Raw genomic sequence first — 57519 nt, forward strand, 5'->3', positions numbered from 1 at the left:
GGTGAGGCGAGCGCGGCCAGCATCCCGGCGAGCGTCCGGTTGGTCTCGTCGTGCACCAGGATGTCCTCCATGGACACCCCTGCCTCGCCGAGGGTCACCACTTCGAGGGAGATGCTCGAGGGATCGAAGCGCAGCCCCTGTTGCCGTCCCTTCCCGAAGAGCAACGGCTGGCCGTGCACCACGTGCAGCTGGCGTTCCTCCGCCACGCTCCGGTCGGTGAACTCGTCGAAGACGCCATCGTTGAACACCAGGCAGTTCTGGAAGATTTCCACGAATGACGCGCCACGATTGGCGTGCGCGCGCTTCAGCACATCGATGAGCTGCGCCTGCTGGGTGTCGATCCCTCGCGCGACAAAGCGACCGCCCGCGCCGAGCGCGAAGGTGGCGGCGGAGAGCGGCCGCTCGATGGAGCCGGCCGGCGACGTCGGACTCTTGGTCCCGGTCCGCGAGGTCGGCGAGTACTGTCCCTTGGTCAGGCCGTAGATCTCGTTGTTGAACAGGATGATCTGCAGGTCCACGTTCCGGCGGAGGACGTGCAGCATGTGGTTGCCGCCGATCGACAGCCCGTCGCCGTCGCCCGTCATGACCCACACGTCGAGTTCAGGATTGGCCAGCTTGACTCCCGTCGCAATGGCGGGGGCGCGCCCGTGCACGGTGTGGAATCCGTAGGTGGACATGTAGTACGGGAATCGCGAGGAACAGCCGATGCCCGAGACGAACACGGTGTTCTCGCGGCGGGCGCCAATCTCGGCCAGCGCCTTCTGCACCGCCTTGAGGATGGCGTAGTCGCCGCAGCCTGGGCACCAGCGGACTTCCTGGTCGGAAGCGAAGTCCTTCGGCTGCAACTTGACGAGTGTCGGGGTCGCGGTCATGCGGCACCACCCTTCCCGTTGCCACTGGTTCGTTCCATGATCGCCCCGAGAATAGTGGAGACCTTGAACGGTTTCCCGTTCACCTGGGTGAACCGCTCGGCCGGAAGGAGGTACGCGGCCCGGAGCAGTGTCACGAGTTGCCCGTTGTTCATTTCCGGCACCAGGATCTTGTCGAACCGCTTGAGCAGCTCGCCAAGGTTGCGGGGGAAGGGCGCGATGTATCGCAGGTGAATGTGCGACACCTTCCGGCCCTCGGCCCGCGCACGCTGCACCGCCATGTGGATCGGCCCGAACGTGGACCCCCAACCGACCACCGCCAGTTCGCCGCTGTCCTCGCCCTGGCTGACGCCCTGTGCGGGAATGTCGTCGGCGATCCGGGCCACCTTGGCCGCGCGCGCCTCCGTCATCCGCGCATGGTTGTCCGGGTCGTACGAGATGTCCCCGGTGTCGGCGTTCCGCTCGATACCGCCGATCCGGTGCTCCAACCCGGGCGTCCCGGGCCGCGCCCAGGGACGCGCAAGCGTGGCGGGGTCCCGCGCAAACGGCTGAAATCCTTCCGGATCGGTGCGGAACTTCACCGGGAACGTCGGCAGGCCGTCGGCGTCGGGAATCCGCCACGGCTCGGCGGCATTGATCAGGTACCCGTCGGTCAGCAGGAACACCGGTGTCATGTACTTGGTGGCCAGCCGGACCGCTTCCATCGCGACCTCGAACCCGTCCGACGGAGTGGCCGCCGCGAGCACCGGCATCGGGGCATCGCCGTTCCGGCCCAGCACCGCCTGCAACAGGTCGGACTGCTCGGTCTTGGTGGGCAGGCCGGTGGAGGGGCCGGCGCGCTGCGCGTCGATCACGATGAGCGGCACTTCCGTCGCGATGGCGAGCCCGAGCGCCTCGGTCTTGAGGGCGATCCCGGGGCCGGAAGACGATGTCACGCCGAGGGACCCGGCAAAGGAGGCGCCGATGGCCGCGCAAATGGCGGCAATCTCGTCTTCCGCCTGGAAGGTGACCACCCCGTGCGCGCGGAGACCCGTCAGGGCGTGGAGGATCGGCGACGCGGGCGTGATCGGGTAGCCCGCGAAGACCATGCGTTCGATCCCCGATCCCTTGAGCCCGGCAAGGAGGCCCCACGCCACCGCCTCGGTACCGCTGATGGTCCGGTAGGTGCCCGGTTCCGCCGGCGCCGCACCGATGGCGACCGGTCGGAGGAAGTTGGGGAGTTCGGCGGTCTCGCCGAAGGCGTGTCCGGCGTTCAATACCCGGATGTTCGCCGCCGCGATCGCGGGGTCCTTCCCAAATTTCTTCTCGATCCAGTCGGTCGTGGTCTTCCGGTCCCGGTCGTAGAGCCAGAGGACCAGCCCGAGCGCCCACATGTTCCGGGACCGCGCGGTCTGCTTGGAGGTGAGCCCGAGCCCCTCCACCGCCGCCTCGGTCAACCGCCCGATGTCGAGTGGAAGGACCGTGAAGTCCGAGAGGCTGCCGTCTTCCAGGGGATTCTTGGCGTACCCTGCCTTGACGAGGTTGCGCTCCGTAAAGGCCCCCTTGTCGACGATGAGTGTCCCGCTCCGCCGCAGGTCGCCGATGTTGGTGATCAGCGCCGCCGGATTCATCGCGACCAGGACATCGAGGTCGTCGCCTGCGGTGGCCACCTCGACCGATCCGAAGTGGATCTGGAAGGCCGAAACGCCGAAGGTCGTCCCGACCGGGGCGCGAATTTCCGCGGGAAAGTCCGGGAAGGTGGCCAGGTCGCTCCCGGCCAGGGCCGTCTCCATCGCGAACCGCGCCCCGGTGATCTGCATTCCATCGCCGGAATCGCCTGCGAACCGGACGACCGCCTGCTCGCGTCCCGCCGGCATACGGGCCGCGTCGGCCCCGCCAGGAACGCTGGTTGTCGATGACATGAAGGCCCGCCTTGTGTGGGGGAACGTCTACCTTCGAATTGTATCCGCGAAGCCCCGTGCCGCGCCAGCACCCCGCTTCCATTGGGAGCCCTTCCCAGCGATAATTCCGCGTGCTCAGACTCGGTATTGTCGGTCTTCCGAACGTCGGTAAGTCCACGCTCTTCAACGCCCTGACCTCCGCCGGGGCGCTGGTGGCCAACTATCCCTTTGCCACCATCGAGCCGAACACCGGCGTCGTCCAGGTGCCGGATCCGCGGCTGGACGCCATCGCCGCGTTCGTCAAGCCGGAGCGCATCCTTCCCGCTACCGTCGAATTCCTGGATATTGCCGGCCTGGTCAAGGGCGCCAGCCAGGGCGAAGGGCTGGGGAACCAGTTTCTCGCCAACATTCGCGAGGTCGACGCGGTCGTGCATGTGGTCCGGTGCTTCGAGAACGATGACATCCAGCATGTGATGGGGAGCGTGGACCCGGCGCGTGATCGCGAGATCATCAACATCGAGCTGGGGCTGTCCGACCTCGCCTCGGTCGAAAAGCGTCTCGACAAGGCGGCGCGCACGGCGAAGTCCGGCGATGCGCAGGCCAAGGTCGAAGTGCGGCTGCTGGAGGCAATCCGCACCGCGCTGGCCGACGGTCGAGCGGCGCGCTCCGTCGTCCCCGCCCCGGAGGATGCCGCCGTCTACCGGAGCTTCAACCTCCTGACCGCCAAGCCGGTGCTCTACGCCGCCAACGTCGCCGAGCACGAGATCAACACCGGCAACGCCCATGTCGAGGCGCTGCAGGCGGCGCTGGTGCGAGACGAGGAGCCTGCGGAAATCGTCACCTTTTCCGCCCGGGTGGAGGCCGAGCTCGCGGAGCTCGCGCCGGAGGACCGGGCCGAGTTCCTGGAGTCCCTCGGCCTGACCGAATCGGGGCTCGACCGGCTGGCCCATGCGGCGTACCATCTGCTCGGCCTCCAGAGCTACTTTACCGCCGGCGAGAAAGAGGTCCGCGCCTGGACCATTCACAAGGGCGACCGGGCGCCGCAGGCGGCGGGCGTCATCCACTCCGACTTCGAGCATGGATTCATTCGGGCCGAGACGGTGGCGTATGAGGACTTTGTCCGCGTCGGCGGCTGGAAGCCGGCGCGCGAGCAGGGCCTTTCGCGTGCGGAAGGCAAAGAGTACGTCGTGCAGGACGGCGACGTGATGTTGTTCAGGTTCAACACCTAGGAGCGTAAATCCATGACCAATCCACTTGGCGCCGCCCACGGGCGGACCGGGTTCACTTCTGATGTCGACAGCGCGCGGATCGCCACCTTCCTCCGTGGCGTCTACTGGTGGATGTTCGGCGGGCTCGCCGTCACGGCGGTGGTGGCGCTGGCCGTCGCGAGTTCCCCCGCCGCGATGAGCACGCTCATCAACAACCGCATCCTCTTCTTCGGCGTGATTATCGCCGAGCTGGTGCTGGTGGTCTACCTGTCGGCGCGGGTCGCCAAGCTGACCCCCTCGACGGCGGGGACGCTCTTTCTCGCCTACTCGGCGCTCAATGGCGTCACCTTCGCGCTGATTCTGCTGGCCTACACCGGCGCCTCGGTGGCCAACGCCTTCTTCGTTTCGGCGGGGATGTTTGGCGCCCTCGCCGTGTATGGCAGCGTGACGAAGCGCGACCTCTCCGGCATGGGCCGCTTCATGTTCATGGGACTGATCGGGCTGGTGCTGGCCAGCGTGGTGAGCATCTTCTGGCACAGCGACGCGATGCAGTTCGTGATGGGAGTGGTGGGGGTGCTGGTCTTTTCGGGCCTGATTGCCTACGACACGCAGCGGCTCCGGGCGATGGCCCTCCAGGTGTCGGGGGAGCAGGCGGGCTCCTACGCCGTGGTCGGCGCGCTCAGCCTCTACCTCAATTTCATCAACCTCTTTCTCTCGCTGCTCCGGCTCTTCGGCGACCGCCGGAGCTGATTGCCTCCTACGCCGCGGGCGCGGCAGCCGTCAGGGTGCCGCGCCAGCTCTCGCTCAGCGCCGGGCAGGCCGCCAGCCGCAGCGCCTCCTCGCGGCGGCGGGACCGCTCCACCATCAATTCTGACGCGACCCAGACCGTCCACTGCGGGTAAGGACGGTCCACCAGCGACACCGGCATCCCTGCCTCGACCCACCCCTCCGTCAGCACCCGGAGGTACCACCCCGTCCGCAGGTCCGCCTGCACCAGCTTGACCATGTCCTTCCGGTGGAACCGCCGGTTGAGGGTGGCGCAGGGCTGCCGCGGCTGGGTCACCTCGAACCGCGCCTGGGCGATGGCAAACCGGTCGCCGACACAGACTGACCGTTCGTCGGCACCGTCGATGGTCAGGTTCTCCCCGAACCACCCCGGGCCCACGTCGGCCCGCCCCAGCACCTCGCGCCACGACTCGTAGTGCTTCCCGGCGTAGGCCAGCACCGCCTTGTCAGGCCCGCCGTGCACCCGCCGGTCGGCCTGCATGTCGCCCGCCACCCCCAGTCGACCGACCCAGACAGCGCCCGCAATCGGCTGCTTGGCGATGGCGCTGCTCCACGGCCGGTCGAGGGGGTCGTCTGCGCCCTCGGCGCCGTAGGCGCGGGGTACGCCAACCTGGATTGAGCGAAGAATCATGGGGGGAAGATAAGGGGGCGGCCCTTTGACTCAAGTCCGCTCCCCGACTATACTTCCCCGCTCACAATACTCCTCCTCAGCCCCACACCAGGGCTGGGGCAACAGTCCAAAGGAAGGTGTCATGACCCGTCAGTACGAAGCGGTCTATATCTTCGATTCTGCCCTCGAAGAAGCCGCAATCAACGAGCGCCTTGAGCGCTTCCATGCGCTCCTCGCGCAGCCGGACACCGAGGCACCGCAGCTGTCCCATTGGGGCAAGCGGACCTTGGCCTACCCGATCAACCGTCACGAAACCGGATACTACGTCATCGCCAAGCTGGCCACCGCCCCCACGGCGCTGCCGGAGTTTGAGCGTGCCGTCAAGCTGGACGAAGGGGTGCTCCGGCTCCTCGTCGTGGTGAACGAAGGGCCCCAGCCAGTGCCCCCGAGCGCCGACAAGGGCGATGGGGAGGACGACGAATGAGGCGCCCACAGAAGAGCTGCTCCATTTGTGAGTCCGGCGTGCGCGTCGTCGACTACAAGGATGAGCGGACGCTTTCCCGGTTCCTGTCCGAGCGCGGCAAGATCCTGCCGAGCCGGCTTTCCGGCACCTGCGCACGGCACCAGCGCCAGCTCAGCACCGCCATCAAGCGGGCGCGTGTCCTTGCCTTGCTGCCGTACCTGAAGGGCCACGGCAGCTGACCATGGCAAGCGGGCGGCCCCCGGAAGGACAGGTGCTGTCCTTCAGGGCCCGCCTGGCGGTCGGGGCCTACGTACTCTTTACCTGGCCTGTCATGACCGCCCTGCTCTTCGGACCACTCGCCGTGCTCGTCGCGGCGAGCCGGCCGCAGGGTCGCCGGGCCTGGCTCTGGCTCATCGCCCTGACACTCTGGCTGGGGCTGTGGGCCGCGCAGACGGGCGGATTGCTGGAGCAGTTGATCCGTGCCGGGGCGGCACTCTCGACCGGGATCGGCGTGCTCTACCTGCTCTTCTCGACGGGATCGGTCTCGACGCGCGCGCTCCGCGGCACGGCCGCGGTCGTCCTGGGAACGGTTGGACTGTCGCTGTATGTCGGCGTGCGGTGGGACGACGTGGAGCGGGCCGTCGTGCAACAGGGGATGATCGCGCAGCAGGCGGCGACCGACCTGCTGAGCCGTGGGGGGACGACACCCGACCCGGCGACGCTCGAGACCCTGCGCACGCTTGGCGAGGGACTCCGCCCCATGGCCCCGTACTTTCCGGGTGTCCTGGCGCTGATGCTCTTTGCCGGGCTCTGCCTCGCGGCGCTGCTGGCGCCCCGCCTGGCAGGCCGGGCGCTGGCGCCCGTCCCGGGCCGGTTCGACGACTTCCGGTTCAGCGATCACCTGGTCTGGCTGTTGATCGTGGGGCTGATCGGACTGCTCTTCGCCGAACAGACGCCGATGGCCGGCCCCGCGGCGAGCCTGGTCACCTTCGGCGTCGGATTGTACGCGCTGCGCGGTTCGGCCGTCCTGGCCACCGCCCTGCGACCGGCGCCGCGGCTGTTCGTCGTGATGTTGATGGTAGGTGCTGCTTTTCTCTTGCCGTTTGCCGTCGGGGGGCTTGCCCTTCTCGGCTTGGCTGATATCTGGCTCGACTTCCGGCGGCGCATGGCGCCGCCGCCTTCCGGAGGGTAGGACCGATGATGGAAGTAATCCTGCGCGACGACATCAAGTCGCTTGGCAAGGCTGGTGACCTCGTGCGTGTGAAGCCGGGCTACGCCCGCAACTTCCTGTTGCCGAAGGGCCTCGCCTACGAGGCGACCGAGGGCAACAAGAAGCGGATCGTGGCAGAAACCAAGGCGCGGAACGTTCGCCTTGCCGCCGAGAAGGATGCCGCCGTGACGGCAGCCGCCGCCCTCTCGGCCATCCTCGTGACCTTCACCCGGAAGGCAGGGGAGGAAGGAAAGCTCTTCGGCTCCATCACCTCCCAGGACATCGCCGACAGTCTCGCCGCCCAGGGCCAGACCGTGGACAAGCGGAAAGTCGAGCTCGCCCACCCGATCAAGGTCCTCGGTGAACACACCGTGATCGTCCGCCTCCATCCCGAGGTGCACGCCGACATCCGCGTGACGGTTGTCGCCGAGTAGGAGCCGCTCCCCCATGGGCGTCGGGATCGCCTACATGGACGGGCCTCGGCTCGCCCGATCGCTGTTTGCGGCGTCCGACTGGGTGGCCGCCGGCCGGGAAGAGATCAACCGGATCAATGTCTTCCCGGTCCCCGATGGCGACACCGGTACCAACTTCAGCCTGACCCTCCGCGCCGTCGCCGACGCCCTCCGGGCGCTCGGCGACGCATCGCTTCCGGTCACCGCCAACACCATGGCCCGCGCGGCCGTGCTCGGCGCGCGGGGCAATTCCGGGATGATGCTTGCCCACTTTCTGATGGGCGTTGCCGAGTCGATCGGCGACAAGGAAACTGCCACCCCGGCCGAACTCGCCGCCGCCCTGAGCGCGGGGGCCACCCGCCTCTACGGCGCGCTGGACGACCCCCGCGAAGGCACCATCCTGACGGTCGCCCGTGAGGCCGCCGCCGCCGCCGAACGTGCCGCCGCCCACTCTCCCGATATCGCCGAGTTCATGCGGCAAATGCACCTCGAGGGCGAGCAGGCGCTGGCCCGGACCCCCGAGCTGATGGCGGTGCTGAAGGAAGCCGGGGTGGTGGACGCGGGCGGGATGGGGTTCATGCGGATGATCGAGGGGGTGGTCCGGTTCATCGACGGCGACCCGATCCTGGCGGTGGAACCGGGGTATACAGGGGAGTACGTCATCCCGGCCGCCGACGTGGAAGTCGCGGCCGACCAGGACTTCCAATTCTGCACCGAGGTGGTGGTCCGCGGCGAGCAGTTGCCCCCCGCCAACGAGGTCCGTGCCGCCCTGCGGACCTTCGGCGGCTCCCTCGTGGTGGCCGTGATGGGCGACATCCTGCACGCCCATGTGCATACCAACACCCCCGACGCCGTCTTTACCTATGTGTCCCGATGGGGCAGCCTCGAAAAGACCAAAGCCGAGGACATGCAGGCCCAGCACCGGGGACTGCAGCACGGGGTACAGAAGCAGGTCGGCATCGTCACGGACAGCGCCTCCGACCTCCCCGACACGGTGCTCGACCGGCACGGCATCTCCCTCGTACCGCTCCAGGTCATCTTTGGGGACGAGGTGCTGCTCGACCGGGTGGAGTTGAAGCCGGAGGAGTTCTACCGCCGGATGCGCTCGGCGGAACAGCTCCCCTCCACCTCGCAGCCGACGGTGGCCGACTTCGTCCGGGTGTTCAGGGAAGCGCGACACGAAGCCGAGCATGTCATCTCGGTCCTGGTCTCCTCCGGGCTCTCCGGCACCTTCCAGTCCGGTGCCGCCGCCATCAAGGCGGGCGGGTTGACCAATATCCGGCTGGTGGACAGCAGGTCGGCGTCACTCGGGTCGGGGATGCTCGCGCTGCGGGCCGCAGAACTCGCCGAGCAGGGCTGGCCGGCCGACGCGATCGCCACCGAAATCGAACGGGTCCGCGACCAGTCCGGCCTGTTCCTGACCGTGGACAGGTTCGATAACCTCCTGCGGAGCGGGCGCGTGAGCCGGGGCAAGGCGTGGTTGGGTGGACTGCTCGACGTGAAGCCGATTCTCTCGCTCGATGCCGCGGGCCGGGTCGTCCCGATTGATCGGGCCCGCGGGAGGGAGCAACTGATTGGGCGGGTCCTGTCCCTGCTCGAGGCGCGACTGCAGCCGAGGCCGAAGCAACTGCGGTTCGGCGTGGTCCACGCGGAGGCCCCTGAGGTTGCCAAGCGGGTCCGGGACGCCTTGGTGGCGGCCTACCGACCGAGGGACTGTTTCGTATCGCTGGCCACGGGAGTGCTGGGAACGCATGTCGGCGAAGGCGCCTGGGCCGTGTTCTACCAGGTCGAGGACGGGACACCGCCGGCACCACCCAATCCTCGGAGCCCGGCTTGACCCGGGCGCCGGTCCTGCCGCCAGCCCTGCGCGCGGCGGTGCAGGCCGCGGACGACTTGAAGGCCCGGGACCTGACGGTGCTCGACCTGCGCGGCCTGCACGACGCCGCCGACTACTTCCTGGTCGGCTCCGGCACCTCCGACGCCCATGTCCGGGGAATCGCCCACGCCGTGCTCGACGCCCTGGCCCGCCAGGGATACAAGCCGCACCATGTCGAGGGGCTCCCGTCGGGGCGCTGGGTCCTGCTCGACTTCGTGGACTTCGTAGTGCACCTGTTTCATCCAGACGCACGCGCGTTCTATCAGCTGGAACGCCTCTGGGACGACGCCCCGGCGCTGACACCGCGCCCCTGACAGGAACCGACTCTTCATGACCCTGCGGTCCCTCTGCCTGCTGGCCCTCCTCGCGACCGTCCCCACGGTCGCGTCGGCGCAGTATTTCGGGCAGAACCGGGTCATGTACGACAAATTCGACTTCGAAATCATCCACACCGAACATTTCGACGTCTACTTCTATCCCGTCGAACGAGAGGCGTCCTTCGATGCCGCCCGGATGGCGGAGCGCTCCTACGGCCGGCTCTCCCTGCTCCTGAACCACCGGTTCATCGAGCGGAAGCCGATCATTCTCTACGCGTCCCCATCTGACTTTCAGCAGACCAACGCGCTCGGCGGAGACATCGGCGAGGCGACCGGCGGCGTCACGGACTTCATGAAGCACCGCGCCATCATGCCCTTCACCGGCGCGTACAAGGACTTCGACCACGTCCTGATGCACGAAATGGTGCACCAGTTCCAGTACGACACCTGGTCCCGCGGCAAGGCGGGATCGGGCATCGCCACCATCATCCAGGTCAATCCCCCGCTCTGGTTCGCGGAGGGGATGGCGGAATACCTCTCGCTCGGCACCATCACGCCCGAGACTGCCATGTGGCTCCGCGATGCGGTGCTGCAAGGGAAGCTCCCGACCATCCAGCAGCTGACCTACGACCCCTACATCTTCCCGTACCGGTTCGGTCACTCCATCTGGGCCTACATCGGCCAGCGCTGGGGCGACGAAGCGGTCGGCTCCATCCTCTCGGCGACCCTGGGCGGCGGCGGCGTGGACGGGGCCTTCCAGCGGGTGCTCGGCATCTCCCTGAACCAGCTCTCGGTGCAATGGCGCGACTGGGTGCAGGAGACCTACCTGCCGGATGTCGCCTCCAAGCAGCTGGCGTCGGCGGTCGGCAAGCCGCTGCTGACCAAGGAGAAGTCCGGCGGGACGCTCCATATCGCCCCCGCGCTCTCGCCCGACGGGAAGCTCATCGCCTACCTCAGCGAGCGGAACTTCTTCTTCATCGACTACTACCTGGCCGACGGGGAGACGGGCGAGGTCGTCAAGAAGCTCGCCAAGTCGGTGTTCGACTCGAACTACGAGACCTTCCGGTACATCAGTTCGACCTCCTCCTGGTCGCCGGACGGCAAGTACCTCGTCTTCGCGGCCCGGTCCCAGGGCGGCGACGACATCGTCGTCTTCGACCCATTGCACCGGAAGGCAATTCGTCGCATTCGCGTCGAGCTGAACGGCGTGACCTCGCCGGTCTACAGCCCCGACGGGAAGCAGCTGGCGTTTACCGGCATGCAGGGCGGCCTCTCGGACCTGTACATCGTCAACGTCGATGGCACCGGACTGCGGCAACTCACCAACGATCGGTACGCGCAGCTGATGCCGGCGTGGTCCCCGGACGGGCATACCATCGCCTACGTCACGGACGAAGGGCCGGAGACCAACTTCAACGACCTCAGCTACGGCAATTTCCGCATCGCGCTCTTCGACGTCGACCTCGGCCGGCGGGAACTCCTGCCTCACATGGAGGTCGGCCGCAACGTCAGCCCCCAGTGGGCGCCGGACGGGAAGTCGTTCGCCTTCGTCTCGGATCGCACCGGCATCGCCAACATCTACCTGTACGAGCTTGGCGGCGACATCTACCAGCTGACCAACCTCTTCACCGGTGCGCAATCGGCGACGCCGCTCTCCCCTGCCCTGAGCTGGGCCCGTGAGGCCGACCGCCTGGCGTTCGTGTACTTCGAGGACCAGAACAATGATGTCTACACCATCCAGAACCCGCGGGCACTGAAGCGGGGGCCGTGGCGGCCCGCGCCCCCGCCTGCGGACGTGGCGGTGCGCGCCGACTCCGGCAAGGCGCGCCAACCAGCGGACACGCTCGGGACGCCGCCGGACTCCGTCGACCTGGCGGCCGCCCAACTCCCCAGCGACTCGGCCGAAGCCCCTCCCGCGGTGCCCGGCGTGCCGCAGGCCCGCGAGGGTGGGTCGATCTACCGCACCCCGTCGGGATTCCGCGCCGCCGCGGTGGCCCCCGCTGCGACAGACACCTCCGGGCGCCGGCGCGGCGAGGTGACCGTCATCGGGCTGCTCGATTCGGCGTCGCTCTTCCTGCCGGACAGCACCAGCTTTACCGTCGGGCCCTACAAGCGGAAGTTCACGCCGGAGAGTTCCGCACGCCCCTCGGTCGGCTACACCCGTGACAATTTCGGCAACGGCATCTACGGCGGCGGCGCCATCCAGTTCGGCGACATGCTGGGGAACGAGCAGCTGATCTTCGCCGGCTACATCAATGGCTCCCTGAATCAGGGCGACTTCCTCGCAGCGTACGCCAACCTGAGCGGCCGCCTGAACTGGGCGGTGGGATTCCAGCAGTACCCCAACTACTACGTGCTCCAGCCGATCGTCGTCCCGGGCTCCCCGACGCCCAGCGAGAATACGTACGTGACGCGCACCCGGCTCCTGACCACCCGGCAGATTTTCGGGCGCGGCTTCTACAACATCAACCGCTTCCAGCGGCTCGAGCTGGGGCTGGCGCTCGGGCAGATCGACGACGGCATCCAGTCGTACTACGAGACGTACGAGCGTACCACCGGGGTCATCACCAGCACGCCCTACAAGGAGACCATCTACTTCGACGGCCAGCGGGTGGCGAGCCCGTCGATCGCCCTGGTCTATGACGCCACCTTCACCGGGTGGATCGGCCCGCTGTTCGGCACCCGGTATCGCGCGGAGATCACCCAGACCGTCGGTGGCTGGAATGTCACGCAGGGGCTGTTGGACTACCGGCGCTACATCCCCCTTAAGGGCCCGGTGATTCTCGCGGGTCGCCTCCTCTACGCGGACCAGTGGGGGCCGGATGCCGATCGGCAGCGATATTACCTCGGAAACACGGACCTGGTACGCGGCCGGACCTCGGGCTCCTACTACCGGAACGAGTGCGCCACGAACAGCGACCAGCTGGCACCGCTGACCGGATGCTACGCCCTCGATCAGATGGTCGGCACCGGCATCGCCGTCGGAAATCTGGAACTGCGGTTCCCGCTGGTGAACTCGTACCTTGGCATGGGGCCGCAGGGGCTGCCGTACATCGACGGGGTCACCTGGGTCGACTACGGCGTCGCGTGGAACAGCTGGAACACCGTCGCGTTCTCGAAGAACCCGAACGCGTCGCTCAAGCAGCAGGCCCTGACCCGAACCCCGGTCACGACCCTCGGTGTGGGAGCGCGCATCAATTTGTTCGGCTACATGATCCTCCGGTTCGACTGGGCCTTCCCCCAGGGCCGGGGCATCCCGCCATACTGGACCATCACCCTCGGACCGCCCTTCTGATTCCGGCCTAAATCCGGGCCGAGACTCGGTCTGGCCCCTGCCCCCCAAAGCGCCTATTTTTGGCCTGTGCCGTTCCCCCATCTGAAAGGCCTGACCGTCCTCGCGGTCGGCCTCATGGCTTGCCAAGCTTCTCCCGCTCACGAGACTGGGGCGCTTCCCCCAGCCTCGCAGGCCGTCCCCCAGACCAGCCTCCTTCGCCTCCCCCGCTCCGGCGGCACTCCCCGGATCTACGCGGGCCCGACCCTCGCCGACATCGGGTGGCGCGCGCGGGGGCGCACACCGCCGATCGAGATGGTGGTCGGATTCGACCAGGACCAGGGGCTCGCCTACGCCGTGGACTCCGCCAACGGCCTTCAGGCCCTGGACCTGGGCACCGGCACCTCGCGTCTCCTGACATCGGCGGTCAGCGGGGCGGCGCTCGGCCCCGAGGGAACGCTCTGGGTTGTGGACCGGAAAGACTCTGTCATCCGGATCAGGAACCGGCTCGCCAAGCGGACGGATGCGACCCTGCCGACCCGGCCCACCGCGCTCTACGGGACCGGCGACCGCCAGCTCATCGCCATCGAGGCCGGTGACACCGCCCGGGCGTTTCTCGTGACGGGCTCCGAACCCGGTGGCTCCGCCGATCTGCCCACCACGCATACCGCCGCCTCGCCCTGGGGCGACCTCGTCGCGGCCGCCGCCCCGACCGGGGTCTACCTCTGGGCACCACGCGGCAGCACGCCGATCCGGCGGGTGCGGGTCAGCGGGACCCCCACCGCCGTTCGGTTCTCCGCCTCCGGGCACCGGATCTACGTGGCGCGCGAAGCCGAGGACCTGGCGGTCATCGATCGCTACGCCGGCGAACGCATCGGGGATATTCGTATTCCGGGGGCTGCCGCCGCGCTGCGGGTCGCCCCCTACGGCGGGTGGCTCCTCGCGCGTCCCGCATCGGGCGACACCATCTGGGTGATCAACCTGGCGACCAGCCAGTTCGTGGGCGTCGTGGCCGGTCCCTGGGCCGCCGACCTCCCCACCGTCTTCGGAGACGCCACGCTCCTGGTCCGCGAGGGGAAGGACGTGGTGGCCCGCGATCTCTCCAAGCCGGACTTCCCGGAGACGGGCCGTCTCAAGGGCGGGGCCGCCGACCTCTACCTCCCGATGCCGTGGGTGGCCCGGGGGAGCATGCCGGAACCGACTCCTGCGCGCCCCGACCCCGCCCAGGCGGCGGACGCGACGCCCGACAGTCTCGGCGGGCCCGTCGAGGCGCCTGCCATCGTGTACCTGCAGGTGAGCCGATCCCAGAATCCGGCGTGGGCACAGGACCTTGCCGCCGAGATTCGGGGTGAGGGCTTCCCTGCGCTCGTGATCACCCCGCGAACCGGCGAAGAAGCCTATCGCGTCGTCGTCGGCCCGTATCCCTCCCGCGAGGCCGCCGAATCGGCGGGCCGCCGGTTGGGGCGTCCCTCGTTCATCTATCACCCGTAGTCGTCCCGGGAACCTCTTCCATGAAGCTTTCAAAGCTCGAGTTGTCCGGCTTCAAGTCGTTTGCCGACACCGTCACCCTGACCTTCGAGGAAGGGGTCACGGCCATCGTCGGCCCGAACGGCTGCGGGAAGTCGAACGTCAGCGACGCCGTGCGCTGGGTACTCGGCGAGCAGTCCGCCCGACTGCTCCGCGGCGGCAAGATGGAGGACGTGATCTTCCAGGGCGCGGCCGACCGGCGGCCCGTCAACGTGACCGAGGTGTCCCTCTATCTCGACAACTCCGACGGCACCCTGCCCATCGCCTACCAGGAAGTGCAGATCACCCGGCGGCTCTCGCGCTCGGGCCACAGTGAATACCTCCTGAACCGGGCGACCGTGCGCCTGCGCGACATTCAGGACCTGCTCCGCGGGACCGGGCTCGGCGGCGACGCCGGCGTGGTCATCGAAGCGAAGATGATCGACCTGCTCCTCTCGGACCGGGCGGACGAGCGCCGCTCGCTCTTCGAAGAGGCGGCAGGCATCGGCCTCTACCGCGACCGGAAGCACAGCACCGAACGGCGCCTCGAGGAGACCGCGCTCGACTTGCAGCGCGTCGAGGACCTGGTGGCGGAAGTGCAGTCGCAGCTGCGCAGCCTCGCGCGCCAGCGTGGCCGTGCGGAGCGGCACACGAAGTTGATGGAGGAGAAGTTCGCCGTACAGCTGACGCTGGCGCGCCGGCATCTCGACCGCCTGACCGCCGAGGTCCGGGACAAGGAAGCCCGCTACGCCGAACTGGCCGCGGCGCTCCCCGACAACCGCACGGCCCTCGCAGCCATCGAGGTGGAGCGGGAAGAGGCCGCCCGGCGTCGTGCCGCGGCCGAGGCCGCGCGCACCGACATCGCGCGCCGACTCGGCGAGATCCGCGTAACGCTCGGGCGCCTTGAGGGCGACCTCAACCTCGCCTCCGAGCGGCTGGCCAACGCCGGGCAGCGCCGGGTGCGCGCGCTGGAAGAACGCAGTGTGATGGAGCAGCGCGCCCAGCAGGCGCTCCGCGAACGTGACATCGCGCTGCAGGAACGGGACGCCGCCCAGGCGGACTACGACCGCATCCAGGCCGAGTTGCAGGGGCGGGCGAGCGTGGAAGACGCCGTGAAGACGCGGCTCGCTGATCAGCGCGCGCAGGTCCGCCAGATGGAGGAGACGCTGCAGCGCCAGGCCCAGACCCTCCGTTCGCTCGAAGGGGAGCGCGCGGCGCTCGAAACGGACCTCGCCTCCCTCCGGGATCGTGCGGTGCAGGCGGCCACGCTCCGGGACGGCCTCCGGCATGAGCTCGATGCGACCACCCAGCGCCGAGCGGCGCTGGCCGCCGAGGCGGAGCGCCTCCTCGCCGTCCACCGTGCCGCGGCGGCCGACGCCGAACGGGCCCGGCACCTGCTCGCCGAGACCCGGGAGCACGAGGCCCTCGCGCGGGACGACCGCCGTCGCGCCGAGGAGGCCGTCGCCCAGCTCTCCGCCCGACACGAGGCGCTGGGCGAGCTGGAGCGCGACCGGGTCGGCCTGGCCCCAGGCGCCGCGGCCCTGCTCTCGGCGCGCGACCGGTTCGACGGCGGCGTGCTCGGCCCGCTCAGCGACTTCCTGCGCACCGGCGCGCAGGACGCCGACATTGCGGAGAAGCTTCTCGGCGAATGGGTGCACGCGGTGCTGGTCCGGGACGATGCCACCGTCCGCGCCATCCAGGACTGGCATGCGGCATCCGACGCCGGCGCCATCGTCCTGCTGTCGGCCGAGCGGGGCCCGGCGCGGGAAGGCGGCAGCTATCCGCTGGAGCAGACGCTCAGAGTCGAGGACCCGGCCGCCGCACGGTGGGTCCGCGCCCTGCTCGGTGGCTCCGAAGTGCTCGACCCCTCCGGCCGCGCCCTCCGGCGCAGCAATGGCGCCGTGCTTCTCTCCGGCGGCGGAGCCCCCTCCGGCCCGCTGCGGCGGCGGGCGGAACTCGAGACGCTGACGGGCGATCTCCAGGCCGCGCGCGCGACGTTGACGGCGGCCGAGACGGCGGTGGCCACCACCGTCGCCCGTCTCCTGGAACTCGAAGCGGCGCTTTCGACCGCCACCGAGGCCGCCGAGCACGCACGCGAGGCGGAGCGTGTCGGAGGCTCGGCCCGCGACGACGCCGAGCGGTCGGTCGCGACCCGTACCCGGGAACTCCAGGAGGCCGAGTCGCAGGTGGTCCGGATCACCGAGCGCCTGACGGCCTCTGAGGCACGTCTCGGCGAGGTCGATGCGGCCCTGACCGAAGGGGAGCTCTCCAAGGTCCGGCTCGACGAGGGGCTCAACGTGGGCCGCCAGCAACTCGCGGAGCTGGAGGCCGAGCAGGAATCGGCCCGCGAAGCCCGCGTGCACTGGCAGGTGCAGCTGGCGCACGTCGAGGCGAGGCTCCTCGGGGCCGGCGAGCGGCTGGCGCGTGCCGAACAAGTCGGCCAGGAGGCGGCGGGTTCGGCCGCCACGCTGGCGGGGGAACTCACCCAGCTCGAGGGCGACACGGCCACACTGACCGCCGAGCAGGCCACCTGGCAGGAGGAGCGTGCCGAGCGGCGCGTGACACTCCTGGAACTGGAGGCCGCCGCCGCAGATGCCGAGGAGTCGCTCTCGGTGGCCGCGGAGATTCTCGACACGGCGGAGCGCAAGGTCCACGAGGATCGCGAACGCCTCGAGCACTCCACCGAGGAGCATCACCGCCTGCAACTCGAGCTCTCCGAGGCCGCTGCGGAACGCCGGCGGATCATCGAACGGGTTGAAACGGAGTGGAAGCGCCCCATTGACCAGCTCTTCGACGGTGCGCCATTCCTCGACCTCGACCTCGAGACCCTCGAATCGGAGTCGGCGCGGATCGTCGGCGCCCTCGAAGGGATCGGGGTGGTCAACCCGCTCGCCGTCGAGGAGCACGCCGAGGAGAGCAAGCGACTGGAGTTCCTCTCCTCCCAGCGCGACGACCTCGTGGCAGCCCGCCAGTCGCTGCAGCAGGCCATCCGGGAAATCGACGGCACCGCGCAGGCCATGTTCCTGGAGACCTTCACGGCGGTGCGTGCCAACTTCCTGAACGTGTTCCAGACGCTCTTCGGCGGGGGCGAGTGCGACTTGCGCCTCTCGGCCGACGGCGACCCGCTCGAGAGCGAGATCGAAATCCACGCCGCCCCGCGCGGCAAGCGGACCCAGCGCATTCACCTCCTGTCGAGCGGCGAGCGGACGCTGGTGGCGGTGTCGCTGCTCTTCAGCATCTACCTGACGAAGCCGAGCCCCTTCTGCCTCATGGACGAAGTCGATGCGCCGCTCGACGACTCCAACGTGGGACGGTTCACCAAGCTGCTGGACGAGTTCAAGCACAGCAGCCAGTTCCTCGTCATCACCCACAACCCGCGCACGATGCAGGCGGCCGACGCGGTCTACGGCGTGACCATGCAGGAGCCAGGGGTGTCGACGATCGTGGGCGTCCGTCTCGGCGAGCCGGTGCTCTGATGCTTGTCGTCATGCGGCACGACGCGCGGGAGGAAGAGATCCAGGCGGTCGTCGAGACGATTCGGTCCATGGGCTACGAAGCGCGCCCCATGCCGGGCCGGCAGCGGACCACCGTGGGCATCGTCGGCAATGACGGCCGCGTGGACGGCACCAGGCTGACCGCCCTGGCCGGCGTGCAGGAACTGGTGCACATCACCCAGCCCTACAAGCTGGTCTCCCGTGAGTGGAGGCAGGAGTCGACCATCGTCCGCCTCCCCGGCGGCCTGACCATCGGGGGCGACGAGGTGCCGGTCATTGCGGGCCCCTGCTCCGTCGAGGGTGAGGCACAGCTGCTCGCCGCGGCGCATATCGTGAAGGAGGCGGGCGCCACGCTCCTCCGCGCCGGCGCCTTCAAGCCACGGAGCTCGCCCTACTCGTTCCAGGGGCTGGGTCAGGAAGGGTTGAAGCTGCTGGCGCTTGCCCGCCGGGAAACCGGATTGCTGATCGTGACGGAAGCCGTGGATCCCGAAGGGGTCGACGCGGTGGCCGAGGTGGCCGACATCATCCAGATCGGCGCGCGCAACATGCAGAATTACTCCCTGCTCCGCCGGGCAGGCCGGGCCGGGAAGCCGGTCCTGTTGAAGCGCGGAATTGCCGCGACCATCCAGGAGCTGCTCCTGGCCGCCGAATACCTGCTGGCCGAGGGCAACGCCGATATCGTGCTCTGCGAGCGGGGCATCCGGAGCTACGACACCCAGAACCGCAATCTTCTCGACCTGAGCGCCATCCCCACGGTGCATGCGCTGTCCCACCTGCCGATCATTGCCGACCCGAGCCATGGCACTGGCCGGAGGGACATGGTTCCCTCGATGGCCCGGGCCGCCGTAGCCGCCGGCGCCGATGGCCTGCTGGTGGAGGTCCACCCTTCGCCCGAGCAGGCGCTCTCCGACGGCGCGCAAAGCCTCCGGCCGGAGCAGTTTGGGCAAATGATGGGAGAGCTGCGCCTCATCGCCGACGCGATCGGCCGGCGAATCGCGGAACCGGCCGGGGCGCGCACGTGATCGGCTGCCGCGCGGCCCTGATCGGCCTGGCCGTCGCCCTCGGCACCGCGCCGGCGCACGCCCAGCGCGCCGATTCCATTGTCCAGCGCACGGCGACCATCTACCGGCAACTGCATTCCCTCACCGCCAGCTTCGACCAGGTGGTCAGCAATGAGATGCTCGGCACCTACAACAGCCAGGGCCGGCTGGCGCAGTCGGGGCCGTCGCGCCTCTCGATGCGGTTTACCGATCCGGCTGGCGAAGCCATCGTCATCGATGGCACCTCGATCTGGATCTACACGCCGAGCACCGCACCAGGACAGGTGCTTCGGGCGCCGATCGTGCGCGCGGCCGGCTACGGCGTAAACCTGCTGGGATGGCTGCTCGATCGGCCGACCGAGCGCTATACGGTGAGCTACCTGCGCGCCGACGATATTGCGGGAACCGCCGTCGATGTCCTGCAGATGACACCGGCGGTGGAAGGCCTGCCCTTTACCTCGGCCACGCTGTGGCTGGCAAAGAGCGATGGGCTGCCCCGGCGCATCGAGGTCTCCGAGCCGTCGGGAAACCACCGGACCCTTACCCTCTCGAAGCTGCGCACCAATGTGACCCTTCCACCGGACACGTTCGTCTTCACGCCACCGAAGGGCGTGAAGGTCATCGACCAATAGCGGCCCGCAGCACCGACTCCACCTCTCCCGCCATCCCCTCCTCGAGTCCGGCCCGGCGCGACAGCGCCAGCGCCTCCAGGCCGACCACCGCGTAGAGCGCCCGGTCGCCCGGCGACAGCGCGGCGAGGTGGGCCACCACGGTCGCGGTGTCTCCGCGGCGGATCGCGCCGGTCAACGCCTCCGCCGGAGCGAGGTCGTCGAGATTGTCTGCCGCGCCGTGCAGCAGCGGCAGGTAGATCCGCGAGGCCAGGTCGGCCGGCACACCCGCCTCCTCCGCCAGCCGCACCGCCACCCCCATCAGCGTCACCGTGTAGTTCGCCACGAGCGTCGCCCCCACGTGGTACGCGGCCTTGGCGCCGGACGGGATGCTCACCGGCGTCATCCCGAGGAGGCCCGCCAGCTGTTCGGCGGCCGCCAGCGCCCGGTCGTCACCCTCGATTCCCGCATAGGCGCCACGCAGCCGCTCGGGGGCCGCCGTGGGGTCCGACACCGACTGCAGGGGGTGGAAGGACCCGCGGCCCACAGCGGTTCCCTCCAGCGCCTGGAGCGCGTCCCGATCGAGTAGCCCGGAGAGATGCAGCACCGCCTGCCGGGCGGTCAGACTCGCCTCGGTGGCGAGGCGCGCGGCAATCGACGGAATCACCCCGTCCGGGGTGGCAATGATCACGATGTCGGCGTCGCGACAGCCGCCGGCCCAGTCGTTGGCCTGCACGACGAGCGGCGGGGGGACCGGCTTCGCCCGTCGGCCCAACAGGGTCACCGACGTCCCCGAACGCGAAAGGGCCAGGGCAATGCCCTGGCCCATCCGGCCGGCGCCGATGACGGCGACGCGAATTGGCATGGATCTACTTCCCGGCTGGTACCGGATGCGCGGGGGCCAGCGACAGGAGCGCCTTCGGAGTGGACGCCTTCGTCAGGAGGCCGAGCGCCGTCTGCACCTGCGGGTCGTCCGCGGCCCGCCGCTGGAACTCTGCGGACCGGCCGAAGACATACCGCGCAATCACGTACCCGAGCTGCGCATCGACCCACCGTGCGGCGCCGTTGAAAGTGGCCTCGCTCACGTCGACGCCCTTGGCGCGCAGCCTGGTGTACACCTGGTTGCGCATGGCCGGCGTCACCGCGAAGTTGGGCGACTTCAGCGTCCCCGCGTTCTTGAGTTCGAGGGCGTAGGTGGTCATTACGTCGAAGTAGGCCGGGATATCGGCGCCGAGCGCATCGCGGAACGCGCGTTCGGCGGTGGTGAACGTATCCTGCTGCACAACGATATCCGGCACGATGCCGCCACCGCCGAGCACAATGCGGCCGTCGTCCGTCTTGAACTCGGGAAGCGCGAGGGAGTCGCCCTTCGCTTCCAGCACCGAGTCGGGGACGATGCCGCCGTTCTGGGCCGCGAGCATGGCCTGGATCATCTGGTCCCGCTGGTCCGACGCGGTGCGCTGGATGGTCCGCCCGCTGGGAGTGTACCACCGTGCGGTGGTCAACTTGAGCGCCGTGTTCTGGTCGATGCGGAACACCGACTGGACCAGCCCCTTGCCGAAGGTCGGCAAACCGACCACGAGGGCACGGTCGTGGTCCTGGAGTGCGCCGGCGATGATCTCGGCCGCGCTGGCCGAGTACATGTCCACCAGCACCACAATCGGCATGTCCGGCCACGCCTGCGGCTTCGTGTCGGAGTAGACCTCCGAGGAGCCCGCCGCGCGCCCGCGAGTCGAGACGACTTCCTGGCCCGGATTGAGGAAGAGATCTGAAACGTCGACCCCCTCATCGAGCAGGCCGCCGGGGTTCCCGCGAAGATCCAGGATCAGGGAGGTGGCGCCCAGGCCCCGCAGGCTGTCGATCCCGGAGCGAAGCTCACTCGTCGAGGCCTGGCTCACGGTGGAGAGCGCGAGGTACGCGATGTGGCCGGAGAACAGCGTCGGGGAAATGACTGATCGATTGTGGATCTGCGCCCGCGTGAGCTTGAATTCGATCGGCCCATCCACGCCCGCCCGCCGCACCGTCAGCACCACGTCGGTCCCTGCCGGCCCGCGCAGGGTAGAGACCGCCTTCTCCGACGAGTAATCCTGCGTGGTGGTGCCGTCGATGGCCGTGATCTGGTCGCCAGTCTGGATCCCGGCCCGCTCCGCCGGCGTGTCCGGCAGCGGTGCGACCACGGTAATCCAGCCAGCGCGCACCTCGATCTGGATGCCGAGTCCGCCGTAGTTGCCGGTCGTGGTCTCGGTCAGCGCCTTGTAGTTGTCGCCCTGAAGGAGGTCGGTGTAGGGGTCGTGCAACTCCTCGAGCATTCCGACGGTGGCCTTCTGGTAGAGGGCCGCCTCGCCGATGCTGTCGACGTAGTACGTCTGCACGCGGGCGAGGACGTCATCGAACAGGCGGGCGCTCTGGTAAACGCCGCCGTCGTTGGTCACACCGCGCTGCAGCAGCCACCCGCCCGAAAAGAATGAAATGCACGCCACCGCCAGAATGAGTCCCCACCGTTGCTTCATGACTTCCTCCAAAGGTCAGGCCGCACGTTCCGCACGGCCGTCCAGGCTGCCTCGAGCAGGCGCTCGGGGCTCCCGGTGCCATCTAAGTGTACAATGCCGGGGCCGGTGACGCCGACATAGGCCCGGCAGATCCGCTCATGAAATTCGCCCGACTCCCGGTCGAGCCGGTCCAGCGCCTTGCCGGCCGCCTCCTGCCTCCCCCGCCCCACGCCAGGCGGGAGGTCCAATATCAGTGTGATGTCCGGCCGCAGGCCCCCCGTCGCAGCGGCGTTTCCCGCAGCCACCAGCGCCTTGTCCAGCCCCCGGCCAACCACCTGGTAGACTTCGGTTGACAGGGTGAACCGATCGGCCAGCACCACCTGCCCGGCGGCGAGCGCCGGCCGGAGCACCTGTGCGGTCAAGTCAGCCCGTGCGGCGAGGAACAGGAAGAGCTCGGCCACCGGGGCGACGGTGTGGTCTGCCTCCAGCAGCGTCTGGCGCACCGATTCGGCCAGTGCCGTGCCGCCGGGCTCCCGCACCACCACCGGGGCCTGCCCGGAGGTCGCCATGCGAGCGGCAAGGGCGCGGATCAGGGTGGACTTGCCCGAGCCCTCCGGACCCTCGACCACGACGAACAGCCCGGGATCGGCCATCAGAGCGTGATGATGTTGCTCGTGGCGCCCTGTTCCATCCCCTCGCTGATATCCTGATTGACCTTCGTCATCAGCTTCTCGAAATTGGTGCGGGCCACCGCGTAGGCCTGGCCGGTCGCGCTGAGCTCGAGTTCCCGGACCGCGTCCTCGTACGACGACATCGTCTCGGGGTCGGGATTCTCGCCGGCGGCCATCATCTTCTCGACCTTGGTCGCGAGCTGCTGGATGGCGTCGAGCTTGGCCACCGTGGGGGCATCCTCACGCAGCGCCTGCTCCGTGCGCCGGAGGGTCTTGTACTCCGTCGACTGGCCGATCTGGCGGCCGAGGTCCTTCGCCTTCTCCGAAATCACGACGTCTCACTCCTCCGCGCGAGCACAAAGCGCGCGCGGTCATAGAGGTCCAGGTGTACGACCGGGGCGATCCACCCTGCCTCGGCCGCAAGGGAGGCCACCTCGGCCGCCCGATGACAATCCACTTCAAGGGCAATCCACCCGCCCTGCTTCACCACATCCCGCCCAGCCACCAGCAGGCGGCGGGTGGCGTCGAGCCCATCCTCACCGCTCTCCAGCGCCTGTCTCGGCTCCCAGTCCCGCACCGCAGGGTCGAGCGCGCGATACTCGCCACCGGTGAGGTACGGCGGGTTTGCCACGAGCACGTCGAGCGATTCCCCCTGCAGCGGTTCCAGGAGGTCGCCCAGCCGCCATTCCACGGTGAGCCCGGCGCGCTGGCCGTTCTCACGCGCCTGCGCGATCGCGTCGGGTGAGGCGTCCGCCCCGATCACCCGATCGTAGCGACCCTCCTGGGCCAGCGACAGGGCAATGCAGCCGCTGCCGGTGCAGACGTCAGCAACGACGCCGACCGGCATTCTATCCAAGACGAGGGCAACCAGCCCTTCGGTTTCGGGCCGCGGGAGGAGCGCCCGGCGGTCAGCCGCCAGTTGCAGGTGCCGAAAGCCGATGTTCCCCGTCACGTAGGCCAGTGGCTCCCCCGTGGCGCGGCGCGCCACCAGATGCGCCAGTCGATCCACGTCCTCGGCGGTCAGGACCCGATCGAGGCGCAATCGCGCCTGCCCCGGCGCAAGACCCCAGGCCGCCTCCGCGAGCCTTGAGGCCCCCCGGCGCGCGCTGGGTACCCCGGCCCCGCGAAGGGCCTCTGCGGCGCCCTCGAGGGCGGCTGCCGCGGTCACCGGCGGGTCAGCGACCACTCGCCGCCTCTTCCTGACGGCTCGCCACGCGGAGCGCCTCGACCACTTCTTCGATGTGCCCGTCCATGATGTCCGGGAGGTTGTGCACCGAGAGGTTGATGCGGTGGTCCGTCACGCGACTCTGCGGATAATTGTACGTCCGGATCTTGGCCGAGCGGTCGCCGGTGCCGACCATCGCCCGCCGATCCTGCGAGCGGGCCGCTTCCTGCTCGGCAATCATCCGGTCCAGCAGGCGCGCCCGCAGGACTTCCATGGCCTTGAGCTTGTTCTGCAGCTGCGACTTCTGGTCTTGCTGACTGACCACCAGCCCGGACGGCAGGTGAGTGATCCGAACCGCGCTGTCGGTGGTGTTCACGCTCTGTCCCCCGGGGCCGGACGAGCGGAAGACGTCAATCTTGAGGTGGTTGGGATCGATCTTCACGTCCACCTCCTCAGCCTCGGGCAACACCGCCACCGTGGCGGCAGAGGTGTGGATACGGCCCTGGGTCTCAGTGGCGGGGACGCGCTGCACCCGGTGAACCCCCGACTCCCGCCGCAGGCGCCCATAGGCGTCCTGTCCGCGCACCGCGAAGATGACTTCGCGCAGACCGCCGAGCGAGGCACCGCTCTCCGAGATCAGTTCGATCCGCAAGCCGTGCCGCTCGCAGTACCGGGTGTACATGCGGTAAAGGTCCGCCGCGAAGAGCGCCGCCTCGTCCCCGCCGGTGCCTGCCCGGATCTCGACGATCGCGTCACGGTCGTCCAGCGGGTCCCGGGGCACCAGCAGCTCATGCAACTCTGCCCTGGTGGTCTCCACCTGGGCCGGGAGCCGCTCGAGATCGACCCGCGCCAATGCCACAAGCTCGGGATCGGCTTCCTGCGCCATTTCCCGAGCCTGAGAAAGTTCATCCTCGAGCCGCCGAAGCAACTCCGCCGTGCGCACGATCGGCACCAGCCGGGCGTGTTCCCGTCCAAGAGTCGTCAGGCGCTTCGAATCACGGGCGGTGGCGGGGTCGGACAGTTCCCGCGACACCTCCTCCGCCCTGGCCAAGGCCTGGCGGAGGCGCGCCTCCATGCCCTACTCCTTTGAAGCGTCGGCGCCTGCCTGGTAACGGCGGCGGAACCGATCGACGCGACCAGCGGTGTCCATCAGGCGCTGCTTGCCGGTGTAATATGGATGGCACTTCGCGCACACTTCGACGTGGATCGAGGTCGCCGTCGAGCGGGTCTCGAATGTGTTGCCGCAGGCGCAGAGGGCCGTCAGCTTCTTGTATACGGGATGAATGTCGGCCTTCACGGGGAGCTCCTGAGTGCATCGGGTGGTCGCCGAGGCCCGGAGTGGGCCAGGGTTCGCAAGCCGGGAAAGATAAACGAGTTACAGGCCGAACGGAAGCGCCCACGGCCCCCCCGCCGGCTGGGACGGGGCGCCACGAATTGACTCCGCCTCTCCCTCTAAGTAACGTCCCTGCTTCCACTTCCACGCTGAGGCCAAGTGACCCAGTCCCCGCTTGAGATCCTCCGCTCCGTCCCGATCCTTTCCAACGTCCCCCAGGCGGACCTCGCGGCCCTCGCCCAGGCCTCGCGGGAACGGTCCTACCCGGCTGGACAGGTGATCCTGCGACAGGACGCTCCTGGCGATGCCATGTACGTGGTCATCGAGGGACGGGTCAAGGTCGTCCTCATTGGCGAGGATGGGCGCGAGGTGATCCTCAGCGTCCTCGGCGCCGGGGCGGTGTTCGGGGAGATGTCATTGCTCGACGATGCGCCGCGTTCGGCCCACGTCATTGCCATGACACCCTGCCATGTCATGACGCTCTATCGCGGGGCCTTCCACGAGCGGCTCCGGGCGTCGCCGGACCTCGCCCTCGCCATGCTGGCCGCGATGTCGAGCCGGCTGCGCGCGGCCGACGAGCGGATCCGCGCGCTGAGCCTGCTCGACGTCAACGGGCGGGTGGCGCATCTCCTCCTCCAGCAATCCGCCGAGGCAGGCAGCGACGCCTTCCCGCGCCGACTCACCCACCAGAACATGGCGGAGCTGATCGGGGCGAGCCGCGAAACGGTGTCGCGAACGCTGCGGCATCTCGTGGACCGGGAAGTGATCGCCATCGGGCGCCGGCAGGTCACGATCCTCGATCGTGCGGCACTCGAGGCGGCCGTTCGGCCAGCGTGACCCACATCACGGCACACACGCACTGGAAGCCCGTCATTGTCCCATGGCTTCCACGGCACGGATCTCGCCCTATTCCCCCGACATGGCAATGAGTGTTTCGGTCACGTTCTGGGGGACGCGCGGGACGATTCCGGTCCCGGGCCAGCACACGGTTCGCTACGGTGGCAACACCCCGTGTGTGTCCCTTCGCGACGGCAAGGGCCACTGCCTGATCCTCGATGCCGGAACCGGCATCCGACGGCTCGGCAACGAGATTGCCGCCGACGCTGCCGCCGGTCGGGTGGATCTCTTCCTGTCGCACGTGCACTGGGACCACATCCAGGGCCTGCCGTTCTTTTCGCCGATGTACGCCGAACGGCAGGAGATCGCCGTCCACGGTCCCACGCCCGTCGGCGCGTCGCTCCGGGAGGTGCTCGACCGCCAGCTCGAGCCCGCCGTGTACCCTGTCCCGCGTGCGGCCCGCCCTGCCCGGATGTCCGTGCAGGAACTCCGACCGGGGGAGGTGGTGGAGGTTCCCGGTTTTCAGGTGCAGTCCTGTCAGCTCTCGCATCCGGGCGGGGCGCTGGGCTACCGGATCACGCCGAACGGTGGAGGGCCGTCTGTGGCCTTCCTGACCGACAACGAGCTGGGACCGGGAGGGGCCACCAGGGTCCCTGCCGGCTGGCGAGACGCGCTGACGACGTTTGTCGGCGATGCCTCGCTCCTGATACACGACGGGATGTACACACCGGCACTCCATGTGGAGCGCCCAGGCTGGGGGCACTCGAACGCGCTCGACGCCGTGGCGCTGGCTGCAGAGGCGTCCGTCGGAGAGTTGGCCCTCTTCCACCACGATCCCGGGCATGACGACGGGCAGGTTGACGCCCTCCTCGCCATGGCGCGGGCCAAGGCACCCGAAGGACTCACCGTCAGTGCAGCCTGCGAAGGATGGACGGTGACGCTGTGATCCAGATACTCACAAGGAGTGGACCGATGATTCGCACGGCCCGCCTGCTTTGCCTGTTTGCGCTCGTTTCCGCCGCGCCGCCGCTCCACGGCCAGGCCGCGGAGCCGACGATCGTCGTCCTGACCTTCGAGAATGGGGGCTCCTACGGCCTCGATTCCCTGGATTTCGCCGGCCTGGGTCGCGGCATTCCCGCGGCACTGACCGCCGCCCTGGCACGGAATTCCGCCCTGCGCACGGTCGACCGCGCCCAGGCGCAGCAGCTGATCGAGCGTGAGGGGCTGGCTCGCAATGGCCGGGTGGACGCCGCGGTCGCCTCCAAGGTCGGAAAGCAACTGGGCGCGGGGTACGTGGTGACGGGGACGTTCGTGGATTACTACGGGCGGGTGCGCATCGACGCACGCCTCATTGACGGCAGCACCGGCACCATCCTGGAGGTGGTATCCACCGGCCAGCGTGCACGCGCGGAGTTGCCGCAGATGATTGCGGACATCGCGTCGCAGTTGATGTCCGGGAAGCGGCTGCCCGCGCTCTCGGCGGGCACGCCGGCGGCCGCCACGGTCAGCGCGGACGCGCTCGTCCTCTTCGGGCGCGCCGTCCTCGCACAGGACCAGGGGGACAACGCGGCGGCGACGCGGTACTATCAGCAAGCGCTGAAGATTTCGCCCGACTTTGCCGCGGCTAAGGACGGGTTGCGCTCGGTCCAGTCGTCGTAGGCAAGGTCGGCACTGCACGCATGGCGCCGAGTGCCATGCCGAGATTGGCGGGCACGAAGAAGACCAGGATCGGGGCGTTCACCTGTGGAAACCAGGGTAGCACCTGGATGAACACTCCGAGCACCGAGAGCACCGCGACGGTCACGGCCAGGTTGCGCAGTGCGGCCGGCGCGGGGCCGTCCCGGCGGGCCCACGCCGCCAGGACCCCGAACATTGCCAGGCCAAGGACGCTCGCCTGGAGGACGTTTTCGTTCCGGTAGGCGTAGGTGTGGTCGGTAAACGCCCACAGGTAGATGATGACGAGCCCCGCCAAGCCTGAGAGCAGTGACCAGATCCCGGCGAGCACCAGGAATGGTCGCCGCCCCCGCCCCGCCCCGTCGCGTCCACCGCTCCACGCGAGCAATCCACCCAGCAGCACTCCCAATACCAGGAACCACCCGAGCCAGAACGGGGGCGTATGGGTGGATGGTCCCATGTCCGCAGTGGCGGGCTGGAGGCGTACGGCATCCACCAGCGGAGCCGTCCCTCCGTCGAGCGCGGGATTGATGGCTGGTTCCACATACCGAGCGAGGTTGCCTGGGATGAACGCATCCTCCCAGGCCGACAACGGCTGGTCGGTCGAGGGGCCGAGGAGCAGCATCAGCCCAAAGTACCAGGCGGGGCTTCCGGCGGTGAGTTCCGCGGTGCGGGAACGGAACGTGGCGTTCGCCGGCACGCCAGCGAGCGCCGCCTCCAGTGCCCCGCCCAGGCTCACGTTCAGGGCATCACGCACCCGCGTCGAGCAGTTGTCCCGGAACGGTTGGTACCGGTAGTCCTTCATGTCGGGCAGGGCGTTGCGGGCGAGATTGGCCGCCAGCGTGCGAGCCTGGTCGGCCGTGAGCGCAAGGTCCTGGACTTCGACCGACCGGCCGGCGTTCACGTAGCGCTGGATATCGCGCGTCGCGATGTACCCGGCCATGGAGTAGAGCATCCGTCCCTGCAGGAAGTTCCAGTAGAAATTCTTCTGGCGGAAATCGAAGATTCCGAAGTTGTAGGCGATGTCCGTGCCGGCAGCGGAATCGGTCACCCGGATCATGTTGTGCCCGAATTTCTCCCAGAGGATCGGTCCGGGACCGATGGTGACCAGCGAAATTTGGGGTGCGGCGGCCGGGTGGCCTGGGGCGGGATCTGCGGAGGAAAGCTGCGCCTTGGCGGCTCCGGCCGGCCAGGCGCCGAGCAGCCCGAGCAGGAGGGCCACTCGGCGCCCGCGGCTCACAGCAGGACGTCGCGGCCGTCGTCGGCCGACTTGTAGATGGCGTCAATCACCCGGTGCAGCGCCAGGTGCTCCTCGAGGTCGGGCGCCTTGGCCTCCCCCCGGATGGCGGCGAGGAAGTGGGCCCACTCCGCGCGGTACGACGCGGTGAAGACGCTCTCGCGCGACACCGAGCCCGTCGGTGCCACGTCGACGGGGGTGCCATGCATCTCCTTCCACACCTTCAGCGGATTGATGCTGGCGGTCCCCTTGCTGCCCCGCAGGCCGACGCCGAAGCGCTCGCCTTCCCCGAGGTGATGCCAGGTCACGTCCACGAAGACGCAGGCCCCGTTCTCGCAGACGACGAAGGCGCTTCCGGCGTGCTCCGTGGCGCGCTCCCGTCCCGCCCGGTCGAGGGTGGCGCTGACCCGCACCGGCTTCGGGTTGCCCGCGAGCCAGAGCCCGAGATCCAGGATGGACAGGCCGAGGTCGAGCATGGCGCCACCGCCCGACAGATCCCGCTTCAGTCGCCAGCCGAGCATGGAACGGCTGGGCCGGAAGACGTGCCAGCTGCCGCGCACGCTTTCGACGTCGCCCAGCTCTCCAGTCTGCACAAAGCTGCGGATGATCTGCACATCGGCACGGTAGCGATGGTTCATCCCGACCATGACGACGCGGTCCTTCTTGGCGGCGGCGCGCACCACCCGCTGGGCACTCGCGGTGTTGAGGGCGAGCGGTTTTTCCACCAGGACATGCACGCCGGCCCGGAGCGCCGCCAGCACATGGCCTTCATGCAGGTGATTCGGGGTGCAAATGACGACGGCATCGAGTTCCGAATGGCCGAGCAGCTCCTCGATGTCGTCGAAGGAGTTCTCGATCTTGAACCGATCGGCGAGGGCGCGCGCCTTGGGGTAGTCGGCGTCGCAAATAGCCACGACCTCGGCACCCTTCAGCTTCCGCAGCACAGGCAGGTGCGCCACCTGGGTAATGGCCCCTGCCCCGATCACGCCGACGCGCAACGTCTCGCTCATGCCTTCCCCCCGGGGTAGCCGGTCAGTTCAAGCGCTCGATTTTGGTGGAAGGATAATACGCCGCAAGAATCTCTCCGTAATCCTGCCCCTCGCGCGCCCGCCCCACGGCGCCCCACTGGCAGAACCCCACGCCATGGCCCGCCCCGCGGCCGTCGATGGCCAGCCAGCTGACCCGCGAGCCATCCGCCCGCTCCTGGACATCGAACGCGGTGCTGCGGAGCATGCCGCCATCCGGCAGGAGGAAGGCCCGCCGCACCGCCTGGCCCGATACCGAGACGTGCCGGCCGTTCAGCTTGAACTCCACCGCTTCCACCCGGCCCGACGGTGTGCGGCGGGATACCTTGACATCCTCGATCCTGGACACCGACGAGGCGCTGACGCTGGTGAGCCCCGGCAGGGTGCGTCGCAGCATCGCCTCGAGACTGTCGCCGGAATACTCCTCCCGCCACCGGAATCGGGGCGAAAAGCGGCAGTACGCCTGCCCGTTGGGATCCAGATCGGACACCGACTTGAGGTAGGGATCGCCGGCAAGCTGGAACACCGCGGCGCCGGATTCCGTCCGTCCGCCGCAGGTCGAGTAGAAGAAGGCGTCGATCGGCTGGCCCTTCCAGGTCACGATTTCCGCCCGGGTGGCGCGGACCGCATCCCAGCTCTGCGCCGTCTCCGCGCCGACCCCGCCATAGACCTGGTCCGACACAGTGCCGTACAGGTCGAAGCCGAGGGCGCGGCGCTTCCCCTGGTTCCTCATGGCGTACGTCCGCGAAATGACCGCCTGCGCATACATCGCCTGCACCTCGGTCGGATCGCGGCGACCCATCTCCGCGGAAAGCACGCCGGCCAGGTACGACTCGAGCCCGAGGCGGTTGATGACCGTCAATCCGTCCGGACCGGGAATCACGGACACCTCGCCGCGGTAGTCCCGGCCGTCCACGCGCACATACTGTCCGGCGTGGAGCGGCGTGACGACGATGGCGTCGAGCCGGCCCCCGTTGAGGCCCCCCGGGCCTGAGAGCGTCATCGCGGGCCCGGCGGGCCGTACGCGCCATGACGCGCCCTCGATCACGTCCAGGACGCGGACACCGGCTGGATTGGTGATCACGAGCGGCCCGCCGCCTCCGATCTTCACATCGGAGGCGCCAACGATCAGGCCGATTCGCACGTCAGCGGTGCTGACCACGGTATCCGGCGGCAGCGGCGCGAGGGGCGGCCCCCCGGGTCCGGAATCCACCACGGGCGAGGCGGGAGCACGGGTGGCAGCGGGAGGGAGTGGTTCCGGCGCGGGCGGCGCGGTGGGTTGGGTCGGATTGCATGATGCGACCGCCACGGACGCGGCTGCGGCCACCAGCAGGAGCGGCGTGTACTGCACCTTCATCCGCGGTAGTTCCCGAAGGTCAGCTCGATATCGAAGTCCTCGCTCCGCAGGAATGCCATGACCGCCTGGAGTTCATCGCGGGAGGGGCTGCTGACACGGATCTCCTCCCCCTGGATGCTGGCGGAGACCTTCTTGAAGCTCTTGTTGTCCTTGATCGCCTTGGTGATCCGCTTCGCGATGTCGCTTGCGATCCCTTGCGTGAGCGTCACGGTGCACCGGACGGAACTGCCCGTGGCAGCCTCGAAGTCGCCGGTCTTCATGTTCTTGACCGGAACGCCGCGCTTGATGAGGCGGGTCTGGAGCACGTCGAGCAGGCTCTTCATCCGGAAGTCGTCGTCCGCCGCCAACCGGATTTCCGCCTTTGCACGGTCAAACTCGATGGTGCAGTGCGTGCCTTTGAAATCGTAGCGCTGCTGGATTTCCTTCAGCGCCTGGTTGACCGCGTTGTCGACCTCCTGGAGGTCGGCGCCAGTGGAGATGTCAAAGGAAGATGCGGATGCCATAGGCCGGAAGGGGGTTAGGGGCTGGGAAGTGAGGACGAGGGACACAAGCTCCGGGAAGCGGCCTTACGTCAGGAAGCTCTCCAGCGAGCGGGCGCGGCTCACGTGCCGCAGGCGGCTCAGCGCCTTTTCCTTGATCTGGCGCACCCGTTCGCGGGTGATCCCGAGCATGGTCCCGATCTCCTCGAGGGTCATCGGCTCGGGACCGTCCAGGCCGAAATAGAGGCGGAGGATCTTTGCCTCGCGCTCCTTGAGCGTCGCGAGCACCTCCTCGATTCCTTCGGTCAGCGCGTGCTCGAAAGTTTCGCTGTCCGACCCGGCGTTCTGGGTGTCGGGGAGGTAGTCCAGCAGGCGGTTGTCTTCGCCCGGTGTCATCGGGGCATCGAGCGAGAGGTGGGCCTGACTGATGGAGAGGGTCTTCTGGACCTCCTCCATCGAGATGTCCATCCCCTCCGCGATTTCGGCCGGGGTCGGTTCGCGCCCCAGTTCCTGCAGCAGCATCGCCGTCTTCTTGCCGATGCGGTGCAGGGTGCCGGCACGGTTGAGCGGCACCCGCACGATCCGGCTTTGCTCCGCCAGCGCCTGCAGGATGGCCTGGCGGATCCACCAGACGGCGTAGGAGATGAACTTGATCCCCTTCGTTTCGTCAAACTTGTGGGCCGCGCGAATCAGGCCGAGGTTGCCCTCGTTGATCAGGTCCGCAAGGCTGACGCCCTGGTTCTGGTACTTCTTGGCCACTGACACGACAAACCGGAGATTGCTGCGCACCAGCTTGTCGAGGGACTCGGCGTCTCCGCGGCGGATCCCCTGTGCAAGCGTCACCTCCTCCGTCTGCGGGATCAGCGGATACCGGCTGATCTCGCGAAGGTATTGGTCGAGCGATCCCTCGTCGGACGTGGGACCGCGTCGAGTGGATCCGACTTGCAGTGGGCGCATGCGCGGAAACCTCTGGTGGGCGGGCCGCTACGCTCGAACCTTAGCGGCCGCCCCGTGACGGCGCAACCGGGCGTCAATCATCATAGTTGTCGATCTGCGCCCGCTGCAGCGTCCCGCTGTAGTCGACGTAGCCGACCTTGGTCTCAGAATAGAACTCGTAGACTTCCCACCCGCCTTCCCGGTGCCCGTTGCCGGTCGCCTTCACACCGCCAAAGGGCAGGTGCGCCTCGGCGCCGATCGTCGGCGCGTTGACGTAGGAGATCCCGTTGTCGAGCTCCTGCAGCGCGCGGAACCCCTGGTTCACGTCCTGTGTGTAGATCGAACTGGAGAGTCCGTACTTGACGCCATTGTTGACCCGGATCGCCTCCTCGAAGCTGCGCACCTGGATGACGCTCAGCACGGGGCCGAAGATCTCCTCCTGCGCCAGCCGCATCGACGGCTTCACGCCGGCAAAGATGGTCGGCCGGTAGAAGAATCCATGGCCCAGCCGTTCCCCGCCTGGCTTCTTGCCGCCCGTCACCAGCTCGGCCCCCTCCTCCTGCCCGATCGCCACGTACGATTCCACCTTCTGCCGGGACCGCTCGTGAATCAGGGGACCGACGTCGTAGCCCTTCCGCCCGTCGCCCAGGCGCAGCCCTTCGGCGGCGTCCACCAGTTTGCGGAGGAACTTGTCGTGGATCTTCTTGTGCAGGATGAGCCGGCTGGTCGCGGTGCATCGCTGGCCGGTCGTGCCGAAGGCCCCCCACAGGACGCCGTCGAGCGCCAGGTCGAGGTCGGCGTCGTCCATCACGATCTGGGCGTTCTTGCCGCCCATTTCGAGTGACAGGCGCTTGTGCATGCGTCCGCAGGTCTCGCCGATGAACGACCCCGTGGCGGTGGAGCCGGTAAACGAGATGACCGGGACGTCGGGATGCTCCACGAGCGCCTTGCCGGCGGTGGCGCCCCGCCCGTGCACCAGTTGAATCACCTCGGGAGGCAGCCCGGCCTCGAGCAGGAGTTCCACCAGCCGGTGGGAGGTGAGGGGCACATCTTCGCTGGGCTTGAGAATGACCGAGTTCCCGCAGACCAGCGCCGGGAACATCTTCCAGGTCGGGATGGCCAGCGGGAAGTTGAACGGCGTGATCAGACCCGCCACCCCCATCGGGCGACGGAAGCTCATGGCCCACTTGTCGCGGAGTTCCGACGGGACGGTGTGGCCGAAGAGCCGGCGCCCCTCGGTCGCGGCGTAGTAGGCGGTATCGATGCCCTCCTGCACGTCGCCACGCGTCTCGGCAAGCACCTTGCCCATCTCCCGCGTCATCCCGTCGGCGATCTCTTCCTTGTGCTTCGTCAGGAGGTCGCCCAGCCGACGGAGGACGTCGCCCCGCGCCGGCGCGGGCGTGCGGCGCCAGATCTCGAAGCCCCGCTGCGCGGAGCGCACGGCGGCCTTCACGTCCGCCGCGCCGGAATCGGGGAATCGCCCGATGAAGTCGCGCGTGTCGGCGGGATTGCGGTTCTCGAACCAGGCTCCGGTCGTCGGGGTGACCCACTGGCCGTCGATGAAGTTCTTATAGGTCTTTGGCATCAGGCTTTCGGAGGTTCGGAGTGAAAGGAAAGTGCAGCTACTCGCACATCCAGGGGAGGACGGTCGCGGCGTAGCCGAGTCGAGGGAGGAGCACCGTCGCGACCAGCGCCAGCCCCCCGAGGAAGACACCCAGCCCCGCGAGGTGCGCCCAGCCCTGGCGGCGCTTCCAACTGATGATCATGGTCCAGATGCCCGCCACCACCACCATCGTCGCGGCGCCAAGGTAGAGCATCATCCCGAGTCCACAGCGGTGGGCGTACGGCCACTGGAGCACCGCCGCGGCCACCAGCACCCCAAGGCCGGCGCGCACCCAGGTGGTGAGGGCGGCCCGTTTGCTCACCGCGCCGCCGAACGCCGGGGCCGCCACCGCCGCGCCTCCGCCCCGCTGCACCGGCGCCGCGGGCGCGGCCGGGGCTCCGGCGCTCTTGGCCATCACCTTGTCGATGGCAGCCAGTTCCTTGTCCCAATCCCGGGGTTGGTCGCTCACGAGGACTCCCGCGTCAGGCCATAGCGCTCGATCTTCTTGTAGAGATTCGACCGGGGCATGTCGAGCGCCCGGGCGGTCTCGGAGACGTTCCAGTCATGCTGGCGGAGCTTGGACTCGAGGAACACACGCTCCGCCTCGAGCTTGAACGCCTCGAATGTCGGCGCGGAGAACGGATCGGCGGCGTTGGTCGCGGTCGCGGGCGCCCCCGCCTCTCCGCTGCCGGTCAGGATCCGGTCCACATCGCCGGCCGTCACGGACTTCCCCGCCGCAAGGATCATCAGCCGTTCCACGGCGTTCCGCAACTCGCGCACGTTTCCCGGCCAGGCCCGGCGCTGCAGGCGCTCGACGGCCGACGGATCGAACTGCCGGGCGGGCACACCGGCCGCCGCGGCGACGCTGGAGGCGAAGTGACGTACCAGATCCGGGATGTCGGCCGCGCGCTCCCGCAACGGGGGCACCACGATAGGCACCACGTTGAGTCGATAGAGCAGGTCCTCACGGAAGCGCCCCGCCGCGATCTCCGCCTCAAGATCCTTGTTGGTCGCCGCGAGGACTCGGACATCGACCCGCATTACCTTGGCCCCGCCCACGCGCGTGACTTCCCCCTCCTGCAGCGCGCGGAGCATCTTGGCCTGGGCCGGGAGCGACAGGTCCCCGATTTCGTCAAGGAACAGCGTTCCCCCGTCGGCCAGTTCGAACTTTCCAGGCCGGTCGGCAAAGGCCCCGGTAAACGACCCCTTCATGTGGCCGAAGAGCTCGCTCTCGATCAACTCGCTGGGGATTGCCGCGCAGTTGACCTCGATGAACGGCCCCTCCCGCCTCGGACTCGCGGCATGGATGGCGCGGGCCACCAACTCCTTGCCGCTCCCGTTCTCGCCGGTAATCAGGACCCGGGCGGGCGTCGGTCCCACCTTGTCAATCAACGCCCGCACCCCGCGCAACGCAGGGCTCGACCCGATCATCGCATGCGCCTCGTCCACCGCGCGCTTGAATCGCTGGTTCTCGTGGGTCAAGACCACCTGGTTCAGCGCGTTCCGCACCGTGACCAGCAGCCGGTCGCTGTCGAGCGGCTTCTCCAGAAAATCAAAGGCGCCCCGCTGGGTCGCCTCCACCGCCGTGGCGATGGTTCCGTGGCCGGAAATCATGACGACCGTGGAGGCCGGATCGAGCTCGCGCAGTCGCGACAGGGTATCGAGCCCGTCGAGGCCGGCCATTTTGACGTCGAGGAACACGAGATGGGGACGGAATTCGGGATAGAGCGTGAGCCCCTCCCCCCCGGAGCCGGCCACGCGGACGTCATGTCCCTCGTAGGCCAGCACCTGCTTCAGGGCGTCGCGGACGCCAGCTTCGTCGTCAATGACGAGAATTCGATGGGCGGTCATGGCTGTGGACTCGAAGGATACAACGTCACACCGTCCGGGTGCACCCGGACGCGCCCGATCCCGATCGGAATGGCGATCGACAGGACGCTGTCGCGCTTGTCGCCGGCCAGCAGGCCGACGATCTTCGGCACCATCTCGCGCGGAAAGTCGAAGTCGCGCACCTGGAAGGCATCCAGTCGCCACTCCGCCAGGCCCGGCTGGCGGACCCGCACCGGCCCGGCTCCCCGGATCGGCTCGCGATCGTTGAGGGCGCCAGCCAGCGGTCCCAGCACCTCCCGCGGGAGTCCGGCCGTCCGGATCTTCCCCGCCACCGCGATGCGCCCCTCGCCGAGCGTCACCTCCAGCGAGTCGAGTTCGGCACGAACCCGCTGGTCGAGGCCCGCGCCCACAAGCGAGGCCATCTCCGCGGCGGTGAGCGTCACCGAATCGGCGCGCCAGCCGTTCAGGCTGTCGATCTTGTCCGTGGCGCGTTGCAGCGCCAGTTCACCAGGGCGGCCCGCCGTCCCGCCGGCGTTCGCCGCCGGTCGGTCGGTCAGGCGATGCCAGTACGGGGCAATGCGGGCCCGCTCCGTCCACCCGAGGTACACCAACGCCGCGACAATGAGGAGCCCGAGCAGGCGAAACGGCAGCGAGAGGCACCCGAGCATTCAGCGGCCGCCCGGTGTGGACGCGATCGGCAGAAGGCTCCCCCGGCGGTACCCACGCGCGTCGAGTTCCGCGTCGGCGAAGCCCAGCGCCTTCAGCCGGCCGGTGACTTCTTCCCACCGGGCCTCGACCAGCGCCCGCTCATTGGGCAACACTTCCACCCGGGCCACCTCGCCCAGGTGCCGGACACGGAGGTCGCCGACGACGCCACATTCGCGGATCACCGCTTCGGCCTGCTCCACCTGCCGCAACCGTTCCGCAGTCACCGGGAGGCCAAACTGAATGCGGCTCGAGAGGCAGGGCGCCGCCGGCGCGTCCCAGGTCGGCAGGCCGAGGAGACGAGCCGCCTCCCGCACATCGGCCTTGGTCCATCCGAGGTCCACGAACGGCGAGTGCACCCGGCGCGCCGCGCCGGCCGCTGCGCCTGGGCGGTGCTCGGTCAGGTCGTCAACGTTGGTGCCGTCGAGGAGGAACTCGAACCCGCGGTCCGCGGCCACCGCCCCGAGAACGCGCCAGAGTTCCGACTTGCAGAAGAAGCAGCGATTGAGCGGATTCGCGACGTACTCCGGATCCGCTAGTTCGTCGGTGTCCACCTCGAGGAGCGGTACGGTGAACCGGGCGGCGAGCTCCACCGCCGTACGCCACTGGATCTCGGGGTAGGAGGCGCTCCGACCGATGACCGCCAGGAAACGCGAGGGGCCGAGTGCGCGGGCACCGACGACCGCAAGCACGGCGGAATCCACCCCGCCAGAATACCCCAGCACCGCCCCGGAGAGGGCGCCAAGATGGGACTCAAGTCGCTCGATGCTGGCCATCGGGGAAAAGTAGCGCATATCTTTCGGACATGCCTGCCCCCATTCCCCTGCACGAACTCACCTTCCGCGCCACGAAAGCGGGCGGGCCGGGCGGGCAGCATGTGAACACATCCTCGACCCGTGTGGAACTCTGGTGGAATCCGCGCCTCTCCCCCGCGCTGACCGATCATGAGCGGAGCCTCGTCGTGGCGGCGCTGGGCCATCGCCTCGACGGCGATGGGTGGCTCCGGCTGGTATCCGCGGCCACCAGGAGCCAGCTCAAGAACCGCGACGCGGTGACCGCGCGCCTCCAGCGGCTCGTTGCCGAGGCGCTGGTCCCCCCGAAGCCCCGGCGCAAGACACGGCCGCCGCGTTCTGCCGCGGAGAACCGCCTCAAGGCAAAGAAACGGCGCTCCGCCACGAAGGCGAAGCGCCGCGCGCCCCCAAGGGACGACTGACACCCGGCGAGCGACCCCGCCGGCGTGTTACGGCTGCGCCGGCGCCGCCTGGCCCTTCGCGAAGTCGCCGGCGGTGATGATCGTGAACTTCGAGGGAACGACGAAGGCGCGGAAGCCGTCGCTCACCTGTGCCGGAGTCAGTGCGCCGATCGCCGCATCGAGCTTCGCGTCCCATGCCATGGTCCGCCCGAGAAAGAGACCGTCCACCAGCAGGTCGGCGAGACTGCCGTCGTCGGCCCGCGCAAGCTGCCGCTGCTGCAGATAGCCCGCCTTACCCTTGGACACCTCCTCGGCCGTGAACCCGCCGCTGACGGCGGTGTCCGTGACCTGCTTGAAGGCCTCGACCACCTTGGCGCCGTTCTCCGGGGCAAAGATGGCATACACGAACTCCTGCGCCGCCTGGTCTTCCGAACTGGCGCTCAGGCCACTCCCCACGCCGTAGCTCAGCCCTTCCGTCTGGCGAATCCGCACCATGAGTCGTGAATCGAAGGCCGACCCGCCGTAGATGTAGTCCCCGATGGCCATGGCCGGGAACGACGGATCGTCTTCGCTCAATGGGAAGCGGGTTGAGGCCAGCATGATGGCATTGGCCTTGTCGGGCGTCTCGATCTGCTGGGTGACCGCCGGACGATCGCCGAGCTGGTCCGGGATCCGGGCGTACGCCGCCGGGCTCTTCCAGGCACCGAAGATCTCGGTAAGCACCGGCGTGATCTCCGCCGGGGCAAAGTCACCGACGATTGCCGTCTCCCCGGCGCCTACCCCGTAGAACTCGACCCAGAAGCGCTTCGCCTCCTCCACCGTCGCCGATTTCAGCAAGGCCACCCGTTCGTCGATGGTGCTCACGTAGCGCGGGTGCCCCGGTGGATAGGGCTGCGTCGCCTGCGCGAGTGCGGTTTGCGCCAGGGCGATCGGGTCGCTCCGCTGCGATTCCAGTCGCGCGAGGCCCTCCCGCTGCAGCGTCGCGAACTCGGCCGGATCAAAGCTCGGCTGCCGGAGCACCTCACCGACCAGGCGAAGCACCGCCGGGAAGTTGGCGCGCACCGTCGAAATCGAGACGGTCACCCCCTCGGCGCTCCCGCGCACGCTGACCTGGGCCTTCAGCCGGTCAAACTCGTCCTTGATCTGCTGCCGCGTGTGGGCGGTGGTCCCGCGCAGCAGCATCGATCCGGCCAGCGACGCCGCCGTCGCCCGGCCATTGAGGGCCGCTTCCGTGCCGAAATGGAGCTGGATCGAGGCGTTAACCGTCTGACCGCGGGTCTCCTTCGGGAGCAGCGCCACCTTCATGCCGCTCGGCAATTCGCTCCGGAAGGTGCGGGCGTCGATGTTCGCGGGTGAGGCGTCAAACGCCTCCCCCAGCGTCATCGTGGTATCGCCCTTGTAGTCCTTGACCATCGCGGCGATGTCCGGCAGTGGCGGAATCTCCGCGCGGTCCGGCTTGGCCGTGGGGATGAATACCCCCAGCGTCCGGTTGCTCGGCTTGATGTAGGCTGCCGCGACCCGCTGGACGTCGGCGGGCGTCACCGCCCGAACCCGGTCCCGGTTGATGAAGATCAACCGCCAGTCGCCCCGGGAGGCCCACTCGCTGAGCGCCAGGCCCACCTGGTCGGTCTGGGTCAGGCTCAACTCGATGTTCTTGAGAATGGTCTGCTTGGCCCGCGCCACCTCCGCATCGGTGGGCGGCCGTGTCGTCAGCTCGTCGAGGGTGGCAAGCAGCGCGGCCTGCGCGACCGCCAGGGTGTCCTCCGTCCGGAGCTGCGCGCCAGCCAGGAGCATGCTTGGCTGGTAGAGCTGGTAGGCCGACGACCAGACACGCGCGGCGAGCTTCGGCTCGACCAGCGCCGTGTAGAGTCGCCCGCTCGGCGCCGATCCGAGGATCTGCGTGAGGACGCTGATGGCCGCAAAGTTGGAGTCCGACCCTGCCGGGATGTGGAACCCGGCCAGCACCACCTGCTCGTCGCCCACCCGCCGGAGCGTCACGGTCCGCTCGCCATCCTGCACCGGCTCCACGGTGTACGTGCCCCAGAGGGTGTTGGCACCCTCCCGGTTTGGCCGGGGAATGGCGCCGTACAGCTGCTCGATCCGCTTCAGGACCACCGCCTCATCAAACTTCCCCGCCACCACCAGGATCGCATTGTCGGGCTGATAGTATTTCCGATAGAAGCCCTGCAGCCGACCGATCGGGACATTCTCGATGTCCGAGCGCGCCCCAATCGTGGAGTTGCCGTAGTTGTGCCAGAGATACGCGGTCGAGAAGACCCGCTCTTCGAGAATGGAGCCGGGGTCGTTCTCCCCCATTTCGAACTCGTTGCGGACCACCGTCATCTCGGACTCGAGGTCACTCTTGGCGATGAAGGAGTTCACCATCCGGTCCGCCTCGAGCTGCAGCGCCCACTCGATGTTCTCGGGGGTCGCCGGCACCGACTCGAAGTAGTTGGTCCGGTCGTACCAGGTGGTGCCGTTGAACTGGGCGCCATGCTGGGTCATCTCCTCGCCGATCTTCGGGTGACCGGTCGAGCCCTTGAACAGCAGGTGCTCCAGCAGGTGCGCCATCCCCGTCTCGCCGTAGTCCTCGTGCCGCGACCCGACCAGGTAGGTGATGTTGACCGTGGTAACGGCCTTGGTCTGGTCGGGGAGCAGCAGAATCCGGAGGCCATTCGGGAGCTGGTATTCCGTAATCCCCTCGACGGACGTGACCTTGACTGCCTTGGGAGCCGCCGGGGTGGGCTTGTTGGCTGGCTTGGCTGGCTTGGCGACCGGCTGCTGGGCCGGTGACGCCCCCACGACAGCAATCGTCAGCAGAAGGGGAAGGAGGGCGACACGCTTCCAGGAACGGGGGATCATCGTCGAGCTCCGTTGGAACATGTGAACAGTGCGTCAGAACCCGAAAATAGACATCGGGTCCGCCACGAATGCAAACCGGCCGTCAGCGGTGCCGATGACGGCTATGGAACCGTCACGACAAAGGGCCCGAAGCTCAGTTCGTCGGCCGCCGCGTCGTGCCCCCAGCCGACCATCACCGTCCCCGTCCCGGCAGTGGCCTGGGCGGTGACGTCAAACGAGAAATGGGCATCCGGATCCTCGACCGCCGTGGCGAGCACCCCCGGCGCAAACGTCAGCGCGGCGAAGTGATCTGCCTCGATGCCGGTGATCTCATCCCCATCGTCGGCATAGAACTTCACCACCACGCGGGTCTGCGCCCCGGCCGTGAGCGTCAGGTTGGCCGTCTCGTCGACGTCATTGACGAACAGCTTGGCTGAAGCGGGTGTGTGGGTGTGCGCAGGCGCCGCAGCCTCATCGCTGCTGCATGCCCCCAGCGCAAGGACCAACGCCAGCATCGGAACGGCCATCAGGCGCGCGGGCGCCCGGTGTAAGGCGTGTGAATGCATTGGGACATCCTCCTGGAGTGCAGTGGTACCCGCGGGTCAGTGCGGGTGTAGTAGGCGCACCGACACGAGCACGCTGCGTGGGGCGCCGGGGTTGATGTAGCCGGATGCGCGGATATCCGCGTACTGGGTGTCGAAGACATTCAGGAGGTCGACGTCAACGCTGGTGGTGGCGCCGAGTGCCACCGACCCGCCAATGTCGACGACCGAGTATGCCTGCGTCTGTACGCCTGGCTCCCCAATCGGCGTGAAGGGGCCGGTAAACCGGACCAGGGCATAGGTGGAGAGGCCATTCTTCGGGATGAATTCTGCGCCGACGCGCCCGAAGTAGTCGGACACCCCAGGCACCGGATCACCTGGCGCCAGGGGTTCCGTATGAAAGTTCGGCTTCGGGGGGCGGAGGGCAGTCCGGTCCAGCACGACGTTCACCGGGTCCGCCGCGCCGGTGATGGTCGCGTCATTGACGGTCCCCTCGGCCTGCAGCGAGAGCTTGGGGGTAAGCTGCCATGCCGCGCTCGCGGAGATCCCGCGCCGGCGGCTCGTGCCGCTGGCCAGAATCTCGAGGCTGACCGGATCCTTGATTCGTTCATTCGCCGTGTTGAACTGAAACAGCGACACCGTCACCAGGAACGTGCTCGTGCCGTACTCTGCGCCGATTTCGCCGGCCCAGGCAGTCACGAGCGGGCGGTTAGGGTCACCGATGACGCCGACCGGCCCCCGAAACCCGCGGGCCAGGGAGCCCAGGAACCGCAGGCGGCTGGACGCCATGTAACTGGCGCCAAGCTTTGGGCTCAGCATCGGGTCGGTGGCACCCTGCCAGGCGGCGAGTGAATCGAGGCGGTTGTAGCTCTGGTAGTGGACAAGGTCGCCACGAAGACCAAGATCGTACATGAACCGGCTGCTGAGCATGCCGCGCCAGCGAGCGTAGAGGCCGAGCGCCTGGTATCGCCCATCATCCGCCTGCTCGGCCGACACCGGCGTGCGCTCATCGGTCTGATCGAGGGTGTAGGTTGTCCAGTCGGCCCGTCCGCTCAGCCCGACGCTGAACTCCCCATCGCCCTTCACACGGCTGACCTGGGCCTGCATCCCGATGGCGTGGCGATCATCCCGTTCAGCGGTCTGCTGGAGGATGCCGTCCTCGGGCAGGGTCAGGAACACCGTGGACTTCCCCACCTGCCCCCAGAGCTGGGTCTCGAGTGTCGTCAGGGCGTTCAGCGGTATGCCGTACCGCAAGGTGCCGATGTACCGGTCGGCGTCACCGCCGTCCGTCGTGTCTGTCGCAGCCACGAGGTCACCCTGGTTGTACCGGTCCACCGACACGTAGCCGGGAGAGTTCCAGCTGGAGCCGTACCCGTACAGTCCCCCCTCGAGCCTGCCCTTCCCCACCGCACGCCAGCCGCGAAGCACCGTGGTCCCAAGCAGGTAGTCGGCGTTGTCCCGCCACCCCTCCTCCCGCTGGCCCGAGACGGAGAAGAGCGCCCCGGCGGCAGGGTGCCGGAACCCACCCGTGACCCAACCGCGCACGTCGCCGAAGGACGTCACCCCCAGCGACCCCGTCGTCGCATCGGCGTCCGCGGCCGTATACACCTCCACGACGCCCCCAAGGGAGAAGTCCCCGTAGAGGGGGCTCGCCGGACCGTGAATCACGCGGGTGGTGCTGATGGCACCAGGGGAAAGGATGCTCCAATCGGCATAGCCTTCCACATGGCCGTGGATGGGCAGGTTGATGGCCACGCCGTCGAGCACGAGGAGGACGTCGGACGAGTGGTCGGAGGTGAATCCACCGATGACGACATTCGACGCGAAGCCGGGCCCCTGCCCCTGCTGGTGCACCTCGATTCCCGCCGACCGGCCGATGAGGTCATAGGGGTTTGCTGCCGGCGCCCGCTCGATCGTTTCCGTCTTCACCTCGACAGTTGCGACTGGCGGCGCGATGGCGTGTTCCCGCTTCCCCGTCACGACGATCGGCGTGACCGCCGTGACTGTGGTGGTGTCGACCGGTGGCTTGACCGGCTGCTGCGCACTCGCCTGGCCCGTCGCCGCCACGACCAGGCATGCCAAGAGCCCCAGACAAGCTGTCCGGGTCCCTGGCCGTGCGTGGGTGCGGTCTTGAAATGCCATGAATTGCCAGTCCGTCGCCGCCGGCACACCGGCACCCACAAGCGGGACCGATGCCCTGACGGCATGGTGAGACAGTCTCCCCCGGCAAGGGCCGAAGCAGAGCGATGACGGTGTTGTGTGGGGATGGCGATCCTCGGCGCGGACGCGCCGGGGTCAGCCGATGAGCGGTGGGGGGGCGGTCGCGAAGGGCCGGGAGTGCTCGATCTGCAGGATGACGGCGACATCTGTCGTGGCCGAAAGGACCACTGCCGAAAGAGGCGCGATCAGGGCGACCGGCACCACCGTGCCGCTCGACAGGACGGCGGGGGAGGAAACGGCGCAGCTGCCAAGACACTGGCAATTGGTCGGGGCCTCGGGGCGCCTGTCATCGGAGTGCTGGGCCCCATGGTGGGCGTGTCCCTCCCCCGCCCCAGCGACGGCCATGCCGGCCATGTCTCTCGGGCAGGAGTGCAGCAGGGCCGGCGCTGCCATGACCAGGCTGAACCAGACTGCCAGCGCACCCGCGAGGGATCGTGACCAGATGCTCATCTTCCGCATTGGGCCAATCTAGTGCGCGCGGCCGACCTCGTCCACAATCGCCCCGGACTGGGTAGCCAGCTTCGCCCCCCGGATCCGCCGGCCCAGCGCCTCGCGCCAGTCGAAGAAGATCTCGTAGACGGTCGGAATGACCAGCAGGGTCAGCAACGTCGAGGTGAGCACACCGCCGATAACCGCGACCCCCAGCGGCTGCCGGAACTGCGCCCCCTCACCCCGCGCGATGGCGACGGGAATCATGCCCGCGATCAGCGCGAAGGTGGTCATCAGGATCGGCCGGAGACGGATGGCCCCGGCCTCGATCAGCGCTTCCCGGATCGGCATCCCCTTCTCGTGGCTCCATTTGGCAAAATCGATGAGGAGAATCGCGTTCTTGGCGACGATCCCCATCAGGAGGATCACCCCGATCAGGCTCATGATGTTGACGGTGAGTCCGGTGATGGCGAGCGAGAGCATCACCCCCACCAGCGACAGCGGCAACGACATCAGGATCGCCATCGGATCGAGGAACGAGCCGAACTGCATCACCAGGATCAGGTACATCAGCAGCACCGCGACTCCGAGCGCGAGAAAGATGTTGCCAAAGACCTCGCTCTGGTTTTCGGCGTCGCCCCCCTCGGAGTAGGTGACCCCCGGTGGCAGCTGGGTCTGGGCCAGCGCCTTCCGGACATCCGACATCACCTCGCCAGTCGAGCGGCCCTGCGTGTTCCACTCCACGTTGACGACCAAGTCCCGGTCGAGATGGTTGATCACGGCGGGGGCCAGGTCCGACTTGACGCGGACCACCTGCCCAAGAGGCACCGTTCGCGGCGCCCCGTTTGCGCCGCCGGGGATCAGCAGCGGCAGTTGCCGAAGGTCCTCGGCCCGCTGACGCGCCGACGGGGCCAGCCGGACCACCACATCCCGCGTCTCGCCGCTGGGGTCCACCCAGTCGCCGGCGTCGATGCCGGCGAAGGCCGGCCGGAGAGCCTGCGCCACCTGCCCTGCCGTGAGCCCCAGCGCGCCGGCCAGCCCACGATCGAGGTCCACGGTCAATTCGGGGCGCTGTCCCTTGCTCGAGAGGGCAATGTCGACCGAGCCTGGGGTGGCCGCCACCACGGACCTGATCTGCTCGGCGGCGGTGTTGATCGATGCGAGGTCCGGCCCCTTCACCTGCAGCGCCAGCTGTTTGCGCCCACCGCCCATGTCACTGGTAAAGAGGGCCATGTTCACGCCCCCCATCTGCGACAGCTGGCTGCGGATCTCGGCGCCGATCGATTCCGCATCGAGTGAGCGCTCCGACTTCGGCACCAGCTTGACGTACATCTTCCCGACGTCGACCGCGCTTGAACTGGGATCGCCGAGGGTGATGTAGCTGTACATCACGTCCGGACGCGCCCGGATGATGCGGTCGGCCTCGTCCGCCTTGGCTCGGGTGTAGGCCAGGTTGGAGCCGGGCGGCGTTTCGATCTGGACGTTGAACTCCGAGCGGTCGTCGAGCGGCATGAACCCGACGCCCACCTTGTGCCACTCCGGCACCACCAGGAAGAGCCCGATTCCGATGACGGCGCCCGCGACCGTGCCGGCGATGCGGAAAGGCAGCGATCGCTTGCCGGACAGGGCCCAGACACTGATCACCAGCCCGAGGACCAGAGACAGGAAGCCCAGCACGCCGTTCCAGAGCAGGGTGAAGGCGCTGATCATCGACCCGGTGGCGAGCACCACCATGGCGGCGCGGTGGTCGAGCGCCCAGGCGATTACCCCGCGATAGCCCTCCGCCATGCGGGTGAACCAGGCATTGAACTTGTCGAGCTGCCGGGTGATCCAGTTTCGCTTCTCCACCGGCACGTGCGGATCGGGCCAGTAGGCGGAGAGCATGGGGTCCAGCGAGAAGCTGACGAACAGCGAGACGAAGACCGAGCAGGCCATCGTGAGCGCGAAGGGCTTGAACCACTGGCCTCCGATGCCCGACATGAACGCCACCGGCAGGAACACCGCCAGGATCGAGAAGGTCGTCGCCGTCACGGCCAGGCCGATCTCGTCGGTCCCCTCGAGCGAGGCGGTGTAGTGGTCCTTTCCGAGTTCGACGTGCCGGACAATGTTCTCCCGCACCACGATGGCGTCGTCGATCAGGATGCCGATGGCCAGGGAGAGGCCGAGCAGCGACATCGTCTCGAGCTTGAACCCGAACGCCCACACGGCAATGAACGACGCCAGGACGCTGACCGGCAGCGCGAGGCCGGTGATGACGGTGGACCGCCAGGAGTTGAGGAAGAGGAACACCACCAGGACGGTCAGCAGCGCACCCTCGAAGAGCGCTTCCTGCACGTTGCGGACGGCGGCGGTCACGCGGACCCCCGAGTTCTTGACGACGCTGATCGTCACGCCGGCCGGCAGGGTCGCCTCGAGCTCGTGCACCCGGTCGAGAATTTGGGTGGCCACTTCCGTGGTGCTGTACCCCTTGGATTTCTTGATGTCGATGCCGACCGCCTCGGTGCCGTTGAAGAGCGCCAGCGTTCGCTGCTCCTCGATGCCGTCGCGCACGTCGGCCACCTGGCCCAGCCGGATCAGCACCCCGTTCCGCTCGGCCACCACGAGCTGCGCGAACTCCTCGGGGCCGCTGAGCCGGCCGCGGAGCCGGATGGATCGCTCGTCGTACTCGCCCTGCACCCGCCCCACGGGGGCAGCCAGGTTCTGCGCCTGCAGCGCCTGCACCACCTGTCCCACGCTCACCCGCGCCGCCTGGAGGGCGGCGGGGCGCAGTTCCACGGTCAGCTCCCGCTCCTGTTTGCCCGTCACGGTCACTTCGGCGACGCCGGGGATGGAGCGCAGTTCGCGGGTAATGCCCGGGTCCGCCAGCCGGGTAAGTTCGGCGGGGGTGAGCCGCGGGGAGGAGATGGCGAGCGACACGATCGGCCGGTCGGTGTCGTTGAGTTTCTTGATGACCGGCTCTTCCATCTCGGTCGGCAGGTCGTTCCGGATGCCGGAAATGGCATCGCGAATGTCCTGCGTGGCCTCGGGCAGGGGCTTCTCGAAGATGAACTCGATGAGGATGAACGCGAACCCGTCCTCCGCCCGGCCGGTCACCTTCTTGACGCCGCTGATCGAGGCGATCGCCTCCTCGACCGGGTTGAGGACTTCGGTCTCCACCGTTTCCGGCGAGGCCCCGGGATAGGGGACGGCAACCGAGACGTACGGGGGAGCCACCTCGGGGAACTCGTCGGTCTGGAGCCGGATCAGGGCGATGATGCCGCCGACAACCAGCGCCAGCATGGTGACGACGGTGATCGTCGGGCGCTTGATCGCAAAATCGGAGATGAACATGGCGGCGCCCCTACGGGGTGACTGGGGAAGTGGTGCGTTCGGCGACGTCCTGCACCCGGATCGGGGTGCCGGCCGCGATGCCTCGCGAACTGCCGACGACGATGGTGTCGCCCACCGACAACCCCGACACCACCTCGACCAGTTCCGCCACCACGTCCTCGAGTCCCAGGACCACCTCGGTCCGGGCCATCCGGCCGTTCTTGACCTGCGACACGGTGGGCCGCACGCCGCGCAGGTCCACCGCCGCCTTCGGCACCGTCAGCGCCTGGCGCTCGGCGGTGACGACCCGGCCCTCGGCGAACAGCCCCACGACAAGCCGCTGCCCTGGATTGGGAACGGTCACCAGGATGCGCACCTGCCGCGTCGCCGGGTCGACCGAGGGATAGATCCGGCTCACCCGGCCGGTCAGGTCCTGATCGCCGAAACCGCTCACGGTGAATTGCACCGGTGTCCCCACCTTGAGCCCGTCGAGCGACTGGGGAGGCAGCTGGGCCTCGAGGCGAAGGCTGGACGGATCCACGATCGCGAAGAGTTCGGTGCCGTTCTGCACCACGTCGCCAACGCTGACGAGTTGCTCGCTGACGATCCCGGCGAACGGGGCCCGCACGGTGGCGCGGGCGAGCGCGCGCTGGGCGACGACCTGTCGCGCGCTCGCCTCCGCCAGCGAGGCCTCCGCCTGCGCCACCGCAAGCGAGTCCGCTTCGACGGCCCGGGTGGACAGCGCGCCCGCCGCGGCGAGCCGCTGGTCGCGCTCCAGGTTGCGCCGCTGGAGGCGCACGTCGTTCTCGAGGCTTCGCACCAGGGCATCGGCAAACAGCGACTGCTCGCGCGCCGTTTGCGGCTCGATCTGCGCCAGCGCCTGGCCGGCCGAGACCCGTTGCCCGGGCTCGACGTACACCTCGAGGATCGATCCCCCCAGCTCCGAGCGAACCCGCGCATCGCGTTCCGCGCCAAGGGTCCCCGAGATCGGCGGGCCGTCCATCAGGAGCGTGTCCCGGACCATCGCGATGTTCTCCGGTCCAATCACGATCGGAGCCGGCGTCTCCGCCCCGGCGCCCTTGGATGCGTCGCCGCATCCGGTCAGCCCTGCACCCCCGAGGGAGAGAACCGCCAGCGCCATCATGCCACCGCGTGCCGTCATGGTCCGGGCCTTTGCCATCGAGTGAAGTGTCTGCATCGCGCGTCTAACGTCCAGAGGTGGTGGAGGTGCCCGCGAGGGCCTGCGCCGCGGTACCCGCTGAGGTAACCGAAGAGGTCATGGCCGCTGCGCCGTCCGCCGTGCCGAGCGGCAGGTACGGCAGGAGCGCCCGCCGGAACCGCGCCACCTGCATGTCGCGCGCGGCCTGGGCCTGGTTGGCCCGTGCCTGCTCGAGCTGCAGGCGCACGTCCTGGAGTTCGGTCTGGGTCGAGACGCCCTCCGCGTACCGCAGTTCGGCGATCTCGTAGGCGCGGGTGGCCTGCTCGACCACGCTCGCCGTGGCCAGGCTGTTGTCCCGCGCCTCCCGGAGCCGGGCGTTGACCGTCTCGTTGTCGAGCGCCGCCTGCTCCGCGGTGAGCTTGGCCCGCAGCCGCGCCGCCTCGAGGTTGGCCGCCGCCTGCTGGCGGGCCCCGCTGATCCGCCCGGAGGTAAAGAGCGGCCAGTTGACGACGGCGCTGATGGTCCAGTCGTTGCCGAACTGGCTGTTGACCGGGAAGAAATCGCTGCTGTACCCGGCCCGGTTGTAGTTCATGGTCGTGGACATTGTGGGGATCCACTGACGGGAAGCCGCCGCGCTCAGCTGTTCGCTCTGCGCCACGGTTTCCGTGGCGGCCTGCACCACGGCACGCGCCTGGACCGTCGTGTCGGCGCTGGTGATCAGCGCGGCCACGTCCGCGGGCAGGTCGCCGATGTCCGGACTGTCGTCGAGCGGCGTGGCGAGCACGAGCTCCGTGGCGAGCGGGATGTCGAGCAGCTGCTTGAGCCGGGTCAGGGCGATGTCCCGGTTGGCCCGGGCCCGGGTGACGACGGGGATCTGGTTGTCGCGGGACACGCGCGCCCGGAGTTGCTCGAACTCCGACTGGGCACCGACCTCGCGGGCGAGCGTGACATCCGCCAGCGTCTTCTCCGCCTGCGCCAGCGTGAACTCGGTGATGGCCAGCAGCTGCGCGCTGAGGGAGGCGTCGTAATAGGCGCTGGCCACGGTCAGGATCGTCAGCGCCTGCTGCTGCGTCAGCTGCAGCTCGGAGACCCGGCTGGCGGCCTGGCTGGCGCCGAGCTGCGACCACTGACTCAGGTTGAAGAGCGACAGCCCCACGCTCCCACCCAACCGCCACTGGTTCGAGGAGGTAAAGGGATTCGCGATGTCACTCCCACCGCCGGAGAAGAGGTTCTCGTACGGGCTCGCGAGGACACGGGTGTACTGCGGCCCCAGGTTGACCTGGGGCAGCAGCGCGGCGCGGGTCTGCGTCACCGCGCCCTTGCTGCGACGGACGTCGGCCTTGGCGATTCCCACCTGCTCGCTGGCAGGCCGCGCCTCGGCGCGCGCCGAGGCGAGGGTGAGCCGCACGGTGTCGGCCGCCCCGGCCGACACCAGCGCTGCCGAGGGAGTTTGGGCATGCGCGGTCGTGACGATGACCAATCCGAGCAACAGGCTCAGGACGGGTGCGGTGGCTCTCATGGTGTGGTGTGCTCCGGGATGCCAGCTGGCACGCGCAGGGCGCGCAAGAGGACTTCGACGAACAGCGCGGCACAATCATCGAGCGACGGGATGTCCGGGACGAGATCGCGCCAGAGGGCGTTGCTCAGCAGCGAGTGGACCAGCATGGCGGCGCCCCCCTGGAGGAGCATCGGGTCTCCCGCATACAAAATCCCTCGCGTCTCGAGGACGGTGAGAAAGGCGACCAGCTGCGTCATTTCATCACTGGGGTCTTCGCAGATGCGCGGCGCGATTTCCGGCCGCTGCACCGTGTCGCCGAGGATCTGCCGAATGAGCTTCTGGTGCTGATAGAACCGGTGGATGCAGGCCCGCGCCCACCGGTGCAATTCGGGGATCGGATCGGTCGCGTCGGCATTCAACGAGGCACGGCTGTGCCGATCCGCCAGCTCAATCGCTTCGCGCAGGAGGGCGTCCTTGCTCCCGAACTGGCGGAAGAGGGTGACCTCGTTGAGGCCCGCCTCTTCCGCGATGCGCCGGGTGGTGGTGCCGTGGTAGCCAGCCTCGGCGTACACCCGGGCCGCCACTTCGAGAAGTCGATCACGAGAATCGGTTGACATGGGGCACGAAGTTAGAGCGTTCGGCCAGCCAATGCAAGTATGTGCTTACATCACTGATGTGCACAGAACACACCGAAACGCTTAAACTATTACAAGTCAATGTTTTGAAGGACTACCACGGTTGGCCGTCACGCGGACCCTGGCCTAGGCTGCCCCCGCCGATGCCTCCCCAGGGACCCGCCGACGGTCGAGCGTGCGGTATTGGATCGCCTCACCCACGTGTGCCGTATCGAGGTCATCCGCGCCGCCGAGATCGGCGATTGTCCGGGCAATCTTGAGTATGCGGTGGTAGGCGCGCGCGGAGAGTCCCAGGCGTGCCACCGCCCGGCGGAGGAGAAGTTCCACCGGCTCCGTCAACCGGCAGAACCGCCGGATTTCCCTTGCGGTCATGTGCGCGTTGGCGTACAGGCCGGGCAGCGCCGCAAAGCGGTGCCGCTGGCGCTGGCGGGCACCCTCCACGCGGGCCCGCACCGTGGCGCTGCTCTCCTCGGGCGTCGACGAGGCGAGGTCCCGGTAGGCCACCGCCGGCACTTCCAGGTGAATGTCGATGCGGTCGAGGAGCGGGCCGGAGAGCCGGGAGAGGTAGCGCTCCACATGCATCGGGGTGCAGCGACAGCGGTGAGCCGGGTCGCCAAGATAGCCGCAGGGACAGGGATTCATCGCGGCGGCGAGCATGAACCGGGCAGGGTAACTGAGCGTGATGGCCGCCCGGCTCAGGGTCACCGCGCCGTCTTCCAGCGGTTGCCGCAGGACCTCCAGCACGTTGGTGCGGAACTCAGGCAGTTCGTCGAGAAAGAGCACGCCGCCGTGCGCCAGGCTCACCTCGCCCGGCCTGGGTGTTGAGCCGCCGCCGATCAGGCCGGCGTCACTGATGGTGTGGTGCGGACTGCGGAAGGGCCGGACAACGCAGAGTGACTGCCCGGGCGCGAGGAGCCCGGCGACGCTGTGAACCTTGGTCGTCTCCAGCGCTTCCTCGAGCGCCATGCCGGGGAGGATGGAGGGGAGCCGGCGCGCCAGCATCGTCTTCCCTGCCCCGGGTGGGCCGACGAGCAGGATGTTGTGCGCCCCCGCGGCCGCCACTTCCAGGGCCCGCTTGGCCCCCGCCTGCGCGCGGACATCGGCAAAGTCCACAACGTCCGCCGCGCGCTCTGACATCAGCGCTCCGACGTCGATGCGTGTCGGTGAAAGCGAGGGACCGGAGCCAAGGTGCTCGCAGACTTCCGCCAGCGAGCGGGCGCCCCGCACCTCGATCCCCTCCACGACGGCCGCCTCGGACAGGTTGGCCACCGGGAGAATCACTCCCTTGAGCCCGGCCCTGCGCGCCGCGAGCGTCATCGACAGCGCGCCACGCACCGGGCGCAGATCTCCTTCCAGCCCCACCTCCCCGACCACGAGGTGCTCGGCCAGCGCCACCGCGGTCAGCTGTTCGCTCGCCGCCAGGATTCCCAGGGCGATGGGGAGGTCAAACCCCGAGCCGTCCTTCCGGACATCAGCCGGGGCAAGGTTGATCGTGATCCGTTTGAGCGGGAAGCTGAAGCCGGCGTTGACGAGCGCGGCAGTGACCCGCTCCCGTCCCTCCTTCACGGCGCCGTGCGGCAGCCCGACGGTGGCGACGGAAGGAAGACCATTGGTGATGTCCACCTCAACCTCGACCAGGTAGGCGTCGATGCCGAGGACGGCGGCGGAGCGGATCCGGGCAAGCATGGGAGCAGCACCTCCAAGGAGTCGCCTATGCTACCGAACCGGCCCATGCCCAGCGGGATGGTTCGACCGCGGCCGGGAGCCGGAACACGCGAACGCACGGCCCGATCCCGATTGCAACCATTCTTGCCCTGGGGCCGTCCTACCTTTAGTCTGTCTGAAGGAGGTGGACAGATGGCCGATCATGGCGGGGAACTGCTGCAGGGCACGCTGGAGATGCTGGTGCTGAAGACGCTCGCGCTCGAACCCCTGCACGGCTGGGGCATAGCCCATCGGATCCAGGCGCTCTCGGGTGAGGTGTTCCTGGTCAGCCAGGGTTCACTCTACCCTGCCCTGATCCGGATGAAACGCCGGGGACTGGTGCGATCCGAGTGGCGCATGACCGAGAACCGCCGGCGCGCGCGCTATTACGAGCTGACCCCGGCCGGTCGGCGTCAGCTCGAGGTGGAACGGAACAGCTGGCGTCGCGCCTCCGCAGCGATAGACGGCATCCTGAACGCCCAATGGGCCATCGAGGGAGCATGACCTTCATTACCGATGCGATCGAGCGGATCCGGGCACTGTTGTTCCGTCGACGCGAGGAGCGCGAACTGGCGGAAGAATTGCGCTTTCATCTGGAGGAAGAGGCGGAGTACCGGCGCCGGGCCGGACTCGAGGATGGGGCGGCGGTGCGCCAGAGCCGGCTGGCGCTGGGAGGCGTCGAGCGAACCAAGGAGGAGGTGCGCGATGCCCGCGGCACCCGCTGGCTCGAGGACACCCGGGGCGACATCGCCTTCACGCTGCGAACCCTCGCCCACCACAAGGGGTTTGCCGCAGTCGTCATCCTGACCCTGGCGCTCGGCATCGGCGGCACCACCGCCGTCTTCAGCGCCGTGGACGCGGTCCTGCTGCAGCCGTTGCCGTACCAGGACCCGGGGCAGCTCGTCCGGCTGTATGCCTCGAATGTCGAGGCCCCGGACGCACAGAATTTTCTCTCACCAGTGCAGTTCGGTGTGTACCGCGACCAGCTCGAATCGATGGAGTCGCTCGCCGCGCTCCTCACCTACTCGGAGCGCGGGGCGGATATCGGATCGGGCACCGATGCCCACCGGATTCGCCTGCTCTACACCAGCGCCAACTACTTCGACGTCCTCCGGGTGGCCCCCGCCCTCGGGCGGACCCTCCCGCCCGAGGCCGAACGCGGGCCTGGTGCCGGGGACGAGAACGATGCCGCGCCGCTCGTTGTGCTGAGTCACCAGCTCTGGCTGGATCAGTTCCATGGCGACCCAGCGGCCGTCGGCGGCAGCCTGCTGATGAACGGCAAATCCTATCAGGTGATCGGCGTCATGCCGGCGGGCTTCAAGGATCCAATCGCCGACGGCGTCGCGGCCTGGGTGCCCCTCGACCTGAGTTTCGCCAGCGATCCCGGCCAGGCCGGCAATCACTACATCTCGGTCATCGGCCGCCTGCGGCCGGGCGTCCCGCTGGCTGGCGCTCAGGGAGACGTCGATCGCATTGCGCTCCAGATGGCCGCGGACTATCCGGCCATCCAGCGGGAACGGGGGCGGCTCTACCCGCTGAAGGAAGACGTGGTCGGATCGTCGAGCCGGGCCCTCGGCATCATGCTCGGCGCGGTGGGGCTGGTACTGTTGCTGGTCTGCGTGAACCTGGCGAACCTGATGCTCGTCCGCGGCTCTGAGCGCGGCCGGGAGTTCGCAGTGCGGTCGGCGCTCGGTGCGGGAGGTCGTCGCCTCGCACGACAACTCTTCATCGAGAGCCTCACACTCGCGCTGGCAGGGGCGCTCGCGGGGCTGGTCGTCGCCCGCCTTGCGATGGCCGCCATCGTCGCCCTCGGAGCCGGCACCCTCCCGCGGCTCGAGTCCCTCTCGCTAAACCCGTGGCTGTTGCTGTTCTCCCTGGCACTGGCGAGCGGCTGCGCGGTCCTGTTCGGGCTGGCGCCTGCGCTCCGTGCGGCACGCACACAGCCGGGGGACGTCCTGCGGGATCAGAGCCGGTCGAATTCCGGCGGCGCACGGTCGCTGCGAGGGCGGGAGTGGCTCGTCATCTCCCAGGTGGCACTCGCCTTCGTCCTTCTGATCGGTGCCGGGCTCCTGCTCGCCTCATTTCGGCAGATCGGGCGTGTCGACCTCGGTATCACAACAGACAACATCCTGACCTTTCAGCTGAACCTGCCTGACGCACGATACGACTCTACCGCCCGTGCGAGCTTCTTTGATACGTTCGCGGAGCAGGTGGCCGCGCTCCCCGGCGTCCGTGCCGCCGGCGGGGTGTCCAGGCTCCCGGCCACCGGTGCGTACCACCAGTGGGGGACCGTGGCGTTGTCGGGGCCCCTGGTGGGAGATCGAGAACGTGGAAGAACAGGCGCGCAGAACCGCGTGGTGTCCGGCGATTACTTCAAGGCCATGGGCATCCCGCTGCTCGCCGGGCGGACCTTCACCGCGGGCGACGACCAGTCAGCCCCGGATCGCGTGGTCATCAGCCAGCAACTGGCCGAGCGGCTGTTCCCCGGCATTGAAGCCGTTGGACAGCGGCTCAACAGCGGAGGCAGGGACAATGAGGTCATAGGCGTGGTGGGGAATGTGGCGGTCACAAACGAGGGCGAGGCGGACAATTTCGTGTATCACGCGCACCGGCAGTTCGCGGGAGACCGCAACTGGGCCCTGACCCAGGTCGTTGCCACCGACGGCCCACCGACGGCCATGGTGCCCCGCATCCGGGAGTTGCTCGCCGCCGCGGACCCACAGCTGGTCCTGTTCCGCCCCAGCCCGCTCGACGAAGTCATTGGCCGGGGTGCCGCGCAGCGACTCTTCACGATGCGCATCCTGCTGACCTTTGCCGCCGTGGCGCTGGCGCTCGCCGCGCTCGGATTGTTCGGGGTGCTCTCCTATGGCGTCAAGCTCCGCACCAGGGAGTTCGGTATTCGCATGGCGCTGGGCGCTGAACGGGGCACCATTCGCCGGGGCGTGCTGCGTCAGGGCTTGACGGTCGCGGCGTTCGGCGTCGTCCTCGGGCTTGTGGTGGCATTGCCTCTCTCGAGGCTGATGCGAGCCCTGCTCTTCCAGGTCAGCCCGCTCGACCTCCGGGTAATTGCCGGGGCAGTTCTGTTTACCGCCGTCGTCGCCACCGTCGCCAGCTACGTGCCGGCACGACAGGCGACCGCCGTCGATCCGCGAACGGCGCTGCAGTAGGCCTGATGCTCCACCGGAGGGACGCGGGCGCTACGGCACCCGCGTCCCGACCGCCTGGATCGTGTCGTCCTTCCGACGGATGACGAACCCCGTGGCCTTCCCGTCCGCGACCGCAAACTCCGTGGCCAGGCTCGGTACGGCGTCGAACATGTCGCCCTCCTCGATGAACCCGGGATAGAAGGCGTCGTCGCCGATGCTGACCAGGATCGCGTGGTACGGCGCCCCACTGTCGCCCGTCACCTCCCAGTCGAGCATCAGCTTGCCTCCGTCGTACGAGACCTTCCAGGTCTCCTGCGGAGGAGGAGTGGAATCCGGCGCCGCCGCCGTGTCTCTCGGAATCCAGCGCACGGCATAGTCGCCGACATACCGGGGGGCGAGGTTCGCGTCGAGGGTCAGGGGATGCGACGGGGTGACCGCGATGGTCAACCGGGCCGACCGCCCGGCCCAAGCCATCTCCAGGACCGTGCCGGTCGACGACGGCTCGGGGAACGACCAGACCAGGACCTCCGGCCCCGCCACGCTGTCGGGGGTGACCGGAAATCGAATCTGGCTGCTGTCGGGTTTCGGGTGGGCGGTGTGGAACTGCTTCGCCTTCGGGTCGAGAATGACCGTCCAGGTCCCCTGCTCCACCTCCATCCACACCGAGTACTTCCCCTTCGGGACCGCGTGCCCCTCGATGGTGACGTCGTTCGAGACGTCAAGCGTCGTGGCCCAGTTGGCGCCCGGGGTCCAGACCTCCCCCCATTGGACTTCCTTCCCGTAGATCGGGGAGCGGCCCCGTGTGCGTGGCCGGCTGTACTCCACCGTGAGCACCGTCCCGTCGACCGTCTGCGACACGGTGGCCGGTTCGCTTGCACGGACCTGCGACCACCCGTTCGCGGGGAGCGACATCACTCCGACTGCTGCGACCAGCCACATACGGACGTGCGACATCATCCCTCCCAGGGACGTACGCTCCACATCGTGAGACGGGCGGCACAACCGTGACTGACCACGGAAGCGTCGCCCGACAAGACATTCAGATTGGCGCAGGTGCTACTTGATCCGAGCCGCCGACCCCATCACCTGGTCGTCCTCGCCGCGTACCACAAAGCCGGTGGCCGTCCCGTTCTTCACCTCAAACTCGACGACCAGGTCGTTGGCGACGTCGAACACCTCGTCGTCGACCATCGCGCCCGGGTTGAACCAGTCATTGCCGATCTTGATCAACACCATGTGGGACCACTCCGGAAAGATCGGCGGATCCCAGTCGGAGAGCAGCATGCCATCACGATAGACCACGGTCCAGGTCGATGCCTCGGGCATCGGGGGACCCTCGTCCGGAGCGTCGGGGGGCGGCGCCGAATCGCCCGGAGGCGGCTCAGGGCGGGGCGCAAAACGGAACTCATACGTGCCGGTGTATTGCGGCGCCAGCGATGCGGCGAGCGTGAGCGGGTGGGACGGCGGGACGACCACGTCCAGCGGCACCGACCGCCCGGCCCACGCCATCTGGAGCGTCATGCCCGTCGGACCGGTTCGGGGGAACGACCAGGTGAGTACCTCGGGGCCGCTCACGCTGTCGGGAGTGACCGCAAACCGGATCTGGCTGCTGTCTGGCGACGGATGTACCGTGTGAAAAAGCTTCGCCCTCGGGTCGAGGATGACCGTCCAATCCCCTGGCTCAACCTGCATCCACACCGAGTACTTCCCTTTGGGAACGGCGTGCCCGTTGATGGTGACATCGTTCGAGACGTCGAGCGTGGTAGCCCAGTTGGCGCCGGGGGTCCAGACCTCACCCCACTTGACCTCATCGCCGTAAATCGGCGACCGGCCCCGAGTCCGGGGTCGGCTGTATTCGAGGGTGAGCACGGTCCCGTCAATCGTCTGCGAAATCGTCGCGGCTTCGCTGGCCC

Annotated in this window: 50 protein-coding genes (1 of these 50 only partly in view); 19 read left to right on the forward strand and 31 right to left on the reverse strand. The window is 68.4% G+C overall.

Features of this window, described 5'->3' with window-relative positions:
- The coding region (locus R2910_11015) for a 2-oxoacid:ferredoxin oxidoreductase subunit beta (GenBank protein MEZ4413504.1) at nt 1–872 on the reverse strand (872 nt) is incomplete at its 3' end.
- Entirely contained in the window at nt 869–2770 is a 1902-nt protein-coding gene (locus tag R2910_11020; protein MEZ4413505.1) for a 2-oxoacid:acceptor oxidoreductase subunit alpha, read from the reverse strand. The genes R2910_11020 and R2910_11015, both read right to left, overlap by 4 nt.
- A gap of 110 nt (nt 2771–2880) precedes the next feature.
- Here R2910_11020 and ychF point away from each other — a divergent pair, with 110 nt between their 5' ends.
- Both ychF and R2910_11030 read left to right on the forward strand, forming a co-directional pair.
- Nucleotides 2881–3978 carry a redox-regulated ATPase YchF gene (ychF, locus tag R2910_11025; protein ID MEZ4413506.1) on the forward strand — a complete coding sequence of 366 codons (1098 nt, stop codon included), beginning with the start codon at nt 2881–2883 and terminating at the stop codon, nt 3976–3978.
- Nucleotides 3979–3990: 12 nt separating this feature from the next.
- Nucleotides 3991–4707: a Bax inhibitor-1/YccA family protein gene (locus tag R2910_11030; protein ID MEZ4413507.1), complete on the forward strand. Its 717-nt coding sequence runs from the start codon at nt 3991–3993 to the stop codon at nt 4705–4707.
- A 7-nt stretch (nt 4708–4714) separates the two neighbouring features.
- Here the strand turns inward: R2910_11030 and R2910_11035 are convergent, their stop codons facing one another.
- Entirely contained in the window at nt 4715–5374 is a 660-nt protein-coding gene (locus R2910_11035; GenBank protein MEZ4413508.1) for an MOSC domain-containing protein, read from the reverse strand.
- A 121-nt stretch (nt 5375–5495) separates the two neighbouring features.
- Here R2910_11035 and rpsF point away from each other — a divergent pair, with 121 nt between their 5' ends.
- The 11 genes from rpsF (at nt 5496) to R2910_11090 (ending at nt 19614) form a co-directional block, all read left to right on the forward strand.
- Nucleotides 5496–5837 (forward strand): 30S ribosomal protein S6, encoded by a 342-nt coding sequence (gene rpsF / locus R2910_11040; protein MEZ4413509.1) that lies wholly within the window; start codon nt 5496–5498, stop codon nt 5835–5837.
- Nucleotides 5834–6055 (forward strand): 30S ribosomal protein S18, encoded by a 222-nt coding sequence (gene rpsR, locus R2910_11045; GenBank protein ID MEZ4413510.1) that lies wholly within the window; start codon nt 5834–5836, stop codon nt 6053–6055. The genes rpsF and rpsR overlap by 4 nt, the downstream gene beginning before the upstream one ends.
- A 32-nt stretch (nt 6056–6087) precedes the next feature.
- A complete protein-coding gene (locus tag R2910_11050) occupies nt 6088–7008 on the forward strand; it encodes a DUF2232 domain-containing protein (GenBank protein MEZ4413511.1) in 921 nt (306 codons plus the stop codon).
- A gap of 5 nt (nt 7009–7013) precedes the next feature.
- A complete protein-coding gene (gene rplI, locus R2910_11055; GenBank protein MEZ4413512.1) occupies nt 7014–7460 on the forward strand; it encodes a 50S ribosomal protein L9 in 447 nt (148 codons plus the stop codon).
- 13 nt (nt 7461–7473) lie between these two features.
- Nucleotides 7474–9315, forward strand: coding sequence for a DegV family protein (locus R2910_11060; protein ID MEZ4413513.1), 1842 nt, complete (start codon nt 7474–7476; stop codon nt 9313–9315).
- The gene (gene rsfS, locus R2910_11065) at nt 9312–9668 is read left to right on the forward strand and encodes a ribosome silencing factor (GenBank protein MEZ4413514.1); all 357 of its coding nucleotides are present in this window, start codon (nt 9312–9314) and stop codon (nt 9666–9668) included. The genes R2910_11060 and rsfS overlap by 4 nt, the downstream gene beginning before the upstream one ends.
- Before the next feature lie 16 nt (nt 9669–9684).
- Entirely contained in the window at nt 9685–12966 is a 3282-nt protein-coding gene (locus R2910_11070; protein MEZ4413515.1) for a hypothetical protein, read from the forward strand.
- 114 nt (nt 12967–13080) lie between these two features.
- Nucleotides 13081–14433, forward strand: a complete 1353-nt coding sequence (locus R2910_11075) for an SPOR domain-containing protein (GenBank protein ID MEZ4413516.1) — start codon at nt 13081–13083, stop codon at nt 14431–14433.
- A gap of 20 nt (nt 14434–14453) precedes the next feature.
- Nucleotides 14454–17924, forward strand: coding sequence for a chromosome segregation protein SMC (smc, locus tag R2910_11080; GenBank protein MEZ4413517.1), 3471 nt, complete (start codon nt 14454–14456; stop codon nt 17922–17924).
- Nucleotides 17924–18964 carry a 3-deoxy-7-phosphoheptulonate synthase gene (aroF, locus tag R2910_11085; GenBank protein MEZ4413518.1) on the forward strand — a complete coding sequence of 347 codons (1041 nt, stop codon included), beginning with the start codon at nt 17924–17926 and terminating at the stop codon, nt 18962–18964. The genes smc and aroF overlap by 1 nt, the downstream gene beginning before the upstream one ends.
- Nucleotides 18961–19614: an outer membrane lipoprotein carrier protein LolA gene (locus tag R2910_11090; protein MEZ4413519.1), complete on the forward strand. Its 654-nt coding sequence runs from the start codon at nt 18961–18963 to the stop codon at nt 19612–19614. The genes aroF and R2910_11090 overlap by 4 nt, the downstream gene beginning before the upstream one ends.
- On the opposite strand, the gene R2910_11095 is transcribed toward R2910_11090, so the two are convergent.
- Genes R2910_11095 through rpmE form a run of 7 tightly spaced genes read right to left on the reverse strand, consistent with a single transcriptional unit; the run spans nt 19601 to nt 25212 of the window.
- Nucleotides 19601–20455, reverse strand: coding sequence for a DUF2520 domain-containing protein (locus R2910_11095; GenBank protein MEZ4413520.1), 855 nt, complete (start codon nt 20453–20455; stop codon nt 19601–19603). The genes R2910_11090 and R2910_11095 overlap by 14 nt on opposite strands.
- Before the next feature lie 4 nt (nt 20456–20459).
- Nucleotides 20460–22100, reverse strand: coding sequence for a S41 family peptidase (locus tag R2910_11100; protein ID MEZ4413521.1), 1641 nt, complete (start codon nt 22098–22100; stop codon nt 20460–20462).
- The gene (gene tmk, locus R2910_11105; GenBank protein ID MEZ4413522.1) at nt 22097–22732 is read right to left on the reverse strand and encodes a dTMP kinase; all 636 of its coding nucleotides are present in this window, start codon (nt 22730–22732) and stop codon (nt 22097–22099) included. The genes R2910_11100 and tmk overlap by 4 nt, the downstream gene beginning before the upstream one ends.
- Complete coding sequence (locus R2910_11110; GenBank protein MEZ4413523.1) at nt 22732–23082, reverse strand: YlbF family regulator; 351 nt, start codon at nt 23080–23082, stop codon at nt 22732–22734. Before R2910_11110 ends, tmk begins: the two co-directional genes overlap by 1 nt.
- On the reverse strand, nt 23079–23936 hold the full coding sequence (gene prmC, locus R2910_11115) for a peptide chain release factor N(5)-glutamine methyltransferase (GenBank protein ID MEZ4413524.1): 858 nt from the start codon (nt 23934–23936) through the stop codon (nt 23079–23081). The genes R2910_11110 and prmC overlap by 4 nt, the downstream gene beginning before the upstream one ends.
- Nucleotides 23926–24990, reverse strand: coding sequence for a peptide chain release factor 1 (gene prfA, locus R2910_11120; protein MEZ4413525.1), 1065 nt, complete (start codon nt 24988–24990; stop codon nt 23926–23928). Before prfA ends, prmC begins: the two co-directional genes overlap by 11 nt.
- A 3-nt stretch (nt 24991–24993) precedes the next feature.
- On the reverse strand, nt 24994–25212 hold the full coding sequence (rpmE, locus tag R2910_11125; GenBank protein MEZ4413526.1) for a 50S ribosomal protein L31: 219 nt from the start codon (nt 25210–25212) through the stop codon (nt 24994–24996).
- A 195-nt stretch (nt 25213–25407) separates the two neighbouring features.
- On the opposite strand from rpmE, the gene R2910_11130 reads away from it, so the two are divergent.
- From R2910_11130 to R2910_11140, 3 genes are all read left to right on the forward strand, one after another.
- Nucleotides 25408–26085 (forward strand): Crp/Fnr family transcriptional regulator, encoded by a 678-nt coding sequence (locus R2910_11130; protein MEZ4413527.1) that lies wholly within the window; start codon nt 25408–25410, stop codon nt 26083–26085.
- 88 nt (nt 26086–26173) lie between these two features.
- Nucleotides 26174–27031 (forward strand): MBL fold metallo-hydrolase, encoded by an 858-nt coding sequence (locus R2910_11135; protein ID MEZ4413528.1) that lies wholly within the window; start codon nt 26174–26176, stop codon nt 27029–27031.
- A gap of 26 nt (nt 27032–27057) precedes the next feature.
- On the forward strand, nt 27058–27744 hold the full coding sequence (locus R2910_11140; GenBank protein ID MEZ4413529.1) for a CsgG/HfaB family protein: 687 nt from the start codon (nt 27058–27060) through the stop codon (nt 27742–27744).
- On the opposite strand, the gene R2910_11145 is transcribed toward R2910_11140, so the two are convergent.
- From R2910_11145 to larE, 10 genes are all read right to left on the reverse strand, one after another.
- Nucleotides 27710–28999: a DUF4105 domain-containing protein gene (locus R2910_11145; protein ID MEZ4413530.1), complete on the reverse strand. Its 1290-nt coding sequence runs from the start codon at nt 28997–28999 to the stop codon at nt 27710–27712. The genes R2910_11140 and R2910_11145 overlap by 35 nt on opposite strands.
- Nucleotides 28996–30006, reverse strand: coding sequence for a Gfo/Idh/MocA family oxidoreductase (locus tag R2910_11150; GenBank protein ID MEZ4413531.1), 1011 nt, complete (start codon nt 30004–30006; stop codon nt 28996–28998). The genes R2910_11145 and R2910_11150 overlap by 4 nt, the downstream gene beginning before the upstream one ends.
- A gap of 22 nt (nt 30007–30028) precedes the next feature.
- Nucleotides 30029–31378: a SpoIID/LytB domain-containing protein gene (locus R2910_11155; protein MEZ4413532.1), complete on the reverse strand. Its 1350-nt coding sequence runs from the start codon at nt 31376–31378 to the stop codon at nt 30029–30031.
- Nucleotides 31375–31881, reverse strand: coding sequence for a YajQ family cyclic di-GMP-binding protein (locus tag R2910_11160; protein MEZ4413533.1), 507 nt, complete (start codon nt 31879–31881; stop codon nt 31375–31377). The genes R2910_11155 and R2910_11160 overlap by 4 nt, the downstream gene beginning before the upstream one ends.
- A gap of 63 nt (nt 31882–31944) precedes the next feature.
- Nucleotides 31945–32814: an RNA polymerase sigma factor RpoD/SigA gene (locus R2910_11165; protein ID MEZ4413534.1), complete on the reverse strand. Its 870-nt coding sequence runs from the start codon at nt 32812–32814 to the stop codon at nt 31945–31947.
- A gap of 73 nt (nt 32815–32887) precedes the next feature.
- The gene (locus R2910_11170; protein MEZ4413535.1) at nt 32888–34378 is read right to left on the reverse strand and encodes an aldehyde dehydrogenase family protein; all 1491 of its coding nucleotides are present in this window, start codon (nt 34376–34378) and stop codon (nt 32888–32890) included.
- Between the two features lie 37 nt (nt 34379–34415).
- A complete protein-coding gene (locus tag R2910_11175) occupies nt 34416–34865 on the reverse strand; it encodes a hypothetical protein (GenBank protein ID MEZ4413536.1) in 450 nt (149 codons plus the stop codon).
- Complete coding sequence (locus R2910_11180) at nt 34862–36247, reverse strand: sigma-54 dependent transcriptional regulator (GenBank protein ID MEZ4413537.1); 1386 nt, start codon at nt 36245–36247, stop codon at nt 34862–34864. The genes R2910_11175 and R2910_11180 overlap by 4 nt, the downstream gene beginning before the upstream one ends.
- The gene (locus R2910_11185; GenBank protein MEZ4413538.1) at nt 36244–36894 is read right to left on the reverse strand and encodes a hypothetical protein; all 651 of its coding nucleotides are present in this window, start codon (nt 36892–36894) and stop codon (nt 36244–36246) included. The genes R2910_11180 and R2910_11185 overlap by 4 nt, the downstream gene beginning before the upstream one ends.
- Nucleotides 36895–37725 carry an ATP-dependent sacrificial sulfur transferase LarE gene (gene larE / locus R2910_11190; GenBank protein MEZ4413539.1) on the reverse strand — a complete coding sequence of 277 codons (831 nt, stop codon included), beginning with the start codon at nt 37723–37725 and terminating at the stop codon, nt 36895–36897. It abuts the gene before it with no gap.
- Nucleotides 37726–37736: 11 nt separating this feature from the next.
- On the opposite strand from larE, the gene arfB reads away from it, so the two are divergent.
- The gene (arfB, locus tag R2910_11195; GenBank protein MEZ4413540.1) at nt 37737–38144 is read left to right on the forward strand and encodes an alternative ribosome rescue aminoacyl-tRNA hydrolase ArfB; all 408 of its coding nucleotides are present in this window, start codon (nt 37737–37739) and stop codon (nt 38142–38144) included.
- Between the two features lie 27 nt (nt 38145–38171).
- On the opposite strand, the gene R2910_11200 is transcribed toward arfB, so the two are convergent.
- The 9 genes from R2910_11200 to R2910_11240 all read right to left on the reverse strand — a co-directional run bounded on the left by R2910_11200 (nt 38172) and on the right by R2910_11240 (nt 52442).
- Complete coding sequence (locus R2910_11200) at nt 38172–40985, reverse strand: insulinase family protein (GenBank protein MEZ4413541.1); 2814 nt, start codon at nt 40983–40985, stop codon at nt 38172–38174.
- 101 nt (nt 40986–41086) lie between these two features.
- Entirely contained in the window at nt 41087–41530 is a 444-nt protein-coding gene (locus R2910_11205; protein ID MEZ4413542.1) for a hypothetical protein, read from the reverse strand.
- Between the two features lie 36 nt (nt 41531–41566).
- Nucleotides 41567–43588, reverse strand: coding sequence for a TonB-dependent receptor plug domain-containing protein (locus R2910_11210; GenBank protein ID MEZ4413543.1), 2022 nt, complete (start codon nt 43586–43588; stop codon nt 41567–41569).
- A gap of 213 nt (nt 43589–43801) precedes the next feature.
- Nucleotides 43802–44185, reverse strand: coding sequence for a hypothetical protein (locus tag R2910_11215; GenBank protein ID MEZ4413544.1), 384 nt, complete (start codon nt 44183–44185; stop codon nt 43802–43804).
- A 9-nt stretch (nt 44186–44194) separates the two neighbouring features.
- Nucleotides 44195–47485 carry an efflux RND transporter permease subunit gene (locus R2910_11220; protein MEZ4413545.1) on the reverse strand — a complete coding sequence of 1097 codons (3291 nt, stop codon included), beginning with the start codon at nt 47483–47485 and terminating at the stop codon, nt 44195–44197.
- Between the two features lie 10 nt (nt 47486–47495).
- A complete protein-coding gene (locus tag R2910_11225; protein MEZ4413546.1) occupies nt 47496–48662 on the reverse strand; it encodes an efflux RND transporter periplasmic adaptor subunit in 1167 nt (388 codons plus the stop codon).
- 7 nt (nt 48663–48669) lie between these two features.
- Nucleotides 48670–50142, reverse strand: coding sequence for a TolC family protein (locus R2910_11230; GenBank protein MEZ4413547.1), 1473 nt, complete (start codon nt 50140–50142; stop codon nt 48670–48672).
- The gene (locus tag R2910_11235) at nt 50139–50738 is read right to left on the reverse strand and encodes a helix-turn-helix domain-containing protein (protein ID MEZ4413548.1); all 600 of its coding nucleotides are present in this window, start codon (nt 50736–50738) and stop codon (nt 50139–50141) included. The genes R2910_11230 and R2910_11235 overlap by 4 nt, the downstream gene beginning before the upstream one ends.
- Before the next feature lie 144 nt (nt 50739–50882).
- Nucleotides 50883–52442 carry a YifB family Mg chelatase-like AAA ATPase gene (locus tag R2910_11240; protein MEZ4413549.1) on the reverse strand — a complete coding sequence of 520 codons (1560 nt, stop codon included), beginning with the start codon at nt 52440–52442 and terminating at the stop codon, nt 50883–50885.
- A 171-nt stretch (nt 52443–52613) separates the two neighbouring features.
- On the opposite strand from R2910_11240, the gene R2910_11245 reads away from it, so the two are divergent.
- Nucleotides 52614–52964: a PadR family transcriptional regulator gene (locus R2910_11245; protein MEZ4413550.1), complete on the forward strand. Its 351-nt coding sequence runs from the start codon at nt 52614–52616 to the stop codon at nt 52962–52964.
- Nucleotides 52961–55627 carry an ABC transporter permease gene (locus R2910_11250; protein MEZ4413551.1) on the forward strand — a complete coding sequence of 889 codons (2667 nt, stop codon included), beginning with the start codon at nt 52961–52963 and terminating at the stop codon, nt 55625–55627. The genes R2910_11245 and R2910_11250 overlap by 4 nt, the downstream gene beginning before the upstream one ends.
- Before the next feature lie 30 nt (nt 55628–55657).
- On the opposite strand, the gene R2910_11255 is transcribed toward R2910_11250, so the two are convergent.
- Both R2910_11255 and R2910_11260 read right to left on the reverse strand, forming a co-directional pair.
- Entirely contained in the window at nt 55658–56560 is a 903-nt protein-coding gene (locus R2910_11255; protein MEZ4413552.1) for a DUF2911 domain-containing protein, read from the reverse strand.
- 102 nt (nt 56561–56662) lie between these two features.
- Nucleotides 56663–57519: the 3' portion of a DUF2911 domain-containing protein gene (locus R2910_11260; GenBank protein ID MEZ4413553.1), read on the reverse strand. Its footprint extends 127 nt past the window's final position; 857 of the gene's 984 nt are visible here — the last part of the coding sequence; the start codon falls outside the window, past its right edge; it ends in the stop codon at nt 56663–56665.

The sequence above is a fragment of the Gemmatimonadales bacterium genome (assembly GCA_041390145.1).
Classification (GTDB): domain Bacteria; phylum Gemmatimonadota; class Gemmatimonadetes; order Gemmatimonadales; family GWC2-71-9; genus SPDF01.

What these genes read in the sequence shown, in the direction of transcription:
- R2910_11020 (MEZ4413505.1), bottom strand. Translation starts at nt 2,770, where the DNA reads ATGTCATCGACAACCAGCGTTCCTGGCGGGGCCGACGCGGCCCGTATG.
- R2910_11030 (MEZ4413507.1), top strand. Translation starts at nt 3,991, where the DNA reads ATGACCAATCCACTTGGCGCCGCCCACGGGCGGACCGGGTTCACTTCT.
- R2910_11035 (MEZ4413508.1), bottom strand. Translation starts at nt 5,374, where the DNA reads ATGATTCTTCGCTCAATCCAGGTTGGCGTACCCCGCGCCTACGGCGCC.
- rpsF (MEZ4413509.1), top strand. Translation starts at nt 5,496, where the DNA reads ATGACCCGTCAGTACGAAGCGGTCTATATCTTCGATTCTGCCCTCGAA.
- rpsR (MEZ4413510.1), top strand. Translation starts at nt 5,834, where the DNA reads ATGAGGCGCCCACAGAAGAGCTGCTCCATTTGTGAGTCCGGCGTGCGC.
- rplI (MEZ4413512.1), top strand. Translation starts at nt 7,014, where the DNA reads ATGATGGAAGTAATCCTGCGCGACGACATCAAGTCGCTTGGCAAGGCT.
- R2910_11060 (MEZ4413513.1), top strand. Translation starts at nt 7,474, where the DNA reads ATGGGCGTCGGGATCGCCTACATGGACGGGCCTCGGCTCGCCCGATCG.
- R2910_11070 (MEZ4413515.1), top strand. Translation starts at nt 9,685, where the DNA reads ATGACCCTGCGGTCCCTCTGCCTGCTGGCCCTCCTCGCGACCGTCCCC.
- R2910_11075 (MEZ4413516.1), top strand. Translation starts at nt 13,081, where the DNA reads ATGGCTTGCCAAGCTTCTCCCGCTCACGAGACTGGGGCGCTTCCCCCA.
- smc (MEZ4413517.1), top strand. Translation starts at nt 14,454, where the DNA reads ATGAAGCTTTCAAAGCTCGAGTTGTCCGGCTTCAAGTCGTTTGCCGAC.
- aroF (MEZ4413518.1), top strand. Translation starts at nt 17,924, where the DNA reads ATGCTTGTCGTCATGCGGCACGACGCGCGGGAGGAAGAGATCCAGGCG.
- R2910_11095 (MEZ4413520.1), bottom strand. Translation starts at nt 20,455, where the DNA reads ATGCCAATTCGCGTCGCCGTCATCGGCGCCGGCCGGATGGGCCAGGGC.
- R2910_11100 (MEZ4413521.1), bottom strand. Translation starts at nt 22,100, where the DNA reads ATGAAGCAACGGTGGGGACTCATTCTGGCGGTGGCGTGCATTTCATTC.
- tmk (MEZ4413522.1), bottom strand. Translation starts at nt 22,732, where the DNA reads ATGGCCGATCCCGGGCTGTTCGTCGTGGTCGAGGGTCCGGAGGGCTCG.
- prfA (MEZ4413525.1), bottom strand. Translation starts at nt 24,990, where the DNA reads ATGGAGGCGCGCCTCCGCCAGGCCTTGGCCAGGGCGGAGGAGGTGTCG.
- R2910_11135 (MEZ4413528.1), top strand. Translation starts at nt 26,174, where the DNA reads ATGAGTGTTTCGGTCACGTTCTGGGGGACGCGCGGGACGATTCCGGTC.
- R2910_11140 (MEZ4413529.1), top strand. Translation starts at nt 27,058, where the DNA reads ATGATTCGCACGGCCCGCCTGCTTTGCCTGTTTGCGCTCGTTTCCGCC.
- R2910_11150 (MEZ4413531.1), bottom strand. Translation starts at nt 30,006, where the DNA reads ATGAGCGAGACGTTGCGCGTCGGCGTGATCGGGGCAGGGGCCATTACC.
- R2910_11155 (MEZ4413532.1), bottom strand. Translation starts at nt 31,378, where the DNA reads ATGAAGGTGCAGTACACGCCGCTCCTGCTGGTGGCCGCAGCCGCGTCC.
- R2910_11160 (MEZ4413533.1), bottom strand. Translation starts at nt 31,881, where the DNA reads ATGGCATCCGCATCTTCCTTTGACATCTCCACTGGCGCCGACCTCCAG.
- R2910_11165 (MEZ4413534.1), bottom strand. Translation starts at nt 32,814, where the DNA reads ATGCGCCCACTGCAAGTCGGATCCACTCGACGCGGTCCCACGTCCGAC.
- R2910_11170 (MEZ4413535.1), bottom strand. Translation starts at nt 34,378, where the DNA reads ATGCCAAAGACCTATAAGAACTTCATCGACGGCCAGTGGGTCACCCCG.
- R2910_11180 (MEZ4413537.1), bottom strand. Translation starts at nt 36,247, where the DNA reads ATGACCGCCCATCGAATTCTCGTCATTGACGACGAAGCTGGCGTCCGC.
- R2910_11185 (MEZ4413538.1), bottom strand. Translation starts at nt 36,894, where the DNA reads ATGCTCGGGTGCCTCTCGCTGCCGTTTCGCCTGCTCGGGCTCCTCATT.
- larE (MEZ4413539.1), bottom strand. Translation starts at nt 37,725, where the DNA reads ATGCGCTACTTTTCCCCGATGGCCAGCATCGAGCGACTTGAGTCCCAT.
- arfB (MEZ4413540.1), top strand. Translation starts at nt 37,737, where the DNA reads ATGCCTGCCCCCATTCCCCTGCACGAACTCACCTTCCGCGCCACGAAA.
- R2910_11200 (MEZ4413541.1), bottom strand. Translation starts at nt 40,985, where the DNA reads ATGATCCCCCGTTCCTGGAAGCGTGTCGCCCTCCTTCCCCTTCTGCTG.
- R2910_11205 (MEZ4413542.1), bottom strand. Translation starts at nt 41,530, where the DNA reads ATGCATTCACACGCCTTACACCGGGCGCCCGCGCGCCTGATGGCCGTT.
- R2910_11215 (MEZ4413544.1), bottom strand. Translation starts at nt 44,185, where the DNA reads ATGCGGAAGATGAGCATCTGGTCACGATCCCTCGCGGGTGCGCTGGCA.
- R2910_11220 (MEZ4413545.1), bottom strand. Translation starts at nt 47,485, where the DNA reads ATGTTCATCTCCGATTTTGCGATCAAGCGCCCGACGATCACCGTCGTC.
- R2910_11225 (MEZ4413546.1), bottom strand. Translation starts at nt 48,662, where the DNA reads ATGCAGACACTTCACTCGATGGCAAAGGCCCGGACCATGACGGCACGC.
- R2910_11230 (MEZ4413547.1), bottom strand. Translation starts at nt 50,142, where the DNA reads ATGAGAGCCACCGCACCCGTCCTGAGCCTGTTGCTCGGATTGGTCATC.
- R2910_11235 (MEZ4413548.1), bottom strand. Translation starts at nt 50,738, where the DNA reads ATGTCAACCGATTCTCGTGATCGACTTCTCGAAGTGGCGGCCCGGGTG.
- R2910_11240 (MEZ4413549.1), bottom strand. Translation starts at nt 52,442, where the DNA reads ATGCTTGCCCGGATCCGCTCCGCCGCCGTCCTCGGCATCGACGCCTAC.
- R2910_11245 (MEZ4413550.1), top strand. Translation starts at nt 52,614, where the DNA reads ATGGCCGATCATGGCGGGGAACTGCTGCAGGGCACGCTGGAGATGCTG.
- R2910_11250 (MEZ4413551.1), top strand. Translation starts at nt 52,961, where the DNA reads ATGACCTTCATTACCGATGCGATCGAGCGGATCCGGGCACTGTTGTTC.
- R2910_11255 (MEZ4413552.1), bottom strand. Translation starts at nt 56,560, where the DNA reads ATGTCGCACGTCCGTATGTGGCTGGTCGCAGCAGTCGGAGTGATGTCG.